Annotated in this window: 69 protein-coding genes; 44 read left to right on the top strand and 25 right to left on the bottom strand. The window is 54.7% G+C overall.

Annotated features, from left to right (window positions below):
- Nucleotides 1-73: 73 nt before the first annotated feature.
- The 6 genes from IEX53_RS20995 (at nt 74) to IEX53_RS20970 (ending at nt 3,890) form a co-directional block, all read left to right on the top strand.
- A complete protein-coding gene (locus IEX53_RS20995; protein ID WP_188826142.1) occupies nt 74-370 on the top strand; it encodes a hypothetical protein in 297 nt (98 codons plus the stop codon).
- Nucleotides 367-810 carry a hypothetical protein gene (locus tag IEX53_RS20990; RefSeq protein ID WP_188826141.1) on the top strand — a complete coding sequence of 148 codons (444 nt, stop codon included), beginning with the start codon at nt 367-369 and terminating at the stop codon, nt 808-810. Before IEX53_RS20995 ends, IEX53_RS20990 begins: the two co-directional genes overlap by 4 nt.
- A 29-nt stretch (nt 811-839) precedes the next feature.
- Entirely contained in the window at nt 840-2,816 is a 1,977-nt protein-coding gene (locus IEX53_RS20985; protein ID WP_188826140.1) for a ParB/RepB/Spo0J family partition protein, read from the top strand.
- 209 nt (nt 2,817-3,025) lie between these two features.
- On the top strand, nt 3,026-3,271 hold the full coding sequence (locus IEX53_RS20980; protein ID WP_188826139.1) for a type II toxin-antitoxin system VapB family antitoxin: 246 nt from the start codon (nt 3,026-3,028) through the stop codon (nt 3,269-3,271).
- Nucleotides 3,271-3,708, top strand: coding sequence for a type II toxin-antitoxin system VapC family toxin (locus IEX53_RS20975; protein WP_188826138.1), 438 nt, complete (start codon nt 3,271-3,273; stop codon nt 3,706-3,708). The genes IEX53_RS20980 and IEX53_RS20975 overlap by 1 nt, the downstream gene beginning before the upstream one ends.
- Nucleotides 3,708-3,890 carry a hypothetical protein gene (locus IEX53_RS20970; RefSeq protein WP_188826137.1) on the top strand — a complete coding sequence of 61 codons (183 nt, stop codon included), beginning with the start codon at nt 3,708-3,710 and terminating at the stop codon, nt 3,888-3,890. Before IEX53_RS20975 ends, IEX53_RS20970 begins: the two co-directional genes overlap by 1 nt.
- 415 nt (nt 3,891-4,305) lie before the next feature.
- Here IEX53_RS20970 and IEX53_RS20965 read toward each other — a convergent pair whose 3' ends face one another.
- Both IEX53_RS20965 and IEX53_RS20960 read right to left on the bottom strand, forming a co-directional pair.
- Nucleotides 4,306-4,608, bottom strand: coding sequence for a hypothetical protein (locus IEX53_RS20965; protein ID WP_188826136.1), 303 nt, complete (start codon nt 4,606-4,608; stop codon nt 4,306-4,308).
- A 1-nt stretch (nt 4,609) separates the two neighbouring features.
- Nucleotides 4,610-5,356, bottom strand: a complete 747-nt coding sequence (locus IEX53_RS20960; RefSeq protein WP_188826135.1) for a ParA family protein — start codon at nt 5,354-5,356, stop codon at nt 4,610-4,612.
- Between the two features lie 460 nt (nt 5,357-5,816).
- Here IEX53_RS20960 and IEX53_RS20955 point away from each other — a divergent pair, with 460 nt between their 5' ends.
- From IEX53_RS20955 to IEX53_RS20935, 5 genes are all read left to right on the top strand, one after another.
- Nucleotides 5,817-6,287 carry a plasmid mobilization protein gene (locus IEX53_RS20955; protein ID WP_188826134.1) on the top strand — a complete coding sequence of 157 codons (471 nt, stop codon included), beginning with the start codon at nt 5,817-5,819 and terminating at the stop codon, nt 6,285-6,287.
- 292 nt (nt 6,288-6,579) lie between these two features.
- On the top strand, nt 6,580-8,982 hold the full coding sequence (locus IEX53_RS20950) for a relaxase/mobilization nuclease domain-containing protein (RefSeq protein WP_188826133.1): 2,403 nt from the start codon (nt 6,580-6,582) through the stop codon (nt 8,980-8,982).
- Between the two features lie 64 nt (nt 8,983-9,046).
- Nucleotides 9,047-10,309: a hypothetical protein gene (locus tag IEX53_RS20945; protein WP_188826132.1), complete on the top strand. Its 1,263-nt coding sequence runs from the start codon at nt 9,047-9,049 to the stop codon at nt 10,307-10,309.
- Nucleotides 10,310-10,327: 18 nt separating this feature from the next.
- Entirely contained in the window at nt 10,328-10,861 is a 534-nt protein-coding gene (locus tag IEX53_RS20940) for a hypothetical protein (RefSeq protein ID WP_188826131.1), read from the top strand.
- A gap of 14 nt (nt 10,862-10,875) precedes the next feature.
- Nucleotides 10,876-11,016 carry a hypothetical protein gene (locus IEX53_RS20935; RefSeq protein ID WP_188826130.1) on the top strand — a complete coding sequence of 47 codons (141 nt, stop codon included), beginning with the start codon at nt 10,876-10,878 and terminating at the stop codon, nt 11,014-11,016.
- A 40-nt stretch (nt 11,017-11,056) separates the two neighbouring features.
- Here the strand turns inward: IEX53_RS20935 and IEX53_RS20930 are convergent, their stop codons facing one another.
- The 12 genes from IEX53_RS20930 to IEX53_RS20875 all read right to left on the bottom strand — a co-directional run bounded on the left by IEX53_RS20930 (nt 11,057) and on the right by IEX53_RS20875 (nt 24,376).
- On the bottom strand, nt 11,057-13,102 hold the full coding sequence (locus IEX53_RS20930; RefSeq protein ID WP_188826129.1) for a type IV secretory system conjugative DNA transfer family protein: 2,046 nt from the start codon (nt 13,100-13,102) through the stop codon (nt 11,057-11,059).
- Nucleotides 13,102-14,175 carry a P-type DNA transfer ATPase VirB11 gene (gene virB11, locus IEX53_RS20925; RefSeq protein WP_188826128.1) on the bottom strand — a complete coding sequence of 358 codons (1,074 nt, stop codon included), beginning with the start codon at nt 14,173-14,175 and terminating at the stop codon, nt 13,102-13,104. The genes IEX53_RS20930 and virB11 overlap by 1 nt, the downstream gene beginning before the upstream one ends.
- The gene (gene virB10, locus IEX53_RS20920) at nt 14,162-15,526 is read right to left on the bottom strand and encodes a type IV secretion system protein VirB10 (RefSeq protein ID WP_188826127.1); all 1,365 of its coding nucleotides are present in this window, start codon (nt 15,524-15,526) and stop codon (nt 14,162-14,164) included. Before virB10 ends, virB11 begins: the two co-directional genes overlap by 14 nt.
- A 4-nt stretch (nt 15,527-15,530) precedes the next feature.
- Nucleotides 15,531-16,379: a P-type conjugative transfer protein VirB9 gene (gene virB9 / locus IEX53_RS20915; protein ID WP_188826126.1), complete on the bottom strand. Its 849-nt coding sequence runs from the start codon at nt 16,377-16,379 to the stop codon at nt 15,531-15,533.
- Nucleotides 16,376-17,119, bottom strand: a complete 744-nt coding sequence (locus IEX53_RS20910; protein ID WP_236016302.1) for a VirB8 family type IV secretion system protein — start codon at nt 17,117-17,119, stop codon at nt 16,376-16,378. The genes virB9 and IEX53_RS20910 overlap by 4 nt, the downstream gene beginning before the upstream one ends.
- 12 nt (nt 17,120-17,131) lie before the next feature.
- Nucleotides 17,132-18,169: a TrbL/VirB6 family protein gene (locus tag IEX53_RS20905; RefSeq protein ID WP_188826125.1), complete on the bottom strand. Its 1,038-nt coding sequence runs from the start codon at nt 18,167-18,169 to the stop codon at nt 17,132-17,134.
- A gap of 251 nt (nt 18,170-18,420) precedes the next feature.
- Complete coding sequence (locus IEX53_RS20900) at nt 18,421-19,128, bottom strand: type IV secretion system protein (protein WP_188826124.1); 708 nt, start codon at nt 19,126-19,128, stop codon at nt 18,421-18,423.
- Nucleotides 19,129-19,142: 14 nt separating this feature from the next.
- Entirely contained in the window at nt 19,143-20,354 is a 1,212-nt protein-coding gene (locus tag IEX53_RS20895; RefSeq protein ID WP_188826123.1) for a lytic transglycosylase domain-containing protein, read from the bottom strand.
- On the bottom strand, nt 20,351-22,819 hold the full coding sequence (locus tag IEX53_RS20890; RefSeq protein WP_188826122.1) for a VirB4 family type IV secretion/conjugal transfer ATPase: 2,469 nt from the start codon (nt 22,817-22,819) through the stop codon (nt 20,351-20,353). Before IEX53_RS20890 ends, IEX53_RS20895 begins: the two co-directional genes overlap by 4 nt.
- Nucleotides 22,820-22,825: 6 nt before the next feature.
- Nucleotides 22,826-23,134 (bottom strand): VirB3 family type IV secretion system protein, encoded by a 309-nt coding sequence (locus IEX53_RS20885; RefSeq protein ID WP_188826121.1) that lies wholly within the window; start codon nt 23,132-23,134, stop codon nt 22,826-22,828.
- Nucleotides 23,135-23,137: 3 nt separating this feature from the next.
- Nucleotides 23,138-23,491, bottom strand: coding sequence for a TrbC/VirB2 family protein (locus IEX53_RS20880; RefSeq protein ID WP_188826120.1), 354 nt, complete (start codon nt 23,489-23,491; stop codon nt 23,138-23,140).
- Nucleotides 23,492-23,503: 12 nt separating this feature from the next.
- Entirely contained in the window at nt 23,504-24,376 is an 873-nt protein-coding gene (locus tag IEX53_RS20875; RefSeq protein WP_188826119.1) for a lytic transglycosylase domain-containing protein, read from the bottom strand.
- An 81-nt stretch (nt 24,377-24,457) separates the two neighbouring features.
- On the opposite strand from IEX53_RS20875, the gene IEX53_RS20870 reads away from it, so the two are divergent.
- From IEX53_RS20870 to IEX53_RS20850, 5 genes are all read left to right on the top strand, one after another.
- The gene (locus IEX53_RS20870) at nt 24,458-25,084 is read left to right on the top strand and encodes a hypothetical protein (protein ID WP_188826118.1); all 627 of its coding nucleotides are present in this window, start codon (nt 24,458-24,460) and stop codon (nt 25,082-25,084) included.
- The gene (locus tag IEX53_RS20865; RefSeq protein WP_188826117.1) at nt 25,081-25,635 is read left to right on the top strand and encodes a thermonuclease family protein; all 555 of its coding nucleotides are present in this window, start codon (nt 25,081-25,083) and stop codon (nt 25,633-25,635) included. The genes IEX53_RS20870 and IEX53_RS20865 overlap by 4 nt, the downstream gene beginning before the upstream one ends.
- Nucleotides 25,632-25,943, top strand: a complete 312-nt coding sequence (locus IEX53_RS20860; protein WP_188826116.1) for a hypothetical protein — start codon at nt 25,632-25,634, stop codon at nt 25,941-25,943. The genes IEX53_RS20865 and IEX53_RS20860 overlap by 4 nt, the downstream gene beginning before the upstream one ends.
- 75 nt (nt 25,944-26,018) lie before the next feature.
- Nucleotides 26,019-26,528, top strand: coding sequence for a hypothetical protein (locus IEX53_RS20855; protein ID WP_188826115.1), 510 nt, complete (start codon nt 26,019-26,021; stop codon nt 26,526-26,528).
- A gap of 9 nt (nt 26,529-26,537) precedes the next feature.
- Nucleotides 26,538-26,864 carry a single-stranded DNA-binding protein gene (locus IEX53_RS20850; protein WP_210311678.1) on the top strand — a complete coding sequence of 109 codons (327 nt, stop codon included), beginning with the start codon at nt 26,538-26,540 and terminating at the stop codon, nt 26,862-26,864.
- Nucleotides 26,865-26,942: 78 nt separating this feature from the next.
- Here the strand turns inward: IEX53_RS20850 and IEX53_RS20845 are convergent, their stop codons facing one another.
- The gene (locus tag IEX53_RS20845) at nt 26,943-27,371 is read right to left on the bottom strand and encodes a hypothetical protein (RefSeq protein ID WP_188826114.1); all 429 of its coding nucleotides are present in this window, start codon (nt 27,369-27,371) and stop codon (nt 26,943-26,945) included.
- A gap of 226 nt (nt 27,372-27,597) precedes the next feature.
- Entirely contained in the window at nt 27,598-27,867 is a 270-nt protein-coding gene (locus tag IEX53_RS20840) for a hypothetical protein (protein WP_188826113.1), read from the bottom strand.
- A 397-nt stretch (nt 27,868-28,264) separates the two neighbouring features.
- On the opposite strand from IEX53_RS20840, the gene IEX53_RS20835 reads away from it, so the two are divergent.
- The gene (locus IEX53_RS20835) at nt 28,265-28,516 is read left to right on the top strand and encodes a hypothetical protein (protein ID WP_188826112.1); all 252 of its coding nucleotides are present in this window, start codon (nt 28,265-28,267) and stop codon (nt 28,514-28,516) included.
- A gap of 156 nt (nt 28,517-28,672) precedes the next feature.
- Here the strand turns inward: IEX53_RS20835 and IEX53_RS20830 are convergent, their stop codons facing one another.
- Together IEX53_RS20830 and IEX53_RS20825 are read right to left on the bottom strand one after the other, a co-directional pair.
- Complete coding sequence (locus IEX53_RS20830; protein WP_188826111.1) at nt 28,673-28,960, bottom strand: hypothetical protein; 288 nt, start codon at nt 28,958-28,960, stop codon at nt 28,673-28,675.
- Nucleotides 28,961-29,144: 184 nt separating this feature from the next.
- On the bottom strand, nt 29,145-29,510 hold the full coding sequence (locus tag IEX53_RS20825; protein ID WP_188826110.1) for a hypothetical protein: 366 nt from the start codon (nt 29,508-29,510) through the stop codon (nt 29,145-29,147).
- Nucleotides 29,511-29,679: 169 nt separating this feature from the next.
- Between IEX53_RS20825 and IEX53_RS20820 the strand changes: the two genes are divergently transcribed.
- From IEX53_RS20820 to IEX53_RS20800, 5 genes are all read left to right on the top strand, one after another.
- On the top strand, nt 29,680-30,159 hold the full coding sequence (locus IEX53_RS20820) for an ATP-dependent DNA ligase (RefSeq protein WP_188826109.1): 480 nt from the start codon (nt 29,680-29,682) through the stop codon (nt 30,157-30,159).
- Nucleotides 30,160-31,387: 1,228 nt separating this feature from the next.
- A complete protein-coding gene (locus IEX53_RS20815; protein ID WP_188826108.1) occupies nt 31,388-31,714 on the top strand; it encodes a hypothetical protein in 327 nt (108 codons plus the stop codon).
- A complete protein-coding gene (locus IEX53_RS20810) occupies nt 31,711-33,060 on the top strand; it encodes a DUF3560 domain-containing protein (RefSeq protein WP_188826107.1) in 1,350 nt (449 codons plus the stop codon). The genes IEX53_RS20815 and IEX53_RS20810 overlap by 4 nt, the downstream gene beginning before the upstream one ends.
- A complete protein-coding gene (locus tag IEX53_RS20805; protein WP_188826106.1) occupies nt 33,057-33,662 on the top strand; it encodes a methyltransferase type 11 in 606 nt (201 codons plus the stop codon). The genes IEX53_RS20810 and IEX53_RS20805 overlap by 4 nt, the downstream gene beginning before the upstream one ends.
- Before the next feature lie 4 nt (nt 33,663-33,666).
- The gene (locus tag IEX53_RS20800; protein WP_188826105.1) at nt 33,667-34,086 is read left to right on the top strand and encodes a DUF6884 domain-containing protein; all 420 of its coding nucleotides are present in this window, start codon (nt 33,667-33,669) and stop codon (nt 34,084-34,086) included.
- Between the two features lie 229 nt (nt 34,087-34,315).
- Here the strand turns inward: IEX53_RS20800 and IEX53_RS20795 are convergent, their stop codons facing one another.
- The 5 genes from IEX53_RS20795 to IEX53_RS20775 all read right to left on the bottom strand — a co-directional run bounded on the left by IEX53_RS20795 (nt 34,316) and on the right by IEX53_RS20775 (nt 36,431).
- Complete coding sequence (locus tag IEX53_RS20795; protein ID WP_188826104.1) at nt 34,316-34,615, bottom strand: hypothetical protein; 300 nt, start codon at nt 34,613-34,615, stop codon at nt 34,316-34,318.
- A complete protein-coding gene (locus IEX53_RS20790; protein ID WP_188826103.1) occupies nt 34,590-34,841 on the bottom strand; it encodes a hypothetical protein in 252 nt (83 codons plus the stop codon). Before IEX53_RS20790 ends, IEX53_RS20795 begins: the two co-directional genes overlap by 26 nt.
- A 24-nt stretch (nt 34,842-34,865) precedes the next feature.
- The gene (locus tag IEX53_RS20785; protein ID WP_188826102.1) at nt 34,866-35,252 is read right to left on the bottom strand and encodes a hypothetical protein; all 387 of its coding nucleotides are present in this window, start codon (nt 35,250-35,252) and stop codon (nt 34,866-34,868) included.
- A 322-nt stretch (nt 35,253-35,574) separates the two neighbouring features.
- Entirely contained in the window at nt 35,575-35,826 is a 252-nt protein-coding gene (locus tag IEX53_RS20780; RefSeq protein WP_188826101.1) for a hypothetical protein, read from the bottom strand.
- A gap of 32 nt (nt 35,827-35,858) precedes the next feature.
- A complete protein-coding gene (locus IEX53_RS20775) occupies nt 35,859-36,431 on the bottom strand; it encodes a recombinase family protein (protein WP_188826100.1) in 573 nt (190 codons plus the stop codon).
- A 113-nt stretch (nt 36,432-36,544) separates the two neighbouring features.
- On the opposite strand from IEX53_RS20775, the gene IEX53_RS20770 reads away from it, so the two are divergent.
- From IEX53_RS20770 to IEX53_RS20665, 22 genes are all read left to right on the top strand, one after another.
- Entirely contained in the window at nt 36,545-36,685 is a 141-nt protein-coding gene (locus IEX53_RS20770; protein ID WP_188826099.1) for a hypothetical protein, read from the top strand.
- An 11-nt stretch (nt 36,686-36,696) separates the two neighbouring features.
- Complete coding sequence (locus IEX53_RS20765; protein WP_188826098.1) at nt 36,697-36,888, top strand: hypothetical protein; 192 nt, start codon at nt 36,697-36,699, stop codon at nt 36,886-36,888.
- Nucleotides 36,889-36,902: 14 nt separating this feature from the next.
- Nucleotides 36,903-37,103 carry a hypothetical protein gene (locus tag IEX53_RS20760; protein ID WP_188826097.1) on the top strand — a complete coding sequence of 67 codons (201 nt, stop codon included), beginning with the start codon at nt 36,903-36,905 and terminating at the stop codon, nt 37,101-37,103.
- Between the two features lie 15 nt (nt 37,104-37,118).
- Nucleotides 37,119-37,298 carry a hypothetical protein gene (locus IEX53_RS20755; RefSeq protein WP_188826096.1) on the top strand — a complete coding sequence of 60 codons (180 nt, stop codon included), beginning with the start codon at nt 37,119-37,121 and terminating at the stop codon, nt 37,296-37,298.
- A 14-nt stretch (nt 37,299-37,312) separates the two neighbouring features.
- Nucleotides 37,313-37,699: a hypothetical protein gene (locus tag IEX53_RS20750; protein ID WP_188826095.1), complete on the top strand. Its 387-nt coding sequence runs from the start codon at nt 37,313-37,315 to the stop codon at nt 37,697-37,699.
- A gap of 17 nt (nt 37,700-37,716) precedes the next feature.
- The gene (locus IEX53_RS20745) at nt 37,717-38,034 is read left to right on the top strand and encodes a DUF7673 family protein (RefSeq protein ID WP_188826094.1); all 318 of its coding nucleotides are present in this window, start codon (nt 37,717-37,719) and stop codon (nt 38,032-38,034) included.
- A gap of 27 nt (nt 38,035-38,061) precedes the next feature.
- Complete coding sequence (locus IEX53_RS20740) at nt 38,062-38,400, top strand: hypothetical protein (protein ID WP_188826093.1); 339 nt, start codon at nt 38,062-38,064, stop codon at nt 38,398-38,400.
- A 15-nt stretch (nt 38,401-38,415) separates the two neighbouring features.
- Nucleotides 38,416-38,706 (top strand): hypothetical protein, encoded by a 291-nt coding sequence (locus IEX53_RS20735; RefSeq protein ID WP_188826092.1) that lies wholly within the window; start codon nt 38,416-38,418, stop codon nt 38,704-38,706.
- A gap of 39 nt (nt 38,707-38,745) precedes the next feature.
- On the top strand, nt 38,746-38,946 hold the full coding sequence (locus IEX53_RS20730; protein WP_188826091.1) for a hypothetical protein: 201 nt from the start codon (nt 38,746-38,748) through the stop codon (nt 38,944-38,946).
- Between the two features lie 229 nt (nt 38,947-39,175).
- Nucleotides 39,176-39,448, top strand: coding sequence for a hypothetical protein (locus tag IEX53_RS20725; protein WP_188826090.1), 273 nt, complete (start codon nt 39,176-39,178; stop codon nt 39,446-39,448).
- A gap of 373 nt (nt 39,449-39,821) precedes the next feature.
- Nucleotides 39,822-40,127 carry a hypothetical protein gene (locus IEX53_RS20720; RefSeq protein WP_188826089.1) on the top strand — a complete coding sequence of 102 codons (306 nt, stop codon included), beginning with the start codon at nt 39,822-39,824 and terminating at the stop codon, nt 40,125-40,127.
- A gap of 396 nt (nt 40,128-40,523) precedes the next feature.
- Nucleotides 40,524-44,078 carry an autotransporter outer membrane beta-barrel domain-containing protein gene (locus IEX53_RS20715; protein WP_188826088.1) on the top strand — a complete coding sequence of 1,185 codons (3,555 nt, stop codon included), beginning with the start codon at nt 40,524-40,526 and terminating at the stop codon, nt 44,076-44,078.
- A 53-nt stretch (nt 44,079-44,131) separates the two neighbouring features.
- Complete coding sequence (locus IEX53_RS20710) at nt 44,132-44,356, top strand: hypothetical protein (RefSeq protein WP_188826087.1); 225 nt, start codon at nt 44,132-44,134, stop codon at nt 44,354-44,356.
- A gap of 11 nt (nt 44,357-44,367) precedes the next feature.
- Nucleotides 44,368-44,613, top strand: coding sequence for a hypothetical protein (locus IEX53_RS20705; protein WP_188826086.1), 246 nt, complete (start codon nt 44,368-44,370; stop codon nt 44,611-44,613).
- A gap of 525 nt (nt 44,614-45,138) precedes the next feature.
- The gene (locus tag IEX53_RS20700; protein ID WP_188826085.1) at nt 45,139-45,819 is read left to right on the top strand and encodes a helix-turn-helix domain-containing protein; all 681 of its coding nucleotides are present in this window, start codon (nt 45,139-45,141) and stop codon (nt 45,817-45,819) included.
- A gap of 273 nt (nt 45,820-46,092) precedes the next feature.
- The gene (locus IEX53_RS20695) at nt 46,093-46,368 is read left to right on the top strand and encodes a hypothetical protein (protein WP_188826084.1); all 276 of its coding nucleotides are present in this window, start codon (nt 46,093-46,095) and stop codon (nt 46,366-46,368) included.
- A 1-nt stretch (nt 46,369) separates the two neighbouring features.
- Nucleotides 46,370-46,789, top strand: coding sequence for a hypothetical protein (locus IEX53_RS20690; protein ID WP_188826083.1), 420 nt, complete (start codon nt 46,370-46,372; stop codon nt 46,787-46,789).
- A gap of 17 nt (nt 46,790-46,806) precedes the next feature.
- Entirely contained in the window at nt 46,807-47,322 is a 516-nt protein-coding gene (locus tag IEX53_RS20685) for a thermonuclease family protein (protein ID WP_188826082.1), read from the top strand.
- Nucleotides 47,323-47,328: 6 nt separating this feature from the next.
- Complete coding sequence (locus IEX53_RS20680) at nt 47,329-47,838, top strand: hypothetical protein (protein ID WP_188826081.1); 510 nt, start codon at nt 47,329-47,331, stop codon at nt 47,836-47,838.
- A gap of 347 nt (nt 47,839-48,185) precedes the next feature.
- Entirely contained in the window at nt 48,186-48,605 is a 420-nt protein-coding gene (locus IEX53_RS20675) for a hypothetical protein (RefSeq protein ID WP_188826080.1), read from the top strand.
- Nucleotides 48,606-48,675: 70 nt separating this feature from the next.
- Nucleotides 48,676-49,095 (top strand): helix-turn-helix domain-containing protein, encoded by a 420-nt coding sequence (locus IEX53_RS20670; RefSeq protein WP_188826079.1) that lies wholly within the window; start codon nt 48,676-48,678, stop codon nt 49,093-49,095.
- Between the two features lie 558 nt (nt 49,096-49,653).
- Nucleotides 49,654-49,986 carry a DUF736 domain-containing protein gene (locus IEX53_RS20665; protein WP_188826078.1) on the top strand — a complete coding sequence of 111 codons (333 nt, stop codon included), beginning with the start codon at nt 49,654-49,656 and terminating at the stop codon, nt 49,984-49,986.
- Between the two features lie 16 nt (nt 49,987-50,002).
- Here the strand turns inward: IEX53_RS20665 and IEX53_RS20660 are convergent, their stop codons facing one another.
- Together IEX53_RS20660 and IEX53_RS20655 are read right to left on the bottom strand one after the other, a co-directional pair.
- On the bottom strand, nt 50,003-50,431 hold the full coding sequence (locus IEX53_RS20660) for a hypothetical protein (protein WP_188826077.1): 429 nt from the start codon (nt 50,429-50,431) through the stop codon (nt 50,003-50,005).
- Nucleotides 50,419-50,844 carry a thermonuclease family protein gene (locus IEX53_RS20655; protein WP_188826076.1) on the bottom strand — a complete coding sequence of 142 codons (426 nt, stop codon included), beginning with the start codon at nt 50,842-50,844 and terminating at the stop codon, nt 50,419-50,421. Before IEX53_RS20655 ends, IEX53_RS20660 begins: the two co-directional genes overlap by 13 nt.
- Nucleotides 50,845-51,282: the final 438 nt, after the last annotated feature.

The following is a 51,282-nucleotide window of genomic DNA, read 5'->3' as shown; positions in this document are numbered from 1 at the left end:
AAACGGACAAGCCCGTTTCACGGGACAAAGGAAGAAGGCTTCGCCCACTGGCGGATAATAGGAGAGCGCAAACATGGAAACATCAGCCCCAAGCGGAAAACACGGGTGCAATGGGGTGAATTACGATCACGTCCTGAACTGGTACTTTAAGCAGGCCGATGGGCTCCAGCGCGCGGGCGTAGAAATCCGCTTTTTTCACGGGCAAATTGTTCGTCAAGCCGATCTTGCGGAAGCCAATGCCGAGCCCGAGGAAAAGTATCGGAACGCAGCACTGGACGCGATTTTGGCATGTGAATTTGTCCGGGCAGTTCAAGCCGAAAGGCGTGGTGACAAGCTTCCCACTCTCGAAAAGGTGGAGGGATGGCTATGAGTGGTCCGCAAGTCATGTTCGGCTACCTTGTGAACCCCTATAACGCCACAATCAAGCGGGTTGAAATCGATAGAAGCGCCGAGTTCGAAACTATTACCGCGCTCATCGATTGCCGGTTCTTGGAGCGGTTTGCCATCGATGAAATCCACGATCTCTGGCTTAACGAATATGGATGGCTCGACGGCGCTAGAGCGGCAATCGACCTCAAGAGCTATGAAGGACAATTATTTGCTGGTTCGGGTGTCATTCTGGCGCACAACAGTGCGGGCGAGAGGATATCCCCCACCCTCTCTATTGAAACATTCCGGGCAATGATCGACGCCGTTCAGCCGATCATGTCGGCCAAGTTTCTATCATTTCCAAACGTCAACCTCAGCATGAGAGACAGCATCGTCTCTCTGACAACCCACGCGCAGCGCGTTCCGTTGTCCATCGTCTGATTTTCACAATTCGCATAAGGAGAGAACCCATGACCAACAAGACCACACAGACCCCGGCGATTGACAACGGTTTCACCGTACCGCTTGGCAAGCTCAAGCCATCCGAAAAGAACGTTCGGCGCTACCAGAGCGAAGCGGGGCTTGCCGAACTTGCCACCTCACTGGAGCATCACGGCCAGTTGCAGAACCTCAATGTTCGAAAGGGCGATAAGGGTGTATATGAGGTTGTTGCCGGAGCGCGCCGCTTGGCAGCGCTCAAGCGCCTCATGAGTGAAGGCCGGAGCGTCAAGGGGGTGAAGGTCACGAAGGATTTTCCCGTTCGTGTCGTCAGCGCTGCCGAGAATGATAGCGATATCGAAATCTCACTGGCGGAAAATATCGAGCGCTCCGACATGCACCCCGCCGATGAAATCGAGGCATATAAAAAACTTCACGAAGAAGAAGGGCTTACCCCGGAGCAGATTTCCGACAGATTCGGCATCAGCCATATGACCGTCCGCCGCCGGTTGAAACTGGCGAACGTTTCCCCCCGCATTCTTGAGGAATTTCGTCAGAACAATATGAGCCTTGAGCAAATGCAGGCTCTGGCGCTTTCCGATGATCACGAGGCGCAGGAAAAGGCATGGTTTGAGGCTGAATACAATTGGGCACGCCGCCCGGATACCCTACGCGAACGCCTGACCAACGAGCAGGTACGCGGCAGCGACCGGCTGGTGAAATTCGTTGGGCTCGATGCTTATACCGCCGCAGGTGGTGGCGTTGTTCGTGACCTCTTTTCAGAAGCCGACGAGGTATTTCTTACTGACCGGCAACTACTGCAACGCCTCGCCTTGGAGAAGTTGCAGGCCGCAGCAGCGCAGATCAATGGCGAGGGCTGGAAGTGGGTTATGCCGACTTTGGAAAGCGCCTCCAACTATCAGCGCATTTTCGCGAGGCACACCGATCCGAGCGAAGAAGATCAAGCGAAGCTCGACAAATTACAGGAGCGTAGGAACGGCATCGAGGACGCAGCCACAGAGCTAGACGAGGACTCCACGGAATATCAAACATTGGTCGAGGAATTAGACCTGATCGATGCCGATATTAAAGAAATAAATGCCCGTTACGTCGCATATAATCCGATGGAAAAGGCTGTTGCCGGGGTGTTGGTGTATATCGGGTATGATGGAAAGATCGAAATCGATGAAGGCCGGGTAGCGCCCGAAGATTCGGCGGAATTAGCGCGCGTCCGGAACAAAACCGAACGGATAGAGCTCATCGAGACAATCGACGCCACCAAGCAGGACGATGAACAAGATGGCCCTGCCCTCTCTTTTGCCGTCATTGAAGACTTGACTGCATTGCGCACGGTTGCGCTTCAATTGGCTGTTGCCGAGCGGCCAGATGTGGCGCTTTGCGCTATCATTCATCCGCTGGCTATCCAGCTTTTCTATAAGGATAAGGGATTTTTCGAAAACGCAGTTGAAATCAGCAACGCATTCCGTGGCCCCCGTCAACTGCAAGCCGACAGCAGCAATCATAGTGCATTTGACGCATTGGATGAGCTTCACGAAACTTGGGCGGCAAAAATGCCAGCCGACCGCGCTGCGCTCTGGGATTGGCTTACAGAACAGAACCAAGGCGCACTTATGCAGCTTCTCGCTTATGTGACGAGCCGCGCCGTCAACGCTTGGCAGCATCGGCATACCGGCCATACCCGCCTTGAGATGGCAGACCAAATAGCGGCGGCGGTTTCGCTTGACATGAACAAATGGTGGAAACCATCAGCAGAGTTTTTCAGCCGAGTTCCGAAGAGCATCGCTATCGCAGCGGTTCGAGAAGCCGGGATCAATGAGAGCGTGTGCAAAGGCATGGAGAAAGACACGAAAGCCGACGCCGTGAGCACCACGCTTGAACACCTTCGTGATACCGGCTGGCTACCCCTCTGTTTACGTCCGCGCACTGTTGAGCGAGTGGAAGCGGCAGAGGATGATTTAGACGAAGATATCGCCGCCGCCGCCGAGTGAGTGAATAGGCTGCCCGTTTCTCTCCTTTAGGGCGGCCCGCGCGGCGCAATCGAAGCCTGAAATCGGTTGCGCCGCGTTTCCCTTTCCAACTACAGGCGTGAGCGGCAAAAAATTTCTGGTTTCCGAGAATATACCGTTGCAAAATTGGAATATTCATTTTAATATATTCATATATTCTCAAAGGAATATCCCACACTGGAGGATACCCAATGTCACTGTACATTCGTGATGATGAAGTTGACGCGCTGGCGAGGAAAGTCCTCAAGGCAACGAAAGCGCCAAATAAGACCGAAGCGGTTAGGCGAGCTTTGCAAAACGAACTCGCCCGCGTCGAAGCTACAATACCATTTAGGCAGCGAATACGGAAGCTTCAAGATGAAGTCCGCGAGATTATAGGGCCTAACAAGGTCGAATACGACTTGAAAAAATTCAACGACGAAATGTGGGAAATCTGATGTATCTGGACGCATCCGCAATCGTTGCCATCCTTGCCGAGGAAGAAGACGCAGATTATTTCGCGGCTAAGATCGAGATGAGCAAAAAGCCGATCTTTTACTCCTCGCTTTCGATGTTCGAAGCCGTCATTAATCTGGCGCGGATATTTTCCATTGCTGCGAACGGCGATCAAACCCCGACGCCTCCTGAATTGATCGACAAGGCTCAGGGCATCGTGGAACGATTTCTAGAAACGGCTGGAGCGAAAGAAATGGCTGTCAGCGGCTCGCTTCACCGCAAGGCCATAGAGGCGGCACGAACCTATGGCCGCTTCGTGGCGCATCCCGCGCGCCTCAATTTCGGGGACTGTTTCGCCTACGCTTGCGCCAGGGAATACCGGCTGGCGATGCTATACAAGGGCAACGATTTTTCCAAAACCGACATTGAGGCAGCATAATGCATTTCACCGTGGAACCCACGCCTGATGGAAAATGGACCGTTATCGATCTGGGAACCGGGAAACCCTTTGGCGATCCCGTCCAGACCCTCGAAGAAGCCGCCTATCTCATTCAGGTAGGCGAAGCTTATCACCAGATCGAGCAGCTCGCAGCATGTCGCGGCGCTGCGTGTTCGGCCTAATTTCGGACGGCTGCCAATGAATGAGGACTCGACCGTCTACAGCATTTCTATTGGGGGCGATGACGGTCCCCCATATTTTGCCAGCCTCGCCGCCGCCGAGCCTTCAATGGCGGCAAATGGGCGGCATCGTCAATGGTCGCGATGACTGTTCACCGCTCTGGCAACGGAACCGTGGCGTTGGGAAGGGGGTGACGGTTCCCTCCTCCCCCTTCCCAAACCCATCCCCCTCTCCCCAGGGCGGGAGCGATCTGTGCGCTCTGGGAAACTGAAGCAGATACGGGAACTTCGCGTTGGTAGCCCCTGCCCTCTTCAAGGATGAAATGGCAGGTTCTTAGGCCGGGCCGGATGGAGCGAGCCGGAACGCGCCCTCAATAGCGCCGTAGTGACGGCGAGCGACATCCGGCCCGGTTTGTGGTTAGTTCTTCGCCATGTACTCGCGTACTGCCGTCTCGACTACCGCAACAATCGTCGTATTATTCCTCACGGCATAAAGCTTAAGCTCCATGTGAAATTCCGGAGTGAACGCGATACTCGTCTGTTTCTCCTTGCGTTTATCGGAATGAAGCAGCGCTTGCGCCTTCTTGCGTATTGACCGCTCGCTTTTAGGCTTCATGACGGCCGGTCCTTCCTCAGACGGTTTCACCGGCTGAGGGATGGATCGAACAGGTTCATCAAGGTTCAGTTCTGATAAAATATCGTTTACGTCTCTAACTGGCATGTCAGGCAACCTTTGTCGTATGACCGGCAATAAGGCCGGTCATTTCGTCGGTGAATTCTTTAATCTCTTTTTTGCAATTTTTGATGCTATCGTTCATTTCCCTCCCCTTTTTGCTGCTATCGCTCACTTCTTTAAGCGAAGGAATTGATCCGTATCGTTTGAGCATTTCAGAATAGAAACCGCGTTTCCATATGAGGCGTTCAGCTGCCAGCACGTTCATTTGCTTTGCAATCTCCGATCTTTGCTTCACATATGGGTTGTGAACGTCAGGCGCGGTGATGCGATTAGGAGAGAGAACTATTTTGGGATCGATTGGTTCGCTCTTTCGAATGCGATCCAAGATTTTAAACGTTTTTAATAGATTGACCCAATCATCATCAGTTGTTGCATAAGGCAAGATAATCAGTTCAGACGCTTCAGCCACCGGCAAAATCATTTCTGTTTTCGCACCTTGAACATCGAACAGAATATAATCGACCTTGCCACGCAGGTGTTGAATAACGGGCGAAATGTGGCTCAATTGCTCAATCTCTTTGAATCCAACATTCGGGATTTTATTGCCTCGCTGCTCTGCGTTCGCGATCCATTCTGCGCAGCTTCCTTGAGGGTCGGTATCAAGGATTACAACCGTGTTTCCCTCATGAGCGAGTTGTGATGCAAGGATGCGGATTGTGGTCGATTTCCCCGAGCCGCCCTTTGTCGAAATTGCCGATATGGTTTTAGTCATTTCCGTTTTGCCCTCTTTCATTCAGTAGCCATTTGAGACGGATTTGCATCCGCCTCCTAAGGCTCGGTGTTTAAATGACCGTATGAATACCGATCCATACGTTCAAATGACCACATGAACACCGTTTTACCTATTCATATAAACACCGGAAACGGTAAATAGCGAAATACCGGAGCATATGGATAACGAACCATATGATAACCGCTATCGGTAAAAAAACAATTACCGATTTATATGAACGCCTTAATCGGTAAACATGTGAATACAGCGACATATGAGAACCGATAAACCGCGTTGAATTAACATAGAAACAGCGAAACACCAATTAGCCGAGAATGGTATTTACCGATAACGGGGAAACGGTATTTGCTTATTGATAGTTGTGAATAGATTGCGATAGTGTCCTTTTGGGTGAGTATGGAAAATCGGAAAGTCACGAGTAAATGGGTGTATTGTTTCTGATGGCAGGATAGGGATTTATGTGATACAAAATCCCGGAACCGCTCTGAGCGCGGTTCAGATTGCCGCTCTGAGCGCGGCAGAAGAAAGAGAAGGGCAAGGACGCCAAATGGCCGGTAAGCGAAAGGATATTGTCTTTCACGTTCGAATGTCGGCTGACGAGAAAGCCGAATTCGAACAGCTAGCGGACCAGTTTGGGTTATCAATAGCTGAAGCAATCCGCCGCGCAGTTCGCGCTGCAATGGGTTACGGTCCAGTGCTTACTGACCGTGACAGAAATCGCTTCGACGCGATTTATCAGGAGCTGAACTCTATCGGTGTGAACGTGAACCAAGCCGTTCGAGCCATGAACACTGGCCGCGTTCCCGACGATGCCGAGATCAGGTCAATGCTCGTCAGCTTGTCAAACTCACTTACCGCTCTGGGTGAATTGTACGTCATGCAGGCTGCGAAGGCCCGAACCCGTGCCAAGCGAGTGATGGCCGATGGCTGAAATCTTCAATCCATTCACGACGACACCAGACTTCGAGGATGGCGACTTCGGTTCGGAGGAATTGGCCGTTGCGCAGCGGAAAGCATTTCAAGCCTACGCTGCCATCGCGACGCTGCAATCGGGAGCGCCAGTTTTCACAAACTCCAAGCTAACTGGCGGCGGGGGAGGGGCGGGGGGGAAACCAATCCCACCTAAGCCAGTGTCCGGAAAGGCCGGCGCAAAGCCGAAGAAAGCTTCCGGCCAGCCCAGGGGGACGAACGCAGTTGCGGTCAGTTCGCCGTCAGCCAATGCCATGAAGGCCGTGACTAACAATACGTCGCGCGGGATCGCCACGACGATGATTGTCGATATCGGATTCAAGAACGAAAAGGAGTGGGAAGAACCTCTTGAAGTGAAAAAAGGAGGCGGCGGGGGGGGTAAGTCCAAGAGCTTCGGTCGCCGCAAGCGGAACGCACGTCCGGAGGGCCACCCAAAGCCGCAGCGCCCACAGCCCATCAACGAGATAATCCGAAAAGCCGTTGGCGAGACGCCGCGCGCGCTTGGTCCAGTCATGACGCCCGAAAAGCGTATGACGGCGCTTGCATCGGGAGCTCAGGCGTCAGTGGTCAAAATGATCAGTGTCGGCGGGGGGCGAACGTCAGCCTCCAACATGGTGGCATACAATTCCCGCGAAGCAGCCATGCCGCTTGAGCGAGAGAATGGCGAGATGGTGACGACGAAGGCGGAGCAGTCCGCCATGCTCGACGAGTGGGAAGCGCTGTTCGACAAACGCGAACCCTCCAAGGATGCGGTGACATTGACGGTCACGATCGCGGGGGAGGGCGCGGCCTCTGCCGTAAGAGAAGCGCTGGAGGACATTTACAAGGATCAGCGCCTGGCGATTGGCGAAACGACCGACGCCGAGGGAAGGCAACAGATCGTCGTCGTCATGTCGATAGCGTCAGCAGGCAAGGGCCGGATCAAGACGACCGATCAGGCCCTTGAGAAGGTGCATGAACAGTTGCGCGAGCGGCTTGGCGCCGCCGCACCGCACCTATCTCTCGAGTACGGCAAAGCGACCCATGGCGTTGCCGGGCTGACGAAAGAGCTTGATGCCGCCGTGAAACGCGCCGGCACGCTCACCAGTGGCCGCGACGGGGAAATCAACGCCGAGAACATCCAGGCCGTGGCTAAGGGCTGGGAAAAGGATCTTCGCTCATATGGTCCTCGCGATGTGATGCACATCGCAATCAGCGCGAAGGCCGGGACGGACCAATCCGCATTCCTCGAGGCTGTTCGAGACTTCCTTGGTCACGAGTTTGCCGAACATAAATATGCCTTTGCGCTTCATGGGCCTCATGACACGGCAATCGATAAGCGGACGCAGGAATCCAAGGCAACCGATCATGTGCATGTCCATGCCATGATCGTCATGCGGTCCATATCGGGCCGGAAGCTCGACCCCAACATCAGGGATTTCCAGCGCTGGCGTGAGAACATGGCGCATTTCGCCCAGGAGCGAGGTATCAACATGGTCGCCACGCGCCGCGCCGAAAATGTCAACGCGCCGAATTTCACAAAGGCCGAGCATGAAGCCGTTAAGGCCAATGTCGCCGGCGAGACGATCAGGAAGAAGGTGAAGACGAAGCAGGATCGTGAGCCCGTCATGCCACGCCAGCCGGCGGGCGTCCTGGCCGCAGGGCAGGGCAGGGCCGCATTGGAAACGGTTCTCAAAGAGGCCGGCAAGAGCGGCGACAATGTTGTAAGCATCGCCGCGCTGCAAATGGCGAAGCGCCATGATGCGGCATTCACAGAAGCCAAGCTTGGCAATGTCCAGTTGGATAGGCTGGACGCTGCAGCGCAAGTCATTTCCTCCTTGACCGCTCTTTCGGAAATGCTTCAGCAGGATTCCCGCCGCACTTTGGACGCCCCTCAGCGGAAGGTGCTGGAAAGCTCCCTCGACCGCTATCAGCAAATTGTGGGCAAGATTTCGGAATCGATGCGCGGAGATCCGCAGCTCAAGGCCGCGTTCGATGACAAGACACGCGCGGCGCTTGACGCACTCTTTCAGCCGGAAAGGAGCCGGACACATGAGCGCGACAAGGCAGCAGAGCCGAGCAAATTGGCGAGCGTCGAGCCACGCGCCGAGGATAAGGCAACCCGCGATTTCTCGAGAGACGCTGTTACGCTGAACGTCACAATCGACGGCGGGACGGATATTGCCAAAGTCCGCAATGCCTTGAAAGAGGTCTATAGGGAACAGCGCCTCGTCATGGGCGACGCCCTCGACGGCGAAGGGCGGCAACAGCTCGTCGTCGTCATGTCGATTGCATCGACAGGCAAGGGCCGGATCAAGACGACAGACCATGCCCTAGAAAAAGTACGTGATCAGTTGCGCGAAAAGCTTGGCGACGCCGGCGCATCACGCTTGTCCCTCGAATACGGAAAAGCAGTCCATGGCGTTGCCGGCCTGGCGAAGGAGATGGAGGCGGCGGCGAACCGTGCCGGCACGCTTACCGGGCCGCGAGATAAGGAAATCACCGCCGAAAACGTTCAGGCCGCGGCGAAGAAATGGGAACGGGATCTCCGCACCTCCATCCGCAAGCGGGCTCAGGAAAGCGATGGGATTGAGAATGAGGATTCGGTTTCACAGAAGCCGCAACCCGGGCGAATGGACGATCATCCGACAGTGGAGAGAAAAAGGCCGCCACGGTAGAAAGCGTATGGAAAAATTTATAACATCTAATAAGCTCTGATGGCAGACAAAGATGGAGAGTTAAGTGGTCGGGCAGCAAGAGAACCAAGCAGTTGACATGCAGGCAGAAGCCATAACGCATCGGGACATGGAGCAAGGGCAACGTTTAGGCCGCGCTGTGAAGGAAGTCTGGGGCATTGAAGGTGATGCAGAACATATGTCGTTACCAGCAAGCTCTATCAGCCCTAAGGAACAAATGATTGCTGCTGGCTCGAGTGGTTTACCAATCCCTCAAGAAGCAATGACCGATCGTGTGCTCTTGAATTATTACGCGGAAGGATTGAATACCCTGGATATCCGCTTACAAGATGCAGCGCCAGAAATCCGCTCAGACATAGCACATTTGCAAAAGGCTCTTGCCAATGCAAAATCAGAAATTCAGAACGAGCCAAAGCTGGAAGCAGCTGACTATTATTGGGTAGATAATTTTGCGAAAGACGACGTGGCAAAATATGGTCGTGAACAAGCCGCAGCGGCCCATCGGGCACTAGATAAAATAGCACAGGCCGACATAGCCATAGCAGAAACAATCGAGCGTGGAGACGATCCCACGCGCTATCAGGCTGAGAAGCAATCTGCCACCAGCCAAGCCGCCCTCCTCGCCGTGTCCGGAAATCAAATTTTGCGGAATGAAGCTCAGGGTATTCCTGAACTCCAGGTGGCGATAGAAACCATTGAGCGCGGGCATAGGGAAAATGAAAGTTCGATCAATCAGAATACGAATTCACAGACTGGCCCGATAGCGGAAAAGTATGCAAGGATCGAAAAAGAACATGCGTACAATGATGATGGGGATAGGGAATTTGCAGGCTGGACCGTTATGGACACCACGCTCGATGCCGTGGGCGAATTCCATGATAATTTTACTGAGGACACTCCCTACGAACATGTTGTGAAAGCCATAAAGGATCAGGGTTTTACAATTGAGACGCGAAAAGAGAGCGAGCGCCGTCATGAGCTCCTTGCTACGAACCAAGAAGGAGCTAAGTTTTCCGATGAAGCCAATGACATGAACGCTCCTGTTCAGCAGGTTTCCGGTTTTTCCAATGTGATGCAACGGATTGTCAAAGTCGTTGAGAAGATTTCAGATTCGATGCGTGGTGATCCGCAAATGAAAGCGGCCTTTGACGAAAAAATGCAAGCGCATGTGAAATCGCTATCGGTCGCGGCATCGAGGGAAACCCAGGCGCAGAAGCCCGCACAAAATTCGCAAAATGCTGAGGCTCAAATCGGAGTGAACCAAGAGCAAGTACATACGCGGCCGCAAGCGCAAGGCCGCTCACGTTAAACCGAAAGGGCAATTCGAATGGCGCAGACAGCAGCACTGGAAAGTTCTCTCGACCGTTATCAGCAAATTGTTGGTAAGATTTCAGAATCCATGCGTAGCGATCCGCAACTCAAGGCGGCGTTCGATGAAAAATCGCGTCCAGCGATCGATGCTATCGCTTCAGCGGGGGAGGGAAATACGAAAGACCGCGACCTGGCAGGAGCGGAGCGGGCGAGGGCTCAGCAAGCGCAGGCGGCCGAGAATGCGGAAGCCCATGAGCGCGCTGCGCGTACCGCCATTGACCCGGCGACAGCACGTGATAACGCGGATAAGGCAAGGCAGTTTCGCGCCATTGGCGCCCGAGCTGGAGTGGCGGCTGAATCGGCCGAAGCCAATTTACGTGCCGCCGGTGATGATACCCACCAGATTCGCGAGCGCGCGGAGCAAATCGTCAGGGGCGATGAATATCGACCCGATGTTGCAATTTCTTCGCAGAACACCGATAATGATCACAGGCGGACACTGGAGCATGTGAACGCGGCCCGTAAACCTGAAAAACGGCGCACGCTATAGGCGAGGAACAGCCCATGAACTGGAAAGACGAAGCAAACCCGCTGCTGATGCAATATCAGATGCAGCAGAACCCGACAAATAGAGGCGTTTCCGGGCTGGAAACCCTCGTAGCTATCGCGTTTTGCCTTTTGGTGCTCAGTTACCTTTTTAGTTGAGTTTTCAACGCTGGCCTACTCCGTGGGACTGGCGTTGCTATTAAGCACCTGCCTCATTCGCAACCAAATTCACAATCGCCTCATGCTCATCCTTGAGCTCTTGGATAAGCGATAGCGTGTATTCTTTGTCTTCAATAAGATCGCTCGCTTCGACCGCGGTTTCGAAATATCCGGCATCCCCCACAAGCGCATTGAGCTTTCCGTACAGCGCTTCATAATCGACGGTATCCGCCTCACCGCTGTCAAGAAATGCCGCCTTTGCCGCATATTCTTTTTGCGCTGACTTGTCGCCGCTTTCATCGCTCGTTGGGAGTACTGCTTTCTCCTTCGGCAGCGGCTTTTCCGATGAGCGCCGCGCCCAGGAAGGCATGAACGGCGCCAGTGCTTCTAATGGCGGGATCTGAAGAGTCACGCCGAGGGCGCCATTCTTCATCTTGATATATTTCTTTGTTCGGTCTGCAAGAATCTTGTCGCAAATGAACGGAGCGGCATTGGTCTTCAGGATGAGCAGATGGTTTCTGTTCCAGGCATAAAGTTCATTCGGACGGAACAAAGGCCGCGCCATCGAATGTTCTGCCACTGTCTTTTGAGGAATGCCCCCGAATGGTTTTAGCTGACGGCTTGTCGTTTCATACCCCTGAGTGGTCGATCCGGTCTTCTTCGTTACGAGATCCACCGTGGGCTCGTCATTGAAAGAGCAAAAAAGCTGAAGCGCGCACGATCCCAAAATCGATTCTCGGCCGGACCGCGTGAATTGCTCATCGATCTGCGCGACACCTTGAGACACCAGACAGATGCGAATGTCTCGGTCACGGGCGAACGGCAGCTGCTTGATAATACTGTTGATGCGGCCGAGCTGGTAAAACTCGTCGATCATGAAAAGAATCTTATTTTCGTCGGGCTGACGATAGGCTCGATTGACGAAGGAATTTACCTGCTCGAGGAAGAGTTTCAGCAGTTGGGAGAAAATCTCGATTTGCCCCGTATCGATCACGAGGTAGATGGCCGAGCGCTCTTGCCGCAGCGATTCAATCCTGATGGCATTGTCGCCCGATTTCGTCAGCGCTTCGACCGCTGGATTCTGCCAAGGCTTAAGATGCGTGTTCAGCGTTGATCGAATGCTACCCGCCTCTTCGCTGGGGATCGCCATGAATTCAGTCAAACGCGCCCGCGTATAATCGCTAATTCCTTCCTCGTCGCGCATGGCCTTGAGCGTATCAATGAAATTGTCGCGCACGCTGAACAAGCGAACAATCGTCCCCAACGTGCGGGCATTTTCACATTCCTTCGATTCCAAAACGTAGGAAATCATGCCAGCGACAAGCATCTGAGCACTGGTATTCCAGTGAGCGCTTTTCGGATCGAGCACCGGGATAAGCAAGCTCGCTAACGCCTGAATATCCGTGATCCTGGCTATGCCGCCGCGGATCATATCCAGAGGATTATAGGTGTGGGAATTCTCGAAACCGGGTCCGAAAAGATATACCTTATCACCCTTCTGCTTCCGGATTTTCGCGGTGCGCTCGTATAGCGTGCCTTTGAAGTCCAGCGCAATGAAGGTCCCCTCCCATTCAATGAGGTTTGGGATGACGAAACATTCTGTTTTTCCTGAATTCGTCGGACCTATCACAGCGACATGTGATTGATCTTCGTCTCTCAGGAGCTGGTTGCCCGCTCGTCCGAGAAGCAATCCTCCTTTGGCCTTCAGCCCTTTCTTCTTCAATTCTCGGCGCTCTAGGAACCTTGCGTTGCCGTGGAGATCTTCGGATTTTTTTTTGAGCAGGGCGATAGCCGTGCCAGTCGCTGCAGCAGCCGTTATGGCCGTCGCGCCAGCCGCAGTGGTGACGAAGAAATTGGAGGTGCCTTGGCTGAAAAGATTTTGCAGTGACGGCCAATGCTGCCAGGCGTCGATCATCGGCGCCCATGGCGTATCGCCCATCCTTCCGAACAACGAATCCCGAGTGGCAGCCATACCGTATTGAGCGATCCGGCGCAGATCATAGATGGCAGCATAGGTCGCATTCCAAACAACCCCGCTTGCCGCTGCGATAAAGCCGCCGGCAACAATTGTTTCCGGCTTCACCATCACAAGAGCCTTTCCGCCGCTAGATAATAAATGTCAGACACGCCGCGAAAATCTATACCCGTCTCCTCGTCCTCCCAGCGGGAAAGCTGAATGACGATCGGTATCACCGATTTCACATATCCCATGATATCATCTGCACGCAGGCCAAGATTGGCCTGGAGGGCCATAAGCACGAGCTGGTGAAATGCCATTTCAGTGGAGTCAGCGTGAATCGTGCTGATCGAGCCAGGGTGGCCAGTGTTGACAGCACGAAGAAATGTGAATGCCTCCTCGCCACGGAGCTCGCCAAGGAAAATGCGGTCAGGACGCATCCGAAGCGATGCTTCAAGCAAATCCTGTATCGTCACCTTCGCTTGGCCCTGCTCGCCCTTAGAAGCAAGGAGCGACACCCAATTGCTTTGCGGGGGTTTCAATTCCCTCACATCTTCAATGGTCAGTATCCGCTCCCTGGGTGAGACCGATTTCAAGAGCATGTTCAAGAATGTGGTCTTGCCCGTGCTGGTCCCTCCAGATAGCAGAATCGAGATTTTGCTTTTGATGGCGAGCTCAAGGAAATCTGCAAACAGCCCTTCACGAAGGTAGCCGATCAGTTCCTTTTCGTGAGCGGGCAGGAGAGAGGCTTTTTCCGATCCGATATTGACCTTCTGATAGCGGCGAACCGTGCGAGAAAATGCGCCACGATTCACATAATCGGCCATGCTCATGTCTTGAATGACCTGCTTGCGGATCGTGATCGATCCGCCATACGGAGCTGCAGGCGGTAAGATTGCCTGAAAGCGAGAACCATCAGGCAATGTTGCCGAAAGGATTGGCTTCTCGGCCGCGACGGCTTGCTTCGTAGCCGCCGCAACCCGTCGCGCAATGTGCATCACTTCCTTCTCAGATAGTGCCGGTACGCTGTGCTCTTCCATACCTGCGCCGCCGATGCGCTCCACGAACACTACCCCCGGCTTATTGATGCAGATTTCAACCACATCAGGCTGATTCAGCCATTTTTCCACGGGCTGAAGCGCGTCAGCCAGCACATATGAGGTTTGTTTTAAAGTCTCAACGGCATCTTCATTTATAGACATGCTGGTTTCCCAATTCCCGCATTTTCTCGCGAACTGGATCTTCATACAGCGCTGAGAAATCGAGATCGCGACGCACAAAGATCATGATCCGTTCGCCCTGATTGACGAAGATCGTCGGCTTTATCTGCATGGAATTCTTGAGCGCTTCGTTCGCCATTTCCTGAACTGATTGGCTGATAGTCCGGGCCGCGATTTCCCGCGCTTCATTCCTGCTGTTGTTGCCGTCAATCGTCGTGGTGATGGTTTCGCCCGTGACGGGATCGATCCGCGAAATAGTTTGCGACGGCGGGCTCGCTTCCTGGCCGAGGGTTGCGAGAAATTGCGTACCGCCGCCGATCAGCGTCAGGAGCATAGCACCACCATATCGCTCAATGACGTGATGATCGACCTTGCCAGTCATTCCGGATCGACCGAGCGTATCCGTTCCAATCGATCCGATCTGAACACTTACGCCGTCAGATCGAACGACCCGGTTCCAAGCGATAAGAACGCGCGTCTGTCCTTGCTGAATCGCAGAGCTATATTCTCCAATCAGCCTCGAGCCACGAGGCAACAGAATACGGCGACCGTCAAAGGACCAAACATCTTCTGAAATCACCGCTCGAACTGAGCCAGGTAGATCCGATTGAATGGCGGTTTCAAGAACACCCTTGATCATCGTACCTTCGACAATATAGGCATCTGTTCTATCGATCTTGCCGGCAACTGAGACAGCGACCCCTTTTCGAGCCTGCTTATCGAGGAACGCCATGTTAGCCTCGGAATTCACATCTTCGGTTACGGCTGAACCTGGATTAATTCCGTCTCCAAGCCCATCTCCACCCGCGTCATTCGAACCTGTGCTCCCTACGTTGATGAGTTGGTCTGAACGTAACCGTTTCCAACGCTCTTCCTCTTCTTTCGAATTATCAACTTGAGCTGGTTCCCCTGAGACGGATACCGGCGCCGGCGCCGCCGGCGCTTCCATTGGCGGCGGCGCTACAACCGCCTCTTGAACAGGCGGAGTTGCCGGCGCGCTTGGAGCAACGAGAGGTGGGGGAGGCGCAACGTTTGCTTCCGGCTCCATGACAACGCGGTTATCCGAAGCGGGTGACTCTGTCACTTGTGCCGGCGGCACTGTTGGCGGAATCGGAGTGGTGGTGCTAAAGGCTTCCGTGTCCGGATCGGTCAAACGCCGAGGCGGAGTATCGTCCTTGGTCAAGAACCATATGCCGCCGATACCGGCTATAGCCGCCAGAGCCATTACCGGAATCGGAACCGACTTGCGGCCTCCGCCTCCTGGCGACCGACGTTCAGCGCTTATATCGCTACTTGCCGCGATTTGCCGATATTCTTCTTCGCTGAGTGCCATCTTATCACCTATCTGGATTTACGGGACCGCTCTTGGCAAGCGCCCGTCCGCCCAATCCGGATTGGATTTTGCGCGGCGCAGCAACAGCATCGACGGAAGGTTTCGGATTGTCAGATGGAGCCCGCAGATTGAAAACACACGTCACGACATTGCCGTTACGCATGGTCCACTGGAAATTCACACGGTCAACGACGATGAACTCTTTTTCGCGACGAAAATTTACGAGCGTCTCGCGCCGATCTCCATCAACAGCGTAGATTGCCGGTACATCGCCGGTAAATTTGAAAAAGGTCTTCACGCCGTCATCGAACACGGCGGCGGGCTTCGCCCCATCGTCGCCTTTATAGGCATAATCGGTGTTGGTGTTCGCCACATCGAGGTTGGATAGGTTCGGGCTTTCTACCGCCGCCTTTGCTTCCGCCAGAAGCTTGGCGTTATATTGCTCCTCTGGATAAAGGAACCGGATTTTAAATGTCTGCTCGCTCCTGCTGGTGGAGGAATTCGAAGATAGGTCAAACGAATAAATGCGTCGATTGGTGACGACATTCATGTTTGATCGCGCGTTTTTCTCGACCGGCTTGATGAAAATAATGTTCTTCTTGCTATTCGGAACCACCTGCCAGGCAACGGAATCTCCGAGCGTGATTGTTTCCACCATCTCATTGTCACCAAAGACAATCATGGTGGAGATGCCATAGGTGGCAGTGATGCCTACCACATCATCGGCCTTGTAAACGACAGTGCGAATCCGTGGGTCATAGCGACCGCCGGCGGGCTTTCTTTCTGCCATCGCGGGAGTGAATGCCATCGTCGCCGCAATGCCGGCGAGAAGAAGAATGCGGAATTTTTTCATGGTCCAACCGTCCGCGGCGCGTCGTTCACAGACTCCTGATCCCGACGATATTCAAATACCTGAAAGCCTAGAGGATTATCAAAACGCAGTTCATTTTTCATAGGAGCGGTTGAATAGCGGAAGCGCACCGTTGCCACATAATGGCTGATGGTTTTTTGTGTGTCGTCTATCCGTTCAGTCGAAAACCGAACGGTTGCGGTCCTTTCGTTGAGCAACGACACGGATTTCACATTGACGTTTATGCGCGCCGAGCGTCCGAGAATTTTTTGCGGTGCTTGCGGATTTGCTTCGCTGTAGAGAGCCTCGTAATCCTTGGCAGCCCGGCCCGTCGAAAGCAGGAGCGTCAGCTGATAGTCGCGGCCTAGACCATTGTAATCATAAGTCTCGCGCGCCCGGATATAACGCACAATATTCGCCTGCGTAACCGCAGCGTCATCCGCGAGAGCTCCCGGCTTTAGCGCTCGCGCGATTTCGAGATAACCAGTCGTTTTGTCCTGAACGATCAGGTACGGTTCGTATGTCTGCAATGGGATGAGGGATGCCAGCGCCACTGCTTCCACCAGCGCAATAAGCACAGCAGATCCGGCAACCGCCCATGCCAAGCGCCTACTCGCCACGGCGCTCCGATAAACTGATTTTTCCCACGTCTCCCCCTGCTGGTAGTATGACCGCTCTACCATCGAGTCAGACTCTTTTCCCGCAGCGGGGCCTTGCGGCTCCACTTTCTTTTTCCTGAACATCAATGACCCCTGTTAATTTCTATTGTTTTGGATCGCGGAGGTGATTGCCGAACCGCGTCTTCTCGCACCGTCTATGCCGGCGCTAATTGCGTTTGCCATGCGCTGATCTGCCATGCGCTGCTGGCGGGCATGGGTTCCCCATATCCGATTACGATTCGCCGATCCGATTTTACCCAAAGCAGACCGCGCCGAATTAAGGGATGATACGCCCATGGATTGGCCAACATTTGCAGAAATGCCACCTGATACCATCGACGCGAGCGTGGGCACCTGAAGAAAAACAAACGCGCCCAGAACGCAAAGGAAGAGATATTCCGCAGCATCCCGTAGCATGATTGACAGGTCATCAGCTGCAACCTTCACGCTTTCGATTGTGTTCCAGCCGATACCAAGCACCAGGCCGAGAATTGCGTATCCAATCATCAAGGTACACATGGTTGTGAATAGAGCGCCAATCCACGAAAAGAACCAATTCCTCGACCATTCGAAAGCAACCAAACCAATGAAGATTGGGCCGAGTGCAAGAAGCACGAAAGCGATCATTTTCGCCATCGCGACGACAAAAAAGCCTGAAACTACGAAGATGATATTTGCTAATGCCAAAAGCCCGGCAACCAGAAATGCGCCCATCGAACGGATACCACCCTTTGCGAAAGCCGCTCGAACTGCTTCCCATCCGGTGTCCCAAGCGGTCTGCAATGCGCTTTCCGCTCCCGTTGACACGTTGCCAGCGGCAAAACCCTTGAACAGGGTATTCCCCACCGATTCCGGCACATCAATGACGATATCGTAAATGAAAACCTGATAGTTCGCCCAAGCCGACAATCCCACCATGATCAACATAATGACGGATAATCGCTTGAATACCTCACCAAGGCTTACATTCGACATGCCGAGCATCACCCGAATGCCGTAGTAAGCGACGGAAATCGCAAAAAAGATTTTCAGGGATGCAATGACTGGCGCCGACAGCGAGCTATAGGCCGACTGGACATAAGTGGAGCCTACCGTATCGACCTTATTCATGATCTCAGTTATGAAGTCGCCCACGCCGATTACTCCCCAGCCGGTGCCGGCTCTCTGTTCAATGGGCGAAGAGGGCCGCAATCGCGTTCATCCAAGCCGAGCGCGTCAAATGGCGTCGGATGCGAAGTCTGACCCTCGAAAAATTGCGTCACGTTCCGCGGAACGTCACTGCTTGAACAAGGAGCCTTCAGCTCCCTATGTCCGCAAGCCGAGAGCGCTGTCATTACAGCGACCAGCAACCCGATATTCCCCACTTTCATAATTTTCCCACCTCGTCAGTAATTCAGAAGGTCAGCGGTCCCGCTTTCCTCAGCAAGCTGCTTCATAAGTTTGCTCTGTTCAGCAGCGCCCAGCGCCGTGACCGCGCCGATGGCTTCATTTGTCGTTTGCGCGGTTTGCAGCTGCATCTGCGTATTCATGTCGATCGAGCCCTTAATGTCTTTCGACTGCCCGATCTGGCCGCCCGCGTTCTGGAACTGCGATGTTCTGTTCGCCACAGCCGCTTGTGATCCGGAGACAATACCGGCAAGTGACGTCGCCATGTTCAGCGCGCTTTCATATCCGGCCTGGTTCGATGAACTCTTCGCCATGCCCTCTTTGCCCGAAAGCGATTTCACAAGTTTCATGCCGTTGATCAACGTCGAGGCGAGCTTTTGAAAATCGCCGCCAAGATTTCCCCAATTCATCGAGCCGCCAGCGAGCACGTCAGAAAATGTCGGGGCTTGCCCGAAGCTAAAACCGCCGCCAAGCGCGGCATTGGCGAAGCTCGAACCGTCCTGGCGGTTGCCCGTGACGGCCTCGAGGATGCTCTTGGTCTGCTGCTTGATAAGATCGTTCGATTCCAGAATCGTTTGTGTATTCTTGGTGGTTTGGATCGTTTCCTTATGAACCGCCGAGTCGTAGGTTGGGACCTGGGCCACACCCGGCACCGCCGAGATGGCAAGGACCGCAACACTCAAAGCACTTTTTTTCAAGTTCCTCATTTCGCGTTCCTTCCTCACTGCTTCGAGGCCCGCGCAGCGGCCTCATCCTTCATCTGGCGCAACCGTTCGGTTATCGCTTCATTGGATAGATCATTGCCTTGATCAGCCGGATTTCCGCCTGTTGGGACCATTTTCACGGTCTCGCCTGTCTGTTCGTCAACATATCGCCAAGTTCCGTCAGCGCCGAGGATTTTCCACCGGCGCTCGAGCTGATCATAGACGGCCTTCACATCGTCTTTCCGACGACGGGGCTTTTTCACAGAATTTGTCAGCGCTGACGTTTCGGAATCGTCGGTCAAGTCGCTCATAAGAGCCACCTGCTTGTACAGCATGAAAAGCGCCAACGCCTCATTCAGCCCGTTCCAGTTTTGAGCTACCAGCAAGCGCGCCTGAGAATTCCGGTCCCACGACTGAATATCAGTTTCAGTCGTGCCGACCGCGGCCGCTTGCTCTGCAATGCGCTGCGTCATCGTCGCTGTATTCTGCTGGATTTGGGTAATCCCTGCCTGGCCCGCGCCAACAGTGTTCACATTGAGCTCGTCCATGCTGAAGCGGCCTCCCTGATAGCCGCCCAGGGATTTACTGAAAATCGGATACCAGCGATTAGATACCTTGTTGGCGTAATCGAGCGTTTTTGGCCATGAGCCAGGAATGGCCGTCTGTTCACGCCATACCTTGTGGTCGTAGCCAGAATGATAGCCGCCCGCGATGTGATAATTGCTGCCGCCGGCAATCTGCGAGCCTTCCTTGAGATAAAGGCATCCGGCTAGAATATTCTGATCCTCGTTCTTGCCGTTGTATGTTCCAAGACCAGCCTTTGTGAACATACGCTGCCCGGTTCGCGGAAGAACTTGCATAACGCCTTCTGCCCGCTCCCCGCCTGAATGCGGAGTCGTCGGCGCCACGCAATTCTGGTTGAATCGGCTTTCCTGATAAGCAATTGACATGCCCAAGGCGGGATCGACACCGACGCTCGAGCAGGTGTTGGCGATCTTCGCCGCCACATCAGCGCGTTTTGCCAATGCATCTTTTGGGCTTAAACCCCAGGCACAGGCAACGCCCTTCGTGCTCTCAGATTGCCCTTTCTTGATTTCGACACTCTTGAGCCAATGGTTCTTTTCGCCCGTCACTTCCTTTTCGACCGCAGCATCCGTAGTCGGCACCTGAGCGGCGGCGCTCAGGTGCGACGATGCAAAAGCCGCAATCACAAAGGCAGCCTTCTTCATGTGTCATCCTCCTTCAGCCGACCTTGCTCGCTCGCCAAATTCTCGCGGCCAAACATCAGGATCGGAAGCCATTGAGAAACATCATCTTGGAATTCGTCGCGCAGCCTGTCCATTTCGGCCAAGCTATCCTTATCTGCCGAGAGAACCTTCAGGACTTCCGGCATACCCTTGAGATTTAGACGGGCGACAACCGAATCCAGGCCGTGCTTGATCAGGAAGGCGCGCTCATTCTTTGGCGTCTTGAGAATCCATTCATATTCGCGAGCCGTCAGCTTAAACCGCGTCCGATGGACACGTTCGTCAGCGTCGGGGTTCGGAAAGAAAATTTTCGTTTGCGTCTGCTGGATCAGTTCATCGGCTTCATTGCTCTTGATTATGTCCTGGCCTGATTGTGTGCCAATGCCGATGATCCCGTTGAGCTTTCGGATCGTCTTCAATTTGTCGAGCAGGAATTGCGGGAAATACTCATCGCGAAGATATTTCCAGCCCTCGTCAATGAAAAATGCCGTTGGCGGTCCATCTTCCCGTAGCTTCTGTTCACAGCGATGGAAGATATACATCAAAGAGGCCGTGCGGATGCGCCCAGCATCCAGCACTTCCGTCATATCGAAACCGATCACGCGCGGATTTACGGTAAAGCTATCCATCGGATTGTTGAACAACCAGCCCCTGCGCTCATGATCTACCCATTCATCAAAGCGAGAAGCCAGATCGCCCGACTGCTTGATCTGATGGCCTTGCAGCAGTTCATGGAAATTTTCACAAGTCCGATGCTCGCGCTGATAGGTCATAATCTTGGCAATGGAATCGCGAACAATATCCGCTTCCACTGATGCAAGCCTCTCCTGCCCCTGATCGAGGCAAAGATATTCGACGAGTTTAAAGAGGAATTCCCGATTTTGCGGCGTATTGTCCAATTGAAAAGGATTGAAGCCCGTGGGCTGCCCCATTTTCAATGTTTCATAATACCCGCCCAAGGCGCGGATCATGATTTCGCCGCCCCGGTCCTTGTCAAAGAATACGAGGTTAGGGGAGGGGCTGATCCGTTCTAATTGAGAAATCACAAAGCCTTGCAACACGGTCTTGCCGGTTCCAGTTGGGCCGATGATGAAAAAATTACCGGGCGGCCGGTCGCCGCCCTTTTCATGGAAGTTGAAGAAATATGGTGTGAGGGAAGTCGTCTCGAGGAGGGAAACCGGCGTGTTCCAGCGCGGCCCTTTGCGTTCACCATTCGGATAATTGTGAAATGAGGAAAAGCCCATGACCTCCAGCGAGCTAATCATCGCATTTCGTGCGATATAGCTATTATTGCCTGGAAGTTGCGCCCAATAGCAATTCTCCATATTCACGTCCTCGCGGACGGGAACGATGCCGACCTCTGAAAGCCCGGTCATCACTTCATCAACGCCACGTTCGAGCCCTGACAGATCACGGGACAGACAGCAGACCGTCAAGTGATGGTCGCCATAGGTTGCGATGCCGCTCATGAGGCGGTCTTTGGCGTTCGCCACATCGTCAACGAGCGCGCTCTCGCCATCGTCGCCGGCGGCGAGCTGGCCGCTTTGCTTCTCGATTTTAGCGCGCGCCTCGTCCCGCTCGAACACCGAGAACGATTGCGTCAGGATGAATTCGCGATTGAGCTTCAATAGCCGGTCCAGCATACCCGCCGCTACGCCGGTCGGGTATTCCTTGATCGACAGCATCGCACCGAACCAACTATCATTGATGCTCCGGCCTTGCAGCGCAAAAGCCCGCTTCTGAAACAGCGGGCGATGTGTTGGCAGATAGCCATCCAAGCTCATTCGGGGAAGGCGAAGTTGATGATCGTGCGGCCCATTCACCAGTTGGGAAAGGAATTCACAAGGTTCCGAATAGAACGCCCCATTGCGCTCGCAAACACTCAGAATCTGCGGCCTGTATGGGGCAAATTGCTCAGTGAAGCGCCCTAAGACCTCCTTAAGGTCAGAGATGCGCTCGCTTTCCAGCTCGGCTGAAACGTCCGTTGTCGCGCCGCGAAGAAGATTGGTGAAACTTTCGATTGCCCCCATCTTGCCAATAGCGGGCTTGCGCACGATCGTCAGGTAAAGCTCATTGGTGAACATGGACCGCTCTTTGAGCGATGCCATGTATCGATCATTCACATATTTCGCGAAATCCGACTGAAACTCACCCAGAAGATCCGGCTTGATGCGCTTGCGAATAATGTGGGAATAAATCGCCCACCGGCTGCTGTTCAGCGACCGGATGAAGGTGTTCCGCTGCTCAAGCAGCGTGTTCAGTGTCCGATTGTCCGCCGTCTGAAACGAAAAGCCGTTCATCCGGATCACGCCAATGTATTGGTCGTGTTTGGTTTTAACAATGTGATCGGTGACATGCCGGATGAACGGGATATGACGCGCCGAAGGCGCTTCCCGTCGAGCGACACCAGAATATTCAAGGTCGAGAGCTAGCCGATTAAACAACATCGCGTCCTACGGTAAGTATGAATTTCCGCCCCAGAAACTGAAGTTCTTTACGAACCATCCCTTTCTCATTTTGAGAAAGCATATATCGATGAACCGATGGTCCCAGACCTGCAAGGCATATCCGATTGCATGAAGCACAGGATACATCAGAAGCGTGCGCAAATCTTCGGAGAAGATGAACACGATACCGACGATCATTGCGCAGAAGGCCGCAAATTGAAGCGGAACCCCCTTGAACGTCGCGGGCCGTGTCAGGCCGATGACGATTGGGTAAAACTCCAACTCGGTATCCTGAGTATAATGATCGTCGGCCATGCTTTATGCTCCGCTGGCGAACATATCGACGATCTGTGCGCGGCCAAAAATGATCGCAATACCGAGGATGACGCCGAAGAACCAAAACCATGAAATCCGGTTGAACATGGCGGCAAAGCCCGTTCCTGCCAATGCGATACCCGCAATGGTTTTCGCGAATGTGCCGCCAATCCAGCTATCGACAGTGCTTGCTGCGTTGTCGAGGGATTCAAGCGTCTGAGCCAGCGCCGGCTCCGCGAACATAACCGCAATGCTGGCAGCGCCGACAGCGAGCGCCGCCATCTTCGCAACCTGTTCCTTGTCGCGCGTCTTCGCGAACGAATAGGCTTTGATCGTCTGATCGGTAAGCCATCCCATGCTTTTCACTCCTTAGTCTAGATGCATTACAAAGCCGTGGTCCCACTTGCCAACACTGTTTGAAGCGGGGGTTTCCTCCAGAGCTGTATCGTCTCCAGAGATTGCAGCCGTCTGATTTTCAGATGGCGAGTTCTTCGTCGTTGCCACCGGACTGACGGCGACGGCAGAAGATCCGTAAATGTCGTAAAAGTCATTCAGCAGAGCGACCATATAGCCAGCCGTTCGCGGACCCTTCGGGATGCCTTGCGCGTCCCGCACTGCCTGGGGGCCGGAATGATAGGCTGCTGCTACCAGTAGGGGATGACGAAATTCGGCGGTCAGCTCTTTCAGATAGCGCACCCCGCCATTAATGTTCTGAACCGCATCCCACGGGTTTTGCACGCCGAGAGCCGAAGCGGTCCCTGGCATCAACTGCATGACGCCAATCGCACCATCTTCGCTATACGCGAACTGATTGAATCTGGATTCAATCTTGGCGATAGCGACCGCAAATTTCGGATCGACGCCCTCACGCTTGGCAGCGGCGATCACCATTTGCTCCACTGCGTCCGCCGTCAACCGCTCGACGCTGTTTTGCCTCGAATCCAAGTCCGGGCGCTGAACTGTCGTTTCCCGCGCTCCGACAATACCGACCGGAGCGGCTTCGCTCGCCTTGACGGCAACGCCATCTTCACCCAGGACGAATGCCCGTATTGGCTTCTCCCCCTCTGAATAGGAGAGCGCGATCCGCTCATCAGGCTTCTTCATATTTTTGCCTAGATGACGATCTGTTTTGTCCGACGCGACGGGATTGGATTCCTGAGAATACGAAAATTGCGTGCCCACGAGCACGCATATGGCCGCAACGCCTGAACACAAAACCGACGATTTTTGCGGTAAACCCATAGCTCAATTCCCGAATATGTTTATTATCGGTAAAGCTGTTATACGTTCTCGTCAATGGTAAAGATGTAATAACGGGAAGCCATGAAAAACCGCCTTTCTCCCATGATTTTGGGAGCAATTTTCGCTCCAAAAATCGCCCTCGCTGGAACGATGATCCCGCCGGACGACGCCTATTTCGAGCGTTTCAAACGCGATGCGCCGTTTGTCGCTGTGATTGAATATGTCGATGCTGGGTATACCCGCGTCACCGGCCAAAGAACATTTCGTTCACAAAAGCCGTTCAAAGCCGGCGCTGGCGCGACGATCCAGTTGCAAGGCATGAACCTCAATCTTTATGGCCTCTCCGCCTGTCCATCGAAAAGGGACATATCGGTTTACGTCTACAGTGGACCGTGTGACCAGGCCGCCCCTCAATATATCAACACAGAGCTCAGCCTTTCCCCCATGCTGTTGTGCCGGGTGTTCGAGTCACAGGCCGACAAGCCCCTGCAGGACGCAACGTGCTTCACTCTTTATCGTGTGCTCGATACCGAGATTATTCACAATCTCGAAGATGCAGTTCTACGAGTTGGCGCGGTGATGTTGACCCGCGACAAAGAGGGGCGGCCATTGCGCCCCGATCTGGAAACATCAGAGCAATTTGCAAGAGAAAAACAGACGCTGCTCTGGAATCCATCCGCTGCGGCGGCGTTAGGAATTCACCAATGAAGAAGCTAGCCTTTATCCTCGCAGCGGTCATGCTGCCTTGCGGAGCTGCCAGCGCAGAAGATGGTCAGGCAGCCAATTCCAATCCGATTTTCCCCGTTCCGCCAAATGTGACGTTTCTCTCTGGCGACACATGGAATCAAGGTGGAACGATTGTCCGCCTATATGGCGTCCAATCGTGCATCCGCGGGACAAAGGTAAAAGTTTCTGCCGAGAAGACCACGGATTGCGGCGAGATTTCGATGGTCTATCTCGCCGGCCTCGTGAAGAACACGGCCCCACAATGCCAAGGCATTGCCGAAACGACGCAACCAAAGCAATATCTCGTCGTTTGCAAGGCGAATGTCGGTGGGCAGCAAGTCGATCTTGGAACGGCGCTCATACTGAGCGGTTTCGCATTTTCTGCCTATAATCCGGATGGTACGCCGACCTCAATGCAATATGTTGTAGCCGAAGAGCAGGCGAGGAATCAGAAGGCTGGACTATGGGCCTTTCCGGACTTTCCATATCCCACAGCAATTCTTATGAAGGCGGTCAAACCTAGGGAACAATGACGAAGCGCCGAGCGCCACCAAAGCGAAAAAAAATGAATAAGTCAGTTGAGAAATCCGGTTCTAAAGAGAAGCTCCCAGAGAAAGAGACTATCAGGGAACAGCGGAGGCGAATTTCCGCTGAGTTCCAGCGCCGATTCAGAGAGGAGCAGGCCGAACTTGGGCGCAAAGCGGTCACTCTCTGGCTGGACCCCGACATTCATGCCTTCATCGAGCAAATCAGGGATCAAGAGGGTTTTCAAAACTTACGCGAGACGACCTATCATCTTCTTAAGAAAGGACTTGTCCAAAAGGACGAGGATGACACATAGCTTTATTAGCTATTTCACTTGAGAATTTGTCATTCGCGTATATTCTCTCCGGCGTCAAACCGGAGAGGCCATTCTATGAGAAAAAAAGCTCTCATCTTAGGAGCGATCATTGCGGGCGCAGCCGCCGCCAGCGCCGCGCCCGCCAAAGCTCAAGACGCATCGTGGGGCTGTCAGGTACTGCTTTGTGCCGCATCGAGTAATCCGTCCTGGCACAGCGTTCCGTATTGCGTGCCCCCAATGACAAAGCTCATCGCGGCCATGAAGCTTCCTGGCTTTTCGTGGCCCATTTGCCGCGAAGGGAAAGCGGGCAAGCCCGGCAAAGAGGAATATGCCGACTGCCCAGCTGGATATAGCATTGGCTACAGTTCCTACGGCCGAGACGACCAATATTCCAGACCGGACAGGTGTGTGAAAACGATCAACACCTGCAAAAACGGGCGCCCAAGAAGCTACGGGCGAGGGGACAAAGAAGATTGCATCCGGTCAGTGGAAATGTCCCGGCCGCGCCGCGCCGATCCTTGGTATTTTGACATTCCCGACGCCAACGGCGTGAAAAAGCGTTTCTGGTTTAATCTCAACACATAGGAATTAGCCGTGTCGATCCGTAATTGTGCCGAATTTCACATAATTGGCAATGTGGCCAATATTGCGAAGCTCGAAAAGGTAACGAAAGTCACCATTGCCGCAAATCTCCGAACAAAGAAAAATAACAATTGGGAGGATGATCCACATTTCAACACCGTCAATATCTGGGACAAGGCCGACCGTGAATATATCGACGGCCACATCCAGAAAGGCGATCTTGTTCGAGCAATAGGCCGAGTGCGCGAAAGCAGCTACCAAGACGCCAACGGTGAGAAGCACTATGTCGTGGATCTCCACGCGAAGGACTTCGCGCGTCTTGCTAAAAAAGGGGAATAGACCGTCCGGCCCTTACATCGTCGATGCCGTAGCGGCGAACCGCTACGGCTTTTTTTTGAATACGCGGCGTCTCTGCAATTAATAATAATGCGTGGACTTCCAGCCGCTTGGTGATTTGCTAAAGCCGACCACGCCGCTTCCCTTCGTCCCGTCACCCCAATCGATATCGACTGCACAGGCTACGCCAGGTCCTTCGGTGTCTTTGTCGCACTGTCCAAGCGATATTCTGACATTCGGAAAAGTTGCGCCCTTCTCGACATGAAACGCTGCTTGCGCTTCGTCAGCTGATGGGATCTGCAAAACGGGCGTATTTGGCTCCTGTTTACCCATGGACGGGGAGCAAAGCGTAAGCGTCGGATCAGATCTTAGAGCCGCTATTTTGTGTGCGACTTTCGCGTCCTCGGCATTTTGGGGCAACGCCACTGGCGGGCTCGTGAATACCCATGTTGCACCTGAACCGCCCACCAGGCCGATAGCGAGGGCAATAATCGTTGGCTGCAAATTCACAAGTGTCCTCCTTTGTATCGAACCAGGGGCGAACTATACCCATAGACATGCGAAAGGAAGAGGGGAGGGGGTGAGCCGTCACCAACGATCCAACATTCGGTGGGGAAAGGGGGAACGTCAGGACGGCTCATGTGGTCCAGCCAGAGAGGGCAATCAGCTGGCGAACCCGATTTCAATATGACGATTTACACCTCCTTGTAAATCGGACCTCGATTCACAAACCCGGTTATTGCCGGGTGTGCGAACGGATCTTCCCCTCTTTGATCGCGACCATGAAAGTATCGAAATCAGCCGCGTTCATAAGGAACCTCGTGTGCCCCGGCCTGCTAAATGCTTCCTTCAGATCAACCATTCCTCGAGCTCGCGCTTCGGCGGCGTCCGCTATCAACGCCTCGCCATGATCCACATCATAGGATGGAGCGAACGCCACGGAATTTCCGCTCACCATCACCATGTAAAAAAAGCCATTCTCATCCATTATAAGCCTGTTTGTCATGTTTTGGCTCCACCTTCGTGAAGCGGCACTGCTCTTGCCCTGCGGGCAGGAGCCCCGCTCCTGCTCCCGCCGCGTCGCAAGTAAGACCGGGTGTGCAAGCGGAAAGCAGATTCGCGAGCGAGTGGTGCGGGCGCACAAGCGCAGCGCGGAGCCACGGTCGATCGCTAATCTGCTTGTAGCGCGCTGAGGGCTGGCCCTAAGCCTTTCCGTGTGGGTTTCCGGGTACTTGGTACTTTCTGGTTGCAGGGCGCGTCGAAATATCTGCGTCGAATAAAAAAGGGATAAAAAACAACGATAAAACTTGAATCGAATAACTCTTCTGACTTGGTTTCGTCAGGCAGGTATTCTGATATACCACTTACCGATTTTCGCTATTGAGATGCCATAAGGAGAAAGCATGTCGGGACCGGATATGTATTCACTCGCTCCGTTGACTGAGGAGCAAAAGCGCCAGGTGCTAGAAGACCTTGCCACGATTATACGAGGCGAAGAACTGGCGCTGCCTTGGCGCCGGGTCCGCCGGCTATTGGATCATGGTTTGATCGAAGTAACCAATCCCGTGATTACGCAGGAGAGCAATCACAGCTTGACCATCACCAATAGGGGGTATACCACCATTGATGTTAATGATTATTCTGTTGCTCGTTAAAGTTGCGTAATCTATGTTATGGAATTGTGACAGCGAAATAGGGATGACAGCATCCCTATTTTTCGCTGCGGTTTTGTGTTAATAATTTCTTACCAGTAGGGGAAGGGTGAGGGAGGAGTTCTTTATGTTGGATCAAGAAAACTCCTCCCCCACCCGCTAAAACTGGATCACCATCACACGAGTTCTTGGCGGCGTGTCGCGATAGCTTCGCAAGGTAAATTTCGTACCGATCCGGAAGCGCAGTGAATCCTCTACCCGGATACCGACCCTGATCCGCTCGATGGCCCCTATACACCATTGCCGCCCGACAAGTTCTTTTTGGGACGCATCGAAGCAATCGGCCAAAATGTGAAACTCATCGATCCCTACCACGATAAATTTGGCTTGGTCCCGAGATCCGAGCAGGTCCGGGCGAAACTCGGGCACCGACGCCGGCCCCATCATCCCCCGCACCCCTCGCCTGATCGAGCGCAATAGACGTAATGGCATCATTCCACCCCCGATGATGACCGTGATAATAGTCCCCCAGGCATCATGATGGCAGCCAACACCCCGACACCGAGGCCGGAGAGCAGACCGAAACCGAAGGCAAGGAAGACGACGAAACCTAAAGGTACGCCGATTGCCGTCATAGGCGATTACCCTGACGGCTGGACAGGCGGGGATTGATGAAAAATACATTGGGGGCAACCGCATTGCGCATCCGGCGAACACGCTCCAGATCGATGGCATTCGGTTCAGTGCGGGTTTCAATCCAACCTAGGCTATCAATCGCGATATCAAGTCCGCGCATCGCCTCGGCCAGGACGGTCATTTGCCACTGGATTTCCGCTCCAGTTTCAGCAGTTTTAAAGGAATCCGGTAGGGCTTGATAAAATTCGCGCCGTTCGTCGGTGATTATATCACAAATCCTACGCCACTCTTGAATTTCACGGCCCACCTTTCGCATTTTGGGCAACATATTATCTACTGCATTCTGTTGAGCCTTGTGCATGGCATAACCCCCACTCGTTACTAATGACATTGCTAAAGTTGCACGGCCTGTTCGTGAATCCAAGAGAAATATTTCAGCCTGTTACGGTAAAAATCCGCCAGTTACTTCTCTGGTCAATTCCATCTCTTGATGGCGGGAAACATTTACTGAGAGTCACTATATTAACCGAATGAAAGCGCGTGTACCTCGTTTCATCGCTCCATGTCTTCCGCGGCCTGCCCGCAAGCCGCCGGCGGGTTCCGGCTGGCTGCATGAGATCAAATATGACGGCTATCGATTGATGGCCGAGCGCCGGGATAGGCACGTCAGGCTCATCACAAAGAACGGTTTCGACTGGACGGATCGGTTTCCTGCGGTCGCATCTGAGGTTGCCGCATTTAATTGCACATCCTGCGTAATCGACGGCGAGATAGTGTCCTCCGACGAGCGCGGCGTGCCATCATTCGCACAGCTCAGATCACGTAAACATCCGGTGCAACTCTATGCGTTTGATCTCGTCGAACTGAATGGCGTGGATTTGCGCAATGAACCGATAGAGACGCGCAAGGAACTGCTGCGGCACTTGCTCAACCCGCATAGCACGCTTGTCTTGTACAGCGAGCGCGAGCGCAAGGAACAATGGAACAAGAGCCGCTCTGCTCAGAGGTAGTGAATCTGCCTGTATGAAAGAGTTTAACCTTAACGTGAGAAACCCGTCATGATTGCGTAAATCCGGTGGAGTTCCCAACTCGCGTTGTGGCATAAAAAGGCAAGAGTTTTGTGACCTATGCCATTCCCCCGGCAGATAACGACTAGGTCACGATTGATCGGCCCGGTGGACCCCCTCCCCCGGGCCGATTGTCATGTGAGCTTCTACCAACCGAAAGCCACAAACTGCCAAAACTTCGGAAAAAAGATGAGCAACCATACAGCGGATGCGACGACAACCAACGCAAATGATTTCAGCGCATCTTGAAGCACACGCCGAAATGGGTGCATTGCTGCCCTCTTTTGCTCATAGCGCAGGTTTGCAACCCCAGTCTGTTCCCAGTACCCCATAACTAAATCTCCCCGCTAGGTTGTTGCCATAGTAGGGCAAAGGGCTGTCCTAAATCTAGGGCATCCGCGCCGATGGCGCGGTCCGTGTTCTATCGCCGGCAGGCCGGCGACCGAGCCGATTATCCGGCCTGGATCGGGCTGGAGCTATGCGCCGGCTTGTCTCCTCCGGAGCCATCGCCGGCGCGAGCTCGCCAACGATCCCGGCCGGATCGTCTCGGCCCATTCGGGTGACGCCCCCGGAAGCATTGAAATGTGGCCCGCACGCGGGCCAGTTTTGTTTCGTTATGAGGGGGAAAGAGGACGCCGCCCTCTCTCCCCCAGGCAAGGGCGCAGCTGGTTCCAAGGGATGCAGCAAGTCGGTCGCACCCTGAAGGGTGCAACCGCGTTGCGCACCCTTGGCCCTGCGCAGTCCCTTGCTCCCCCTCTCACCCACTCTCATTGGCGAGGCCTAGAAGGCAGGAACGGGGTTCCTGCCCGATGGACAGGAACGCCTCGCCGGGGCATCGGTCCAGACGCCGGCACGCCGGCGACTTTCCATATAGACGGCTCCGGCACGCCGGCACCGACTTTTCACACTTTCACAAAACCGCCCATGCGACCGCAGCGCGGAGATATCAATTGGCGGGCGCGGCAAGCCGCGTCGGCCGGGGAGAAAAACGGCTTTCAGCGCTGCGCGCCGAACCTTCCGTTTTTCACCCCGGCCGACCATTGACATCTCCACGCTCCGGACGATCGGCGGGCTTCGCCCTCCTCCCTTCGCCCCGGGAAACGGACAAGCCCGTTTCACGGGACAAAGGAAGAAGGCTTCGCCCACTGGCGGATAATAGGAGAGTGCCAATATGGAAAACGCAGCCCCAAGCGGAAAACACGGGTGCGAGGGAGTTAATACGCCTTTCGTCGCAGCCAAGCAGAAGCAGGCCATTTTAGAACAGGAATACCGGGAGGCAGGCGCAGCCCTCAAATCGTTCCCGGGGTCGGGTTCCGGCGTTTTAGGGCTGACGCCCGATGCGGTTCGAGAGCTGCCGGAGTGGCAATCCGCGAAGCGCCGCCATGACACTGCATTTTCCAGCTTGAGAGATTTCAATGCGGCCTTCGTGAAGGCTTTTCACAAGGAATTACGCGCCGAACGCCGTGCACAGCTTCGTGGAATGAGGACAGACAAATGAGCATCGACGCCACCTATAGCCCGGAAGATAACAAAATCCGCCTTTATCCCTCTGGCCGTCTCGACCAAGAGACTCTCGAGCGAGTAAAGGCGGCCGGCTTCAAATGGGCTCCGAAGCAGGAACTTTTCGTTACTCCTAAATGGAGTCCCGCCCGGGAAGATTTGGCCCTTGAACTGGCAGGCGAGATCCAGCCCGAAGAAATGACGCTTGCTGAACGCGCGCAGGCGAAGGCCGAACGCCTCGACCAATTAGCAGAAAAGCGCTATCAGCAGGCAAATGCCTTCCAGCGCGCCGCGCGGGAATTGTCGCAAGCCTTCGCCAATGGACAGCCCATTCTTATCGGCCACCATTCGGAAGCCAAAGCGCGCAAGACGCAAGAGCGTATGCACTCCGCTATGGATAAGGCCATAAAATCCGAAAAGCTCGCGAATTATTGGCTATACCGCGCCGAAGGCGTTGAGGCTCACGCCAATCACAAAAATAACCCCAAGGTTCGCGCGAACCGGATTAAAACGCTGCTGGCTGAATTGCGCGATATGCAGCGCGATATCAATCATGCGCATTTGTGCCTTGCTGCCTGGGAAAGGATCACCACCGACGAAGCGATTAAAATTGCTCTGGGGCGGGGGCTGACAACCGGCCCGCTGGCACATTGGGACCTATCGTGGAAGGTTGAGCGCGGCGAGCTGACCCCGCAAGAAGCGCGCCAGTACGCAATCGACGCGGCGAACCGGACTATACGCAATGATTACCGCCGCCGCTACATCGAGCACACCTTGAACCGCCTCAGCTATGAACGCGAATTGCTGGGGCCGGTTGCCCGTTACGAAGGCGAGTTAACGCCTGTGATCCTACAGGCTTTCGCCCGCGAGCACGGAGCGCATAAGCCCGTTGCAAGGATCGATGGCGCAACCCTTATCGTCGAGAGTACCGCCGCCCTCCCCTTGCATCTGGCAAATGATACGGTGCTCGAAATGACGGCGGATGAGTGGCGCGATCTGATGCAATCAGTGGGCTACGAGGTGCCGGAAAAGACGGACGCAAAGCCTCCTATCCTTAATCTTAACGTTCCCGAATTGCGCGCACGGCATCGATACCACCGCGACCAGATCGAGATTTTCCGGGTCGTTCATATGACCAAAGCCCAATATGGTGCAATTTACGCTGAACAGCGCGGCACACGTCCTTCGTTATGTGGAGGGTTTCGGTTCAAAATCGCCCCGAACCCCTTTCATGAGGGACCGCGCTATCTCGCCGGATGGGTTGCTGTTTTCCTCACCGATTCGAAGGCTCATGCGATCCCAGAATCCATTGTCCATGCCAGCACGAAGGAGGACGCAGAATGAAGCGCCCTGCGATCTATACACGCCCGGCTAAGCCCATGTTTCTCCCGGTTCGTCGCCGGGAAGACTTCGAGAAGCTTGACGGCGTTGCAATCGCGGAGCCGGTTGCGGTCGATAAATTCACAGAATGTCATGTCACCCCCGATGATGTAGCGGACCGAATGGTCAGCTACTTGGGGCCAGCAGGGGATTTTCTGACGTTGGAGCCGAGCGCCGGAACCGGGCAGCTGACAAAGGCACTATTGCGGGCCGGACATAGTAGATACGAACTCACCCAGGTTGAGCGTCATGTGAAGTTAGCCGCCGGCCTGCATTCCTTCGGCCCGGTCGTTATCAGCTGCTTCCTGGAATGGGCTGCTGAGGTGGCGGGGCATGTGGAATATCCCCGCGTCATCATGAATCCGCCATTTCGGGAGGTGCGTAAGCACATGGAAGCCGCTCTATCCCTCATGGGCAAGGGCGGCCATGCCGAACCGGCCGTCTTGGTTGCGCTCGTGCCGATCACCTACCAGCATCAGGACGCGGAAACGCTCGAGGCGTTGCCGCCCGACACGTTCGCGACGGCCCACGTCAACACGAAAATCATCCGTATTGTGAAATCATAAAACCATGACAGGGATTTTTCTTGTTTCATGCGTAAAGCAGAAACGCAGCGAGGCAGCGCCGGCCGCCTCGCTCTATATTTCCGACTGGTTTCGTAAGGCCCGCGCCTATGTCGAAGATACCGGCCTGCCATGGTTCATCCTGTCAGCCGAGCACGGCCTATTGAACCCCGCCCAGGTGATAGAGCCCTATGAGCGCACACTTGCCGACATGCGCGCGATCGAGCGCCGCGCATGGGGCGACCGCGTGATAGAGCAAATCAAGGCAGAGATTGGACCGGCCCCCCTCCCCCTGATTTTCCTTGCCGGACGGCTGTACCGCGAGCCGCTTGCGGCATGGGCCGGAAGCCGCGCCGTCGTCCCCATGCAAGGGCTTGGCATCGGCCAGCAGAAAGCGTGGTTGACCACCAAGAGGCATTCACTATGAATTCCGGCGGTTTTCCTGGACCGTGTATCTCACCCAACTGGCTTGATTGGTTGGCTGGCCGGGGTTTTTCACAGGCTCCGGCATCTCTACAGCGCTTTTTGATTGCGCGTTCTGCCTCCGCCTGCTCCGCTTCGCTTCGGCCCGAAGGGCTGAAAAACCCCATCCATAATGCCGCCGGCACGCCGGCGACTTTCCATATAGTCGGCCCCGGCTCGCCGGCGCCGACTATTCACACTTCACAGATTCCGCCCATGCGACCGCATCCCGCCGCGAGAGCACCCAGCGCCAAGCCCAACAGCGCGAGCAGTAACTGTGCAAGTCGATCTTCAACGAAAAAGGCCAAAATAACAGCCGCCAAGCCGATCAACGAAAGAAGCAAAGAAAACAGCTTCCAGCGATGGTCGGATGCTACCGCCTTCAACAGACTCCCAGCCTTCCGCAGATCGCGTTTGGCCTGTTCAATTTCGTTCTGATCCATCGTCACGCCCTTTTCTGAAAACGTATCAGGGCAACCAAGTGTTTTCGCCATCGGACAGGCCGTACCACTGCAGCTCGACGGTTCGTTGAAATTCGCCGAGTGTCGCATGGACCTCCCGCGCGAGTACGATACCGCCCAGGTTCACCAGCATTTGCCCTGCCCGGCTTACTTTCGCTGCGCCCGGTAGCTTTCCTTGAGCGGTTTCGGCATCTTCCATTTGCGCTGCACCCTCCAACAACAGCGCCCGCGCCTGAGCAATGATTTCTTCTCTTTCCAATGTCTCGCCTCCTCATTCGCGCCTTTATTGGAAATTTGGTTTCAAGGACCGCCAGGCGAACCGCACTACGCCCAACAGAGAGAGACCAACGGAAAAACCAATAATGCCTCCAATAAGAATCCCATTTTTAAAAGCGTCATTCATTATGCTGTCTTGGTCTTCTAAGAGTGCGCATGTCAGCCCTTCCGGTGAAAGCGGCCTTACCGTGAGCGAAACGTCTTCGTTTACCTTGACCTCATGAATCTTACCGCCACCCCATTCAATGCAGGCATCGCGTGCGTTCCTGAATGATTGCATCATCGCCTCGTATTGCTGCTTTCCTTGATCGCTACGTTCTTGCGCAATCGCAGATCCCAGCGGCATTGCACAAGCGAGCGACAACACTGCTATAGGAAGGTATCTAGTTTTCATTGTCACGCCTTTGTTGGAAACACGCTAACGGAACAGGTAGGCTATCCCGTAGACACATGCGATTGTGGCTAGCCGCATAAGCGTGGCGTTCCGAATGCTTTTGTCGTGGCTTATGAAGCTCTGGCTCTCGAGCTGCTTATAATCGACATCACCTTTTTCGCTATTTCGCCAAATCGACCAAATCCACGCTGAAATCACGGATACGATGACCCATGGATTTGCGATGTATCCTGCCCCGCCCAGGACGGCTGGAATATACATCAGCGAGTACAAAACTAGGGCCATATCCCTCTTCCCTCTATGCCGTGCCTTAGTTGGACCACTAATCGCGTCTCATTTTTCCGAATAAAACGTCTTTGATTTTCATACCGCCGTAGCTGCAAGCAAGCAGCAGGAGAGCCACCACGATTCCGTAGCAGGTATATACAATGCGGTAATCCCCGCCCATCAGGAATAGAAAATAACCTGCTATTGCGAAGCAAAGCCCAACTACGGCTAGAAGCAGACCAATCAGTTTCCAGCGACCGAGGTAGATCGCCTCTTTTACATCGTTGAAGTTTGTTTTCCGTCGCATTGTTCTCTCCTCTCCTTGCACAGAAGTGTGCCTTATTTGGAACCAAACTGCTTACCGCCACGATCACCGAGGCGACGGTAAAGCGTCCGAACAGTCACGCCGAACTTCTTCGCGATCTCACCTTTTGAAAGCGACGATTCTTCCCACAAGCGCTTTGCCTCGCGTAATCGATCCCCGCCAAGCTTTTCTGGTGGCCCGCCCACCCTGCCGCTGGCTTCCCGCGCCCGCCGCATCTTTTGAGCAATCTCTTTTCGGTTTTCGCTCTCTGCTTTTTGTGCATATTCCAACACCTTGATAGCGTCGGGATGGCAAACAATCGTCTCGCCGGTCTTCACGTCATATATGACGGCGCTTCTTTCCCCGATTGCTTTCATCGCCTGCAGAACGTCGCCTTCGGACGAACCGAGCCGCGCAGCGCTGGCAATCACCAGCACGTCACCGGCCTCAAGGCTTCTAATTGCATTGTCGCGTTGTGGCAGCGCCGGTTCATTCCGCCCCCGAGGGATTTCGTCCACATACACCGGCCCATACTCTGAAAAGTCCTCGATTCCGGCACTCTTGAGCGCTTGTTTCTGCTCATCGATTGAAGGGCCAGCCTTTGACAAGCGTATATATCCGCGCCTCATTCCAAAAAAGTCTCACTGTGACATAACATTTATGTTTGACATAGTGTCATATGTTATGTCATAGTGCAAGGCAGAACAGGAGGCAATTAGCAATGGTCCCGAAACCTACACCTGAAAGCGATGCGCCGCCCGCCGACTGGCGTAATAATCCAGAGGGCTTCGAAGATGGCTTTCATGAAAATTGGGAAAGCGAGCCGGACAATGGTGGCTACCCCGACGACGAAGCTTGGTGAGGGAGGACGCCATGAATAAACCATTAACACCAGAGCAGAGCGCCGCCATTGCGGACTTCGCCGCCGAGCACGGTCGCAAGTGGAAATCCGAGTTGCGCGAGCTTTGGATGCGCGCGGCCGCACCGGCAATCCTTCATCGGCTTCGCAATACCCACGGTCCCTCATGGCTTGTGGATTTCAAACTTCCTAAACCATCCAAATAGCGCCGGAGGCCGTCATGCAGAAGCAGAAGACCATTCAGAAGCCGGAAGCGGCGCGGGGCTGCACCACCATAGGCGAGGTCGAACGTCTAGCCGGGATCGGTCAGAGCCACGAAGAACGCTTTGCCTTCTGGCGGCAGTTCTCGCACCTTGGCGACGCAGCGTTCGATTCCGCCCGCGCCGAGCTTTACGCTCGTATCGACGCGCAGTCCAAATAACCCCGGAGGCAATCCGTGAGCAATATTTACATGCGATTTTATCTCTACGGCTATCAAGGCAAAGCCCTGTCCCGCTTACTACGCAAACTTATCGCCGGCTCAGAAGTCCATCGCGCATGGCTCCTTGGCTATTTGGGGTTTTTTGAGCAGGATGGAGTTCGCTTCGGCCCCGCCAATCCGTATTCTTCCATTTAACGCCGGAAAAGACGATGAGCCAGCCACTTTGCCGATATTGCGGTAAGAAGATCGCAAAGAAGACGGAAACGATCTATTTCGGACCGGAGGCGGCAGCACATGTCACAGATTTTGCCAGCAGCCGTCCAGAGTATCCAACGTCGAAGGAAGAGGTGCAAAGACTGGTGAATGGGCAGGTTGTGGGGGTGAGCTGGTCGCGTGGTGAGGATTACTACGCTAAAAAGGCTGGCTGTGATTTCATCTTCAAGGCCTCGACATGGGATGGCGAAAGCTATCAAGACCCCTTCTTCTGCAACGGTGAGCACGCCAAGCGTTTCGCCTATGCGCTGGCGCGCGCCGGTCATGCCACTCAGGCATATCAAAAGGCCAACGAAGCGGCGCTTGCCAACAGTTCCAACTAACGCCCGGAGCCACGACAATGGATCATGCAACTCGTGCCGCGTTTGAGCGGCTTCTTAATCTAGCCCGGGGAGATACCGGCCAGTCAGGCAGGGCCGCGGCATTTGTTCTTGCTTGGTGGAACGCTGACAAACTCGGAGGTTTCAATCTTGCGGATTTGTTCGGTGTAGACTCCACTATCGCTGTGGACATGGCCCAGGTCTTCTCGTGGCTTGCTGCTCGTGGAATGGCTGAATATCCAACTGCCTATCGCGCCGAAATCGAAGATATCATGCGAGAATGGCGGCCAGAGATATGGGCGCCGTCGACAGAAATTGCGGACGTAGACGCCGTATAAATTCAAACAACCGCCCGGAGGCGCGCTATGCGCATCGAACTCACCGTCGCTGACCATGAGAAAAACGGATTTGTTACCCTTGCCCGTTGGCCTCGCATGTCCAAGGCCGAGACTCTAGCCGCCGTTGCTGCCATCGATGCCGAGATCAGCGACGAGATGGAACCGGACAGATTGACAGGCCCATTCACCTTCATCCTCGATATTATGGATGGGTACGATCTTCACGACACCGGCCAGCGTAGCTTGCCGATGCAAGTAGCAATGCGCCTCGCCCCGGATCAGGTTCGCACCTGGCTCGAAGAAAGGCCGGAACCGGATGACGCGATAGATAGGCGCGTTCCGGTCCTCAGCAGATTTTTCAAATAACTCCCGGAGGGGACAATGAAGCGATCCACTTGTAAACGCTGCGGCGGCTCTTTTTGGGAGAGCCACGCGGGCGCTCACGATGAAGACCTATGCGACAACTGCGAAGGCAAGCGCGCAACCGAACGGGGGCGCACAATAATGAACGATGATCAACTCAAGGCATTGAAGGGCGCGATTGGAGAGTTGAAAGGTGAGCTAAAGACTTTTGACCAACGCTTGAACGAGATTACAGACGAAGGAATGAAAACGCTGCGTCGTGCGAAGTCCGAAGCAAAGGCTCTGGCCTTCGGTCCCCGACCCCACTGAACACTGACATTCCAGAAACCGCCGGGATGGAGAGAGACGATGGACGAACGTACCTACGCAGAAAAATACGCCATGCGCAGCCGATTTTATCAGATTCTTGGCGAAGCCGGGAAATTGCTGGCCGACGCTTACACGCAGGCCGACGCCGAAAACCAAGCAGGCATCAAAGACATGGCATTTGACGCCATGGTCGCGTCATTGGTCGAGCACCACGGCTACGACCAATCGGAAATCCGTTAATTCCAACAACCGCCCGGAGGCAATCATGCCGTGGAATCCAAGACCAGAACCCAAGCCCGACTGGACCCCCGAACAGAGGGCCGACTATCACGCTGGATACTCGGATGCGCACTACGGCCACCCCTTTGGTAGCGGCCATGATGGCAGTCGGAGCCGCGCAACCTATCGGCAAGGCTTTGATGACGCCAAAGCCGACTCCAGTTCCAAATGACGCCTGGAGCGCGCTAAAATGAACAAAGAACGCCGCAAGGCTATCGTGAAGCTGAGTGACCAGATTGAAGGCTTGAAGGCCACGATTGAAGAGTTGAAGGGGGAGATCGAGACGCTACGCGACGAAGAGCAGGAATATTTCAATAACATGCCTGAAAGTTTCCAAAGCGGCGAAAAAGGATCAGCGGCTGAAAACGCTGTTTCCAGTTTAGACACGGCCATGGAAGCCATGGACGAACTCGACAGCCAGATTGACGCGGCTGTTTCCGCTTTGGGCGATGCCGCCCAATAATTCCAACAACCGCCCGGAGGCGCGCTATGCGCATCGAACTCACCGTCGCAGATCATGAGAAAAACGGATTTGTTACCCTTGCCCGTTGGCCTCGCATGTCTAAGGCCGAGGCTCTAGCCGCATAATGAACGATGATCAACTCAAGGCATTGAGACAGAACATATCGTGTTCGATCCTGTCAGCGGGAGGGAAGCACCCGCTGAAGCAGAAGCAATCCATGCTTTGATCTTCAGTATCGCAGGGGAGAAGCGAGCGCCCTCTGTACAGCAAGAGCAGCTAAGCTAATCTCCTCCTGGAGGGAGGTACAAGGACTTCCCTCCTTCGTTCTATCCTCCCCTCAATAAATCCAGAAACGGCATTAGAGAGATTTGCTATGAGCCGACATATAGTCACTGTGACTCAAGGAGAGAGAAAAGACGACAATGGAGTCATTGGTTATGATCCTCCATTGCGTACATTTTTCTTAAACGCTTTTGTCGATAAAGAAACCGACGAGCCAGAGCTTTGGTTGGGTTGGCGGCGCGATGAATTTCCTACGCTGGAAAGTATCATTCTCGCCGCCAGGTCTAATGGTTACGAGCTTTCCGCCCTCTCGCAAGACACTATCCTGTCCATGCTCGCGGAGTCCAGCAAACCGGCGCGTCTGAGCCTTGGCGAACGGTTAGGCATAGTTCTATAGCCTGACGGGAGCGTCGCCACCAAGACGATACGCCACAAGACATTTCACAAGTTCGCTCAGTTTGTTGCCGCCTCCCATAATGACAGGGGGTACTAATTTCTTATTAGCAATTTCACTTGAGAAATTGCTAATCATGTATATTCTCCCCGGCGAATGAACCGGGGGACGCGGAGTAATGCACCTATCGACCGCAAGCGCGAGCGGCGTCTCCCAATCACACATAACGAAAAGCCGGCTGCTGCAACAGCCGGCTTTGCTTCGTTGAACTGAGGAGGCGATCAACCGCAACCATTCATCAAGAACGAAGGGATGGATCGGAGCACTGCAATGCTCCGATCCGTGGCTCCTAAAATCCACCTGAACGGCAAAATTCAGAGACAGACGAGGAACCGTCTTATGTCTAGCATAGACTCGCGTTTACTAAAATCTTCTAAATGGCTTCGAGCCGCGACCTCTGTTCCGGCAATTCTTGCCGCCAGCTATTTCGCGGGCACCGGCATCAGTCAGGCGGCTTGCTCGCCTCAATCATCAGGTAGCTCCGCCTCGATCATCAATTGCGACAGTTCCGCGAACGGCACTTTCTACACAACCACCGGCAATTCTTATCAGTTCCCCGCAGTGCTTCTCACCCTGAATATCACAGGTGTTGATGGCATCATTTTGCCGCAATCAACAACAGCCTCGCGCAACCTGATTTTCGGTAATCAGGACGCTACCGTAAGCGTTCTTCAGGATGGGGCGGGGCGCTCGTCGCTGCTTCGCGAGGACCGCGCCACGGTCCCGAACAACAGAAACTCCGCTTCCGTTGATTTCGGGGTGGGGCCGAATAACGTATCGGTCACCGCAAAAAATGGTGGGATCGCGAGTATTGTATCATCAGTGCAAGGGGCAGCTGGGAACATAGTTGATGCCTCGCTATCCCTTTCGAACAATTACCGTTACGGTCCCCATTTGCGGGTGATTGCAGAAAGTGGAGGCGATGCGGCGGCGGTGCGCGCCGAGGGCACCGGCAATGCGAGCAACATCAGCGCCGGTATGCACTATCCGAACAATATCACTCCCGGTCCTGACGGGGGGCAGACCTTCGAAGTATCTGCCACTGGCAGTGGAAGCCGCGCGCATGTTATCGTCAGCTCCGGAACGGGGCTTATCAGGACGGGCGAAGGCGCTGATACGATCTACATCTCATCGAAGTCTGGCGGCACTGCCGGCGTCCTTGATGTTGTCAACAACGGGCAAATTTACCTCGCCGGTGGCGATGATACAATTGTGCTCGAAGCGGATGGCGGCACCGCAAAACTGAATACGCGCGTCAAAGTCGGCTCCGTTCTAGGCGGCGATGGCAATGATACGTTTATAGCCAGAGCCACGGACGCAGCAGGATCGCTTGCAGACTTGGGTTCCGTGAGCGGCGAGGGCGGGATTGATACCGTCGAGGTCTCTGGCAAGAACGCAACGATCTACTCCTTCAACGGCGGCGACGGCGACGACACTTTTGTACTCAAGGACGGCTCGGTCACATACGGCTTCTTTGGTGGCGCGGGCGATGATACCGCGTATATCATTGACGCCGCGACAATCACCGGGGCGAGCCTCCACGGAGGTGATGGTCAGGACGTGATTAATTTCTTGCGGTTTTCGGGGGCCACTGAAGATTATAAAGTGGCAGGATGGGAAACCTTCAACGTCCAAAACAGCCAGTTAACGCTAGGGCTTACCGCAACGCAGATCATCAATGTCGCGAATTCAAACCTCACGCTGAGGGATGTGACGGCGACGGTCGGTGTTGCCGGTTCGGATAGCACGGAAAACGTCATCATTGAAAAAGGGACGACGCTGGGCGGGATCGCGCTAGGGAATGGTAACGACAGCCTTGTCATCACCGCCTCTGCCAATCATGCCAAGCTTGGCCTGCTCGATGGCGGCGGTGACAATGATACCTTATCCATGGTCGGGCAATCCGGGGTCGTTGCGGATAACCGGATTCAGAATTTCGAAACCATCGAAATTTCAGGGGGTAGCGATCTCATCGTAGGGCGTACCCAAACAGAAACGCTGAAGCTCGATAGTTCGTCGGTTGCCATCCGGAATGTCTCCGCGAAAACTATTACCGGCAGCGCGGGCAACGAATTCTTGAATATCCAGCAAGCCTCCAACGCTGAAAGCGTTGACCTCGGCGGTGGCAGCGACACGGTGATGGTGGGGCCTGACGCCTCCACGGCTAATTTCGGCGCGATCAACGGCGGCACGGACGCTGAAGGCGAACAGGGCTTCGACCAGCTCCAGTTGATCGGCCAGAACACGGACCTCGCGAAAACTCGTCTTGATGAATGGGAACTGATCGAGTTGCAGCAATCGGCGCTGGCGCTCGATCCCTCGCGGGCGCTGACAGTCGGCACACTGGATATCGACGCGAACAGCCAGGTACTCGCGTTGGGAACCTCCACCATTGCCGGCGATGTGGTCAATGGTGGCAACATCTCCCTAAGCAACGGGGCGGCTCGTGATCTGCTGACCATCACCGGCAATTACACGGGCGAGGAAGGATCGACCATCACCGCTGATGTTGGATTCGATGGCGTAACATGCCCCGCTGACTATATGCGGATCGGCGGCAATGCCAGCGGTCACAGCGCTGTAAAATTGACGGCTTATGGCGCATCGGCCTGCAATACCAAAATCCCGGTAATCACCGTGGACGGCCTGACCGATGGGACCAATTTCACCAGCGACGAATTGATCATCGGCGGCCTGTACGTCTACCAGTGGACGTATGACGCATCGGACAAGACCTATAAGCTCGTGACGCAATGGCCGGAGCCTGAGAAGCCCGAGCCGGAACCGGAGCCGCAGCCTGAGCCGGAGAAGCCGGAACCGGAGCCGGAGAAGCCGCAGCCTCAGCCGGAACCGCAGCCAGAGCCACAGCAGCCGCTGCCGCAGCCGGAGAAGCCTCAGCCTCAACCGGAACCCCAGCCGCAGCCGGAACCGACGCCATGGGTATCGCCTACCATCGACGGTTACGCGAACATCATTTCGCTCGCCCAGCTGCAAGGCCGCAGCATTGCGGACGGCCTTTACTATCGCATCGGCGGGCTACGCGCGGGCGAAGCGGACAAGCTTGGGAAAAACGGTCTTGTCGCGTGGGGCCGCGTGATCGGCGGCACGGGCGCAATCTTGCCCGAGCCGGGCGTCAAGACCGAGTACGACCGCAAGATGGTGCAGGCCGGGGTGGATTTCGAGCTTTCGAACCTGTTGCCATCCGGTACGCTCATTGGCGGCGTCTTCGGTGGTTGGGGATCGGTTGACGCTGGCATGGCGACAACGCCGCACATCGATATCGATATGCAGGGTGGGCATGGAGGCGTCTATGCCAGCTACTGGCAGTCGATCGATGAGGGCCTTTGGATCGATGCGCTGGCGGCGTATCAGTTCAACGAGGCATCGCTTGCCGCCGGCGGCTTGCATGGCGGGACCACGGATGTAGACGGCTGGATCGCCAGCATCGAGACAAGCTATCGCTACCGCGTCAACACCGGGCTTGCTGATCGCCTCTGGATCGCGCCGGTTGCCCAGCTCGTCTATCAAGACGTGGACATGGACGGCTTCACCGACAATTTCGGCGTAACCATCAGCCAGCTTTCGGGCGACTCTCTGATGGCGCTGGCTGGCGTCAAGGCGGAAACCGAAACCGTGTTCGAGAATGGCGTCATTCTGCGCCCATGGCTGAGAGCCGATCTCCAGTACGAGGCCCTTGCCGAAAACAAGGTCACGGCCACGGATGGCGTCAACACTCTCAACGGCATTTCCGACATGCAAGGCATGTCCTATCGCGTGTCGGCCGGGGCAAAGCTCGATCTTAATTCAGGCGTATCTGCCTATGGTTCGGTTGAGTATTCCGGCGAGCGAACAAAAGACTTGTCCGGAAAAATCGGCCTGGCGGTCCAGTTCTGACGATACAAAAAAGGGCCGCAATAAAGCGGCCCTTTTCAAAAAGGGCATGAAAAATGGATATATCGAACCCAGCGGATTTTGGCTTTGGCGCGGTCGTCGGTGCCTCGGTCAGTATCGTCATGATGATTGCGATGGATCCTCTGTTGCGGAAGACAGAGCGAGAGGGAGCCATCGGTGTGCTTGCTCAGCTGAGGGAAGCGAATAGCACTCCTGCGTACCCGAACGATGCAGATGAGCCCGCGGGCGAAGCCAGCATTCCAAAGTTCTTCGGAATTTAGACGGCAGCGCTATGGATTATTTCGGGTCTACTGACTTTGTTTTCGGCCTATCGGTCGGCGCAACTTTCGGCTTCGTCGTGACGCTACTCACCAATTATGCGCGGCATCGATCTCAAACCGACACCATCACAAGAGCATTATTGCTGCTGGCCAATGAGCGGTTGCCGTCGCTGGACACGGCTCCTGTTTTCACAAATGAGCCGATTGAGCCGCGTGTTCGCCTCGTCGTATCGAATGAGACGCGCGGCGATTTGTAGCTCGAAAATTGCTAATACATTGTCCCTTAGGCTACATTGTGTCAGCGTATGCTTTGGGACGATTCGTCCGAATGCAGGAATTTAAATGTTGAGGAAAAGAAAACCCCGCATGGCGGGGTTGCCACGCGGGGTCGATAGGTCAAAAATCCCTAATACAAACAATCCTATCGCTTCCCCCTCATTTCGTCAACTGCCACCTTTTGGCGGTTGCGCTTGCGCGCCTATGGCGCAGCAGCGCGACCGGCAAATCGCCAGGCAAGCGATTACTCGCTTGCCTAATCGACAACACGGAGAGGGTTATATGGCTAGTTCAGGCTAAATAGAAAAACCGCCAGACGCGCCAACGTCGAAGCGGTTTTTGATGGGAAAGTGCCAAACTGTTCAAGAGTCACTTTCCCAAAATTGCGAGCTGCTGTCAACGGAAAAACGCCAATTTTCCGAACGGGTGAGCTTTAGCCTGAACACGGCCCCAAAAAGGGGAAGTGACCGATGAATGGTATCTTACGTTTCGGGGCGGCGCCTCGGATGCCGCAACCGCTTAACTGGCGAAAGCCCGCATTTAATAGCCGCGACTATTGGTTCGCAGTCGGGAACGGCTGGATCACCGACGAAGAATATGAAGCGGATCTCGCCGCTCATGAGGAAAGGGTGAAACGTGCCAAAGCCAGCCAGGGGAAGGCCAGCCCTCCTCCGGCTCGCTGGCAGCGGCAAGCGCCTCAAGCCACACGTCAATATGCAAACCCTATGTCCACTGAGGCCGCGCGTGACGACAGGCTGACGCCACAGGCGAAAGCCTTGCTGCAGGTGATCCGCGCCCGATGCGGCAAGCACGGTCGGACGGAAACAACGAAATTCACGCTCGCAAGTATCATGAGCCGGTCTGTACGCTCGATCCAGCGCTATATCGGTGAGCTCATCCGGTTCGGCTATATCGTCACCCGCACCCGCACCGGACGGACGGGACTTTATACCGGCCTCGTGATCGAGATCACGGCCAAGGTGTTGCCGTACTGGACCAATTTCGAGAAGCTTGCCGCTGATTTGGCAGGAAAATTAGGAGCTGATTGGGTAAGCAATCGCGTGTTTTCAGATGAGACAAAATTGTCCTCTAAAAACCATCACCTAAATTACAATATCATTCCAATGATAAGCGGAGAGCGCGCAAAGCGCACTCACTTCAATTTATTCAGTCCGGACAGCCCCTAACGGGGCTGCCGGGGCAAACACGCGAAACGTTTACGCCAAAAAAAGGGGCTTAGGAGCGGGCGAGGTGGCGGTGCCGTGCGCAAACACGCACCTATGGGGGATGCTGAAAATGCTCGTATTTGACTCCCATTGAGCCGCTGGCGCGAAAACAACCGCCGTTTGGCGGCGCACGGCCTACACGGGCGGCGCGCGTTGGCGCGCGTTGATGGGGCAACCGCGCCGGATGGATTTCCGCGCCGGATTTGTATAAGATGTAATAAACTGGAGGTCGCAATGAAATCTTTGATCCCTTTGCTTTTTTCCGCCGTGTTTCTGACCGCCGCGCCGGCGGCAGCGCAGGACAATTGCGGCGCGACCGGCGATGGTTGTCAGCCGCCCGAATACCAAAAATTGCTTGAAATTGCCGCCACTGCCTTCCCCGACTGGCCGGAAGTCGGTTATCGCACCTATGCCGCACTCTGCTATGAGGCGAAGGGCCAACTTAGAAAGCAGTGTTTTGCAAATCCGAAAAAGGCCGCAAAGTCGCTGAAACTGCCGCCCGAAGAATAACATGTCGTGGCGATCACTTGGCAGCGCTCCGCCTCACGAGCGTCCCTTTATCATCCAACTGGACGCGGCAGCGGGCGTCGAGGAATATGTCACCGTCGTCCGGTTCAGTCGCCGTCACGGCGTTTTTCTTGACGTGCTCAACCAAATCGTTCTTGCGCCCGATGACGAACGGATAATCGGCTGGCAACCGTTACCTGAACATTGCCCATCCGCTCGACCTTCTTTTTCTCTTCCTCCGATAAACCGGCGCGGGAAAGCCGCGGTCTTGATCGGCCTTGCCGCGGCCGCCATTGTCGGCGGCGTCGGCTATCTTTCCTCCTTCTCATTGATAGACGCCATTTTCACAATGTCTGCGGTTTTTGTACTGCTCGCGATTGTTGGCCTCGTCTATCAGCGCATTCGATATGGGGCATTCTCCTAATGAGACCACTGATATTCATGACGGGAGCGCTCGCAGCTCTCATTTCCAGCGGCGTCCAGGCACAACAAACAGACCGGATCATATCCGGATACGGGTATACCGTTGACGGTGATAGCCTCGTCGTCGCCGGCCAGCCGGTTCGATTGGCCGGTATCTCTGCGCCGGCGCTGGAACAAAAGGGAGAGGACCGGATCAAACGCGGGTATCCGGCCGGATTGTTCGCCCGCGATGTGCTGGCCTCCTTCGTCGCTGATCAAGCCCTTGGATGCCGTGTGGTGCCTCAAAACGGCAAGGAGGCGGACGGCCTCGACCGCCTATACGCGGTTTGCGCAACTGCCCAGGTCACGGACATTGGAGGTGAAATGATCCGGCGCGGATGGGCGATCATAGACCGAAGTGGAGAAACGCAGGTCTATGGGAACTATGTGAAAAACGAAGCTGAAGCCAAGGCCGCTGGACGCGGCGTGTGGCAAGGCCCGTTCACCGAGCCATGGCTTTACAAGTCTGGCGAGACAAAACAATCAAGCAATTGAGGGATCATGATGAAGGCAATAGCGGCCGCGATTCTAGGCGTGCTGGTGAGCAGCACGGCATATGCGCAATATGACCATTCAGGAGATTTGGATTGGACATGGGACGGCTCTTTCAAGCCGCCCGTACAATCCGGCAATGGCGATTTTCCGAGCCAGCGCCAGGCGAACATTGCCTTCGAGCGCGCCCGTGACGGCGATCCCGTCATGACGATTGATTTCCACCAGGTCGCGCCGGGAAAGCCCCTCCCCGCCGCGATTTTCCTCTTTGCTTGCAAGAATGGTGGATATGACGCTTATCGCCATAAGGTGGACCAAGATCCGCAATTTGTGCATTGCCAAACATTTTTTATGGATGAATCGCGCCGGAAGCTATATGGACGCCCGGTCAACTTCATGCGTAAGGACCGTGAGAATTGGGGTATCGTGCTTCCGACAAGGCCGCGAGAATTACCCATCGCCGAAAAAGGCTCTTCCTATTTTCCTCCAGTGCCATCAGGGGGTATTCCGCCAAGATAATAATTATCCCGGCGTTGACCATTTGTTGACCGTATGACGCGAATCTTCTGCGTCATACGTCCGCAAAAGTTGCGGACTGGGCTGGACGATTTTCCAAAAATCATTATTATTGAGACTAAGCCATTCACGCGATGGCCCAGGGCGTTGGAACCCTATAGATCGGACGGTGAAACGTTAAATCACCAAACTCACTGACCTTTATGGTCGGGGAGCCTGCGGCGAATGCAACAGGTTCTTCGAACTAAAGGCCGTGGGGGCCGTGTCTATCGGTTTTCCAAACTCCCCGATCACCAAGATCATTGAGCATATGCGGGGGCGCCCGCAAATGCTGAGTTTGGATTTTCACAATGTCTGTTACAGCTTATTTTCTGAAAGCATTTGACCGAACGCTTCAAAGCGTTTCTCTCCCTGACGGCAAAGCGCAGATCGAGACGATCATTCGTCTTATTGGATGCAAGCAACTCGATATCGCGAAAGTTGACGGTCATTTCGTGTTTTGCGAACGCGGCCTTGCCGATGGTATGCCATGCGTCACCGTGATTGATGGCTATCTGGAGCCAATCGCCGGCAATCTTATCATAACCGGCACCGACGAGGACGAGGAAATCATAAACCCGTCCGCGCCGATTCAAGCGTTCGCCGAGCGAATTACCCTAGTGCATCCCGTCATTGACCCGGTTTTTCTCACCGGCTCCGGCTCCCGCCGTTGCCGGTTCCATCTTCGGATGCATGATTGTCGGCCGACTGTGATCGCGAAGCTGAATTAGCCCGAATTCCCGGCCGCGTTCTCCTGCCCGCGGCCTGGCTCGAGTTGAACATTTTTAGATGGAGAGGATAATGCCGAATATTCATAAACCGTCACCGAAAACGCCGAATCCAATCGATGTTAAAGTTGGCGCTAGGCTGCGGGCGCTGCGCAATTCTCTGCGCTGCAGCCAAGAGAAATTAGGTGAGGCACTCGGAATTACATTTCAGCAGATTCAAAAATACGAAAAAGGCTCAAATCGTATCGGCGCCAGCCGACTCCAAAACATAGCTGAAATCTTTAATGTTCCAGTTTCATATTTTTTTGATACTAACGGCCAGCCGGAAAACCCGCTAGTCACGCAGTTTCTTTCCAATTCCGAATTTGTCCAACTGGCCGAACTTGTCGCTAAGATAAAAAATCCGCGCCGGCGGCGGGTCCTCATTTCTGTTGCCCGTGAACTGGCAGCCACCGACCGCGCTTCTCGCGAAGGGGAGGCGGAGCCCCGCTGACGCGGAGCAGCTCACCGGCAAATGGCTTCGGGCTATTTCAGATCGTAGCGATGCCATTCGTTCCGCTGCTGCAAGCCGACCGCCATGCCGAGGGTCGCGTAAATCACATAATCGAACCGGGCACGATAACAGGTGCATCCAGCGCTAGTCCTGCCCCTCCCCTCCCCGCATCGATTCATCGCACAACGGTCACCCGAGGCATTGGGGCATTCTCGCTGGTGCGGTCCATCGGATCAACGATGAGCTCCTCCGCGGATGTGAAGCGGCCTTCATAGATGCCGCGAGCATTCGCGTCAGCGCAGTAGCCGTTTTCATCTCTCCTTATGCCATCGGGGCAACATCCCTGCTTGATGTAACGACCTATAAGACCGCCAGGACAACAAACAACCGTCTGAATCGATTATTCTCCCCGCCTTCGGCTCCTCGCCCGCTTCGCTTCAAAATAATCCCTTCAGCCGGTCCTCCGCTCCGCTCCGTCGAGTGTTTGCCGCCCTTACAGGCGGTCTTTTTCGGACGTTACGCAGGGGATGGCCCCTGATCGAAAAAGGAGAGACGAAAATGGCAACCATCGGCACCGTCGCAAAGAACGGCCGCGGCATCTATGAAGGCCGCCTCACCACCCTAACCCTCAATGCTCCCATCAAGATTATACCGATGGACCGCACCAGCGAGAATGCCCCAACACACCGCATCGTCAGCGGATCTGCTGAAGTCGGCGCCGTCTGGACGAAGACGAGCAAGACCAGCGGCAACGAATACCTCTCCCTCACCTTCGACACGCCCGAGCTCGATTATGTGATTTACGCGACCCTCGGCATGGCGGCCGGCCAAGATGACCCCGACGTTTATTCCATCATCTGGAACCGCCCAAAGCCCACACATTCCCGTTGATCCAAGGAACCCCGCGTCAGCGGGGCTCCGCCTCCCCTTCGTCAGCGCCAGGCCGACGATAGACGGCCGCGAGATCGCGGCCGTCTATCAATTTCACACATCGCCAAGTCGCATCGAGGTTACCGCCGAACCTCTCGCGGCAAGCCCGACGGCTTGCCGCGTCGAGTTCGGCGCTCAGCTTCTCCATGGTCGCGTGGATTTGTTTCCCTCGCTCAATGCACGTCTCAACGCCCTCACCAGCCCGATCCTCGCAGCTTTCCGCCAGCGCTGCGCTAAAGCTCAATTCATCCCATGAAGGGAAATTAGGTACTTCAGCCCTGAAGGAATAAACACCAACCAAGGCAACGGTAGCCAGGATCACCACTTTATTGAATGCTATCGCGAAAATCGGATGCTGCTTCGCTTTTGGTTTTCGCCCGAACCGGATGAACATCATCGGCACCATTGCTGTTTGTCACGATAGCCGCCGGTGTACCGCGCAGCTTTCCCGTGCGCGATCATCAATTCCTCAGCGTCCCCGGATTTGGTTTTGACGCTCACCAATATCCGCTTGTATCGGTCCACGCCTCGCCGCTGCAAACTGATCACTCCGGATTGCAATATCCGCTGCAAATATCTCGTCGCGTCGTCTGCCCTGACTCGCTCCGTGCTGCATTGTGCTTTCTCGCCCGTCTCCGGCGCGTCGATTCCGAACAGGCGATATTTCTCCCGATTGAACCAAAAAGTATCCCCATCGACGACGCAAGTGATCCGCTTCTCGTAGCCGCAAATCGGCCATGTTTCATTCGTCCCTTGGGCCAGCGTCGGGACGCTTAAGCCGCTCACTGCGATTAGTGTCCCGATAAAAATCCGCATCATTTCTCTCCTTAAAATGTGAAATTGCTAATACAAATCATTGCGTCGCTCATTGCAAGCGCCCGCTAGTCAGGGCGTCCCCTTCGGGCCGGGTGCTATTCGCCTTCGGCGAACCGAACCTGTCGTCGTCCGCTCCGGCGAAGCAGCGGGATTTCCCGTCTTGTTCCAAGCCGGAAATCCCGGCTTCGCCTGGTCGCGGCCTTCCGCCAGTTTCGGCCCTTCGGGTAACGCCCCCTGACGCAGCTGCCTTCGGCAGATCCAGACGCCGGCACGCCGGCGACTTTCCATATAGTCGGCCCCGGCACGCCGGCACCGACTTTTCACACTTTCACAAAACCGCCCATGCGACCGCAGCGCGGAGATATCAATTGGCAAGCGCGGCAAGCCGCGTCGGCCGGGGAGAAAAACGGCTTTCAGCGCTGCGCGCCGAACCTTCCGTTT

The organism is Paramesorhizobium endophyticum (assembly GCF_014640615.1).
GTDB classification, from domain to species: Bacteria; Pseudomonadota; Alphaproteobacteria; order Rhizobiales; family Rhizobiaceae; genus Paramesorhizobium; species Paramesorhizobium endophyticum.
The sequence above is the reverse complement of the archived record's forward strand: the minus strand, read 5'-3'. Positions and strand labels throughout refer to the sequence as shown.

Bases quoted from the DNA above. Each gene is read 5' to 3' on its own strand.
- IEX53_RS20995 (WP_188826142.1), top strand. From the start codon at position 74: ATGGAAACATCAGCCCCAAGCGGAAAACACGGGTGCAATGGGGTGAAT.
- IEX53_RS20990 (WP_188826141.1), top strand. From the start codon at position 367: ATGAGTGGTCCGCAAGTCATGTTCGGCTACCTTGTGAACCCCTATAAC.
- IEX53_RS20985 (WP_188826140.1), top strand. From the start codon at position 840: ATGACCAACAAGACCACACAGACCCCGGCGATTGACAACGGTTTCACC.
- IEX53_RS20980 (WP_188826139.1), top strand. From the start codon at position 3,026: ATGTCACTGTACATTCGTGATGATGAAGTTGACGCGCTGGCGAGGAAA.
- IEX53_RS20975 (WP_188826138.1), top strand. From the start codon at position 3,271: ATGTATCTGGACGCATCCGCAATCGTTGCCATCCTTGCCGAGGAAGAA.
- IEX53_RS20970 (WP_188826137.1), top strand. From the start codon at position 3,708: ATGCATTTCACCGTGGAACCCACGCCTGATGGAAAATGGACCGTTATC.
- IEX53_RS20965 (WP_188826136.1), bottom strand. From the start codon at position 4,608: ATGCCAGTTAGAGACGTAAACGATATTTTATCAGAACTGAACCTTGAT.
- IEX53_RS20960 (WP_188826135.1), bottom strand. From the start codon at position 5,356: ATGAAAGAGGGCAAAACGGAAATGACTAAAACCATATCGGCAATTTCG.
- IEX53_RS20950 (WP_188826133.1), top strand. From the start codon at position 6,580: ATGAAGGCCGTGACTAACAATACGTCGCGCGGGATCGCCACGACGATG.
- IEX53_RS20940 (WP_188826131.1), top strand. From the start codon at position 10,328: ATGGCGCAGACAGCAGCACTGGAAAGTTCTCTCGACCGTTATCAGCAA.
- IEX53_RS20935 (WP_188826130.1), top strand. From the start codon at position 10,876: ATGAACTGGAAAGACGAAGCAAACCCGCTGCTGATGCAATATCAGATG.
- IEX53_RS20930 (WP_188826129.1), bottom strand. From the start codon at position 13,102: ATGGTGAAGCCGGAAACAATTGTTGCCGGCGGCTTTATCGCAGCGGCA.
- virB11 (WP_188826128.1), bottom strand. From the start codon at position 14,175: ATGTCTATAAATGAAGATGCCGTTGAGACTTTAAAACAAACCTCATAT.
- virB10 (WP_188826127.1), bottom strand. From the start codon at position 15,526: ATGGCACTCAGCGAAGAAGAATATCGGCAAATCGCGGCAAGTAGCGAT.
- virB9 (WP_188826126.1), bottom strand. From the start codon at position 16,379: ATGAAAAAATTCCGCATTCTTCTTCTCGCCGGCATTGCGGCGACGATG.
- IEX53_RS20910 (WP_236016302.1), bottom strand. From the start codon at position 17,119: ATGTTCAGGAAAAAGAAAGTGGAGCCGCAAGGCCCCGCTGCGGGAAAA.
- IEX53_RS20900 (WP_188826124.1), bottom strand. From the start codon at position 19,128: ATGAGGAACTTGAAAAAAAGTGCTTTGAGTGTTGCGGTCCTTGCCATC.
- IEX53_RS20895 (WP_188826123.1), bottom strand. From the start codon at position 20,354: ATGAAGAAGGCTGCCTTTGTGATTGCGGCTTTTGCATCGTCGCACCTG.
- IEX53_RS20890 (WP_188826122.1), bottom strand. From the start codon at position 22,819: ATGTTGTTTAATCGGCTAGCTCTCGACCTTGAATATTCTGGTGTCGCT.
- IEX53_RS20885 (WP_188826121.1), bottom strand. From the start codon at position 23,134: ATGGCCGACGATCATTATACTCAGGATACCGAGTTGGAGTTTTACCCA.
- IEX53_RS20880 (WP_188826120.1), bottom strand. From the start codon at position 23,491: ATGGGATGGCTTACCGATCAGACGATCAAAGCCTATTCGTTCGCGAAG.
- IEX53_RS20875 (WP_188826119.1), bottom strand. From the start codon at position 24,376: ATGGGTTTACCGCAAAAATCGTCGGTTTTGTGTTCAGGCGTTGCGGCC.
- IEX53_RS20870 (WP_188826118.1), top strand. From the start codon at position 24,458: ATGAAAAACCGCCTTTCTCCCATGATTTTGGGAGCAATTTTCGCTCCA.
- IEX53_RS20865 (WP_188826117.1), top strand. From the start codon at position 25,081: ATGAAGAAGCTAGCCTTTATCCTCGCAGCGGTCATGCTGCCTTGCGGA.
- IEX53_RS20860 (WP_188826116.1), top strand. From the start codon at position 25,632: ATGACGAAGCGCCGAGCGCCACCAAAGCGAAAAAAAATGAATAAGTCA.
- IEX53_RS20855 (WP_188826115.1), top strand. From the start codon at position 26,019: ATGAGAAAAAAAGCTCTCATCTTAGGAGCGATCATTGCGGGCGCAGCC.
- IEX53_RS20840 (WP_188826113.1), bottom strand. From the start codon at position 27,867: ATGACAAACAGGCTTATAATGGATGAGAATGGCTTTTTTTACATGGTG.
- IEX53_RS20835 (WP_188826112.1), top strand. From the start codon at position 28,265: ATGTCGGGACCGGATATGTATTCACTCGCTCCGTTGACTGAGGAGCAA.
- IEX53_RS20830 (WP_188826111.1), bottom strand. From the start codon at position 28,960: ATGATGGGGCCGGCGTCGGTGCCCGAGTTTCGCCCGGACCTGCTCGGA.
- IEX53_RS20825 (WP_188826110.1), bottom strand. From the start codon at position 29,510: ATGCACAAGGCTCAACAGAATGCAGTAGATAATATGTTGCCCAAAATG.
- IEX53_RS20820 (WP_188826109.1), top strand. From the start codon at position 29,680: ATGAAAGCGCGTGTACCTCGTTTCATCGCTCCATGTCTTCCGCGGCCT.
- IEX53_RS20815 (WP_188826108.1), top strand. From the start codon at position 31,388: ATGGAAAACGCAGCCCCAAGCGGAAAACACGGGTGCGAGGGAGTTAAT.
- IEX53_RS20810 (WP_188826107.1), top strand. From the start codon at position 31,711: ATGAGCATCGACGCCACCTATAGCCCGGAAGATAACAAAATCCGCCTT.
- IEX53_RS20805 (WP_188826106.1), top strand. From the start codon at position 33,057: ATGAAGCGCCCTGCGATCTATACACGCCCGGCTAAGCCCATGTTTCTC.
- IEX53_RS20800 (WP_188826105.1), top strand. From the start codon at position 33,667: ATGACAGGGATTTTTCTTGTTTCATGCGTAAAGCAGAAACGCAGCGAG.
- IEX53_RS20795 (WP_188826104.1), bottom strand. From the start codon at position 34,615: ATGGCGAAAACACTTGGTTGCCCTGATACGTTTTCAGAAAAGGGCGTG.
- IEX53_RS20785 (WP_188826102.1), bottom strand. From the start codon at position 35,252: ATGAAAACTAGATACCTTCCTATAGCAGTGTTGTCGCTCGCTTGTGCA.
- IEX53_RS20780 (WP_188826101.1), bottom strand. From the start codon at position 35,826: ATGCGACGGAAAACAAACTTCAACGATGTAAAAGAGGCGATCTACCTC.
- IEX53_RS20770 (WP_188826099.1), top strand. From the start codon at position 36,545: ATGGTCCCGAAACCTACACCTGAAAGCGATGCGCCGCCCGCCGACTGG.
- IEX53_RS20765 (WP_188826098.1), top strand. From the start codon at position 36,697: ATGAATAAACCATTAACACCAGAGCAGAGCGCCGCCATTGCGGACTTC.
- IEX53_RS20760 (WP_188826097.1), top strand. From the start codon at position 36,903: ATGCAGAAGCAGAAGACCATTCAGAAGCCGGAAGCGGCGCGGGGCTGC.
- IEX53_RS20750 (WP_188826095.1), top strand. From the start codon at position 37,313: ATGAGCCAGCCACTTTGCCGATATTGCGGTAAGAAGATCGCAAAGAAG.
- IEX53_RS20745 (WP_188826094.1), top strand. From the start codon at position 37,717: ATGGATCATGCAACTCGTGCCGCGTTTGAGCGGCTTCTTAATCTAGCC.
- IEX53_RS20740 (WP_188826093.1), top strand. From the start codon at position 38,062: ATGCGCATCGAACTCACCGTCGCTGACCATGAGAAAAACGGATTTGTT.
- IEX53_RS20735 (WP_188826092.1), top strand. From the start codon at position 38,416: ATGAAGCGATCCACTTGTAAACGCTGCGGCGGCTCTTTTTGGGAGAGC.
- IEX53_RS20730 (WP_188826091.1), top strand. From the start codon at position 38,746: ATGGACGAACGTACCTACGCAGAAAAATACGCCATGCGCAGCCGATTT.
- IEX53_RS20725 (WP_188826090.1), top strand. From the start codon at position 39,176: ATGAACAAAGAACGCCGCAAGGCTATCGTGAAGCTGAGTGACCAGATT.
- IEX53_RS20720 (WP_188826089.1), top strand. From the start codon at position 39,822: ATGAGCCGACATATAGTCACTGTGACTCAAGGAGAGAGAAAAGACGAC.
- IEX53_RS20715 (WP_188826088.1), top strand. From the start codon at position 40,524: ATGTCTAGCATAGACTCGCGTTTACTAAAATCTTCTAAATGGCTTCGA.
- IEX53_RS20710 (WP_188826087.1), top strand. From the start codon at position 44,132: ATGGATATATCGAACCCAGCGGATTTTGGCTTTGGCGCGGTCGTCGGT.
- IEX53_RS20705 (WP_188826086.1), top strand. From the start codon at position 44,368: ATGGATTATTTCGGGTCTACTGACTTTGTTTTCGGCCTATCGGTCGGC.
- IEX53_RS20700 (WP_188826085.1), top strand. From the start codon at position 45,139: ATGCCGCAACCGCTTAACTGGCGAAAGCCCGCATTTAATAGCCGCGAC.
- IEX53_RS20695 (WP_188826084.1), top strand. From the start codon at position 46,093: ATGAAATCTTTGATCCCTTTGCTTTTTTCCGCCGTGTTTCTGACCGCC.
- IEX53_RS20690 (WP_188826083.1), top strand. From the start codon at position 46,370: ATGTCGTGGCGATCACTTGGCAGCGCTCCGCCTCACGAGCGTCCCTTT.
- IEX53_RS20685 (WP_188826082.1), top strand. From the start codon at position 46,807: ATGACGGGAGCGCTCGCAGCTCTCATTTCCAGCGGCGTCCAGGCACAA.
- IEX53_RS20680 (WP_188826081.1), top strand. From the start codon at position 47,329: ATGATGAAGGCAATAGCGGCCGCGATTCTAGGCGTGCTGGTGAGCAGC.
- IEX53_RS20675 (WP_188826080.1), top strand. From the start codon at position 48,186: ATGTCTGTTACAGCTTATTTTCTGAAAGCATTTGACCGAACGCTTCAA.
- IEX53_RS20670 (WP_188826079.1), top strand. From the start codon at position 48,676: ATGCCGAATATTCATAAACCGTCACCGAAAACGCCGAATCCAATCGAT.
- IEX53_RS20665 (WP_188826078.1), top strand. From the start codon at position 49,654: ATGGCAACCATCGGCACCGTCGCAAAGAACGGCCGCGGCATCTATGAA.
- IEX53_RS20660 (WP_188826077.1), bottom strand. From the start codon at position 50,431: ATGGTGCCGATGATGTTCATCCGGTTCGGGCGAAAACCAAAAGCGAAG.
- IEX53_RS20655 (WP_188826076.1), bottom strand. From the start codon at position 50,844: ATGATGCGGATTTTTATCGGGACACTAATCGCAGTGAGCGGCTTAAGC.